The sequence below is a fragment of the Rhizobium sp. ARZ01 genome (genome assembly GCF_014851675.1).
Taxonomy (GTDB): domain Bacteria; phylum Pseudomonadota; class Alphaproteobacteria; order Rhizobiales; family Rhizobiaceae; genus Mycoplana.
On record NZ_JACVAE010000004.1, the window covers coordinates 115,343 to 173,013 of the forward strand.

The window sequence follows — 57,671 nt, forward strand, 5'->3', positions numbered from 1 at the left end:
ATCTGTGATCGCCGCTGTTTCGCGAAGCAATTCCTCGACATGCGCCGCTGCAAGTTCAACTCCCTTGCTCAGGTATCGGTCGATCCAGGCCATCAGAACCGCATTCTGCCGCTCCATTAGCCTCAGTCCGAGCGCTTCCAGTACCGCATATTTGTCTTCGAAATAGCGATAGAGGGCCGGTGGCGAAACGTTGGCACGTTGGCAGATCAGATTCGTCGAGATCCGTTCGATGCCCACTTCGGCAAGCAGCACGCCAGCGACTTCAAGCAGCGTATCGCGCGTCTGCACGGCCCGAGCCTGCTTTGGTGGTTGCTTGGCGACCATGGTGGCCTTCGCCATCAGTTCCGCTTCCTTTCCAAACACGCATAACAACACGGGCCTTCAAAATTGAAGTGCCGCACCTGCATGCCAGCATCGCCGCCATTTCAAGACGTGCAGAAGCTCCATAACACGTTGGTCGCCATCGCCGATCCGACCACTTGCCGCAAAGAGATGCTGGGTCGGGGATCACGGCTGATCACTGCGTTCAACAGCTTTGGAGATTGCTACATCGACAGCTGTGCGTACGCAACATCCCGGCATGACTGCGGCGTGATGTCTCGTTGTTTGCGTATTTGAAACGATCCGCTGGTGGAAGTTAAGACCGAAGGTGCGCGGTTGCGGCGCCAACCATCGCGGTGCCATTTCTGGCATTTGGCGAAGCGGTGATTTTGCGCAGCGGATCACTTGAAAAACGGCGACCTCGCGCTCCAGCAGCTTTCTCTCGAACAGGCATGGTCTAGCCTGAGCAGCATTGCCCGCAGGTCAACACTCCGCAAATGTTGGGGCGAGTTTAGGTGGCAATCCCTGACTTAGTGCGAAGTAGCAACCGCTCCAGAGTTACCTTGAATTTCTGCCAGAACGTCAGAATTGTTGCAAAAGGCGACGTGATCGATTGCGATCGTTCCCTTTTTGATGCTTCGTCGACAGACAGCCTTCCATTGGCATTCGACACACACGCGTCTCATGTCGTTGTAATCTCTTTTGCGAAGCGATTCAGCGTCGATACCGAGCGCTGTCAAAAGGCAACCTAGTTCATCGGCAGCGTGATGGACTTGATTAATCACTTCGAGGAACTGCACAGGCGTCAGTCCGCAATCTGCGGCGAGCGCATCTATTTCTGCCGGCAATAGCAGCGCGAGTTCGCTACGCATGCGCGCGCGCTCGCGGTATCCCTTCCAGCGGTCAGTCATCAATTCGAGAGCGTCAAGAAGCAGGCTGCGGTTTGACATAATGCTCCTCCCTGAAAGGGGCAGGATGCAACAATCAGTTGCACTCGTCTTTGAGCAAAAGCAAATATATCAATACAAAGTGGCGGCCGACCAAACCGGCCGCATGCTGGATCCGCACCTAACATCGCTTTAGTAGGCAATATTTAACGGTCTTGTCCCATTTCTTCCGCAGCTGAAATTAGGAATGTTCCATCGCGCACAACCGTGCTTTCCGTCAGCTGTTTCCGGCGCCCGGATGCTGAACCGACGTCGAACTGCGCGAGGATGGCGCATCAGTTTGGGGAGCGGAATAGACTTCTTTCGGAGGAGATCAGGACGGGGCTGGTTTCGTTCGTCGAGGCGGCCTCCCGCGTGGCCGCAATTATCTGCGAAGGCGCCTTCCTTCTGGGGACGGCGCGGATTCAGCAGGAGGTGGTGGAGCTTTTTGAAGCGGAACCGAAGCAGCCAGAAATCAGGCACATAGAAGAGATGGCGCTGTTGACGTCTCAACAGCGGAGCTACCACGAAAACGCCCTGGAAAAATTGCTGAGCATTCGGGACGAGGTCAACCGGTTTGAGAGTGGCCGTTTGTCCGTGCGCGTTCTCAGCTGCCTCATTGCGGATCTCGAGGCTTTCCAGCAACTAATTGCTGCGGGTCTCACAGACATTGCTTCCGTGAACCAGAGCCTTCGACAAAACGTTTCATTGCTGATGTCAGTGATGTGAGGCCGGCGGTGGATCGCCGACCTCATGGTTCAAAGGATGCCCGTTATCCGCGAGATGCCGACAAGGAGACCTGTACGCTATGTTCGCTTCGCCAGCATGGAGCGGGACAACACGACGGCGAGCCCGACAAGGACTGTCGCGGCGATGAAGAGGAATGCCGCTGCCGCAATGGCCGGGCTGATGTTTTCACGGATACTGGAGAACATTTGCCGGGCCAGTGTGCGCTGGTTGGGGCCGGCGACAAAAAGCGTCAGAACGACCTCGTCCAGCGACGTGGCGAAGGCGAGCACGGCACCTGAGAGCACGCCCGGCATGGCGAGTGGCAGCGTAACGCGCCGGAAGACCGTCGTGGGTGCAGCACCAAGGCTCTGGGCCGCAAGCTCCACCCGTTCGTCGATTCCGGCAAGCGCGCCGGTGACGCTGACCACGACGAAGGGCACGGCAACGACCGTATGGGCGATGATGACGCCGGCATAACTGTTGGTCAGCCCGAATCCTGCCAAGAGCACCTGCATGCCTACTCCGAGCACGACGGCCGGAACGACCATCGGCAAGAGGAAAAGCGTGCGCATCGAGCCGCGGAAGAACAGCACCCGGTTGCGCAGGCCCAGCGACGCGGCTGTGCCGAGCACTGTCGCAAGCAGGGTCGTGCCCGTCCCGATAATCAGGCTGTTGATGATCGCACGCCGCCAGGCATCAGCGGTGAACAGTTCCGTAAACCAGCGAAGCGAATAGGACGGGATCGGATAGGTGAGGATGACGCTCGAGGTAAACGCGAGCGGCAGGATGGCGATCAGCGGCGCGATGAGGAACAGGATCGTCAGCGACGCGAAGGTGAATTTCGTGAGTTTCATCGGCATCGCTTAGCGCCTCCCCGGCTCTTCGGCGGAAAGCCGCGCATAGACACTGTAGAGCAGCAAGGTCGCAAGGAGCAGCACGATGCCGAGCGCCCCGGCCATGCCCCAGTTCGCAGAACCTGTTGCGTAGAAGGCGATGATCGAGCTGATCATCTGGTCACCGGGACCGCCAATCAGCGCCGGAGTGATGTAGTAACCAATCGCCGAGATGAAGACGAGCAGGCTGCCGGAGGCGACGCCGCGCAGGCTTAGCGGCAGGAGCACACGCAAGAAGGCGCGCAATGGGTGTGCGCCAAGCGAGGCTGCAGCCGGCATCAGGTTTTTCGGGATAGTGATGAGCACCGAATAGATCGGCAGCACCATGAAGGGCAGCAGCACGTGGGTCATGGCGATGATGACGCCGGTACGGTTGAAGATCAGCGCCAGCGGCCCATCGATCAGTCCGAGCGACTGCAGGAGGTCGTTGATCAGCCCCTTCTCCTGCAACAGGATGAACCAGGCCGCTGTGCGCACCAGAAGCGAGGTCCAGAGCGGCAGCAACACGGCCCCAAGCATCAGGTCGCGCTTCCAGCCGGAGAGCGAAGCGGCGATTATCGCATAGGGAAAACCGATGCAGGCACAGGCAAAGGTGACGAGCCCGGCGATCCAGAATGTCCGCACCAGGATGACGCGGTTAACGGACTGGTCGGCCGGCAGTTGTTCGATGTCGCCGGCAGCATTGCGCCCGAGGTCGACGGCGGCGAGCAAATTGCGGTCGGTCAGTGGCGAGAGCGCATCGGTGATCGCGAGCCAGAACTCCGGCTTTTCCCAGCGCTTGTCGATGGATACGAGATCGGCGGGCGGGTTCGCGGTGTCTTCAAGGGCGGTCGTCGTCTTCGACATCAGCGTGCGGAACCCGGAACGGGCGCTGTTGAGGCGGCGCACCATGTCGCCGAGCGCCTGGTCGTTATCGACGGCCTTCAGATCCTCCATCAGCGCCGTCTGCATGGGCATGGTCGGCGGTGACTTGCGATCCCAATCCTGAAGCACTTCGGCGCTGCGCGGCAACAGGCGCAGAACCGCTGTATCGGAGACCGCCTGCGACATCATGGTGAACAGCGGCCAGACGAAGAAGCCGATGAGAAAGAGCAGCAGCGGTGCGAGAAGCAGAAGCGACCGACCGGTCCGGGATTTCCGTGCTTTCATGGCGCGATGACTCGGCAGTCACTGGCCGAAAAGGCCGCATAGACCTTGGTACCTGGCGAGAATTCCCGCGAGCGACGGCCGAGCTTGGCGATCAGCGGATGAGCGTCATTGTGCAACTGCACCCGGAGATGGTCGCCCTGATAGACGGAATCGGTGACCTCCGTTTCCAGGCAATTTCGCACATCGCCGCGCGTTTCGCTGAGATCAACGCGCTCCGGTCGGATGGACAGGTAGACTGGCTGGCCCGAAGTCACGGTGCCCGAAACGGCGGAAACGATACGCGCCCCGGATGGCAGCTTCACGGTTGCTTCCTGCCCCTGGACCGCCTCGACCACGCCCTCGACGAGATTGGTCTCACCGATGAACTCGGCGACGAAGCGCGTTGCCGGCTCGTCATAGACTTGTCGCGGCGTGCCGATCTGCTCGATCTTGCCCTTGTTGAAGACCGCAACGCGGTCCGACATGGTGAGCGCTTCCGACTGGTCGTGTGTGACGAAGACGATCGTCAGGCCGAGTCGATGGTGAAGATCGCGAATGTCGAGTTGCATCTGTTCGCGCAGTTGCTTGTCGAGCGCGCCGAGCGGCTCGTCCATCAGCACGACGCGCGGTTCGAAGACGAGCGCGCGGGCAAGCGCCACGCGCTGCTGCTGACCGCCTGAGAGCTGGGACGGCCGGCGGTCGCTGAGCGCCGAAAGCTGCACCATGTCCAACGCCCGAGTGACGCGCTCGCCGATCTCCGCCTTGCCGATACCGCGCATCTGCAGCGGAAAGGCGATGTTTTCGCCGACCGACATATGCGGGAACAGGGCATAGCTCTGGAAAACAACGCCCATATCCCGCTTGTGGGTCGGGACGTCGTTGATCGCGGTCCCGTCCAGGAGGATAGCGCCTGAGGTCGCCTGCTCGAAGCCGGCGAGCATCATCAAAAGGGTTGTCTTGCCAGACCCGGAGGGACCGAGCAGGCTGACGAACTCGCCTTTTCCAATGCTCAGATCGAGGTTTTCGACCACGCAGAGCGAGCCGTAGAATTTCGTGATGCGGTCAAATCGAATGAATTCGGCCACGGAAGACTCCATCGCTTTTGGGGCAAAGGATGTCTCACACGGCTAAGCCGGTGTGAGTCGTCCAGCCAGACAGGAAGGGCGCCGGCGCGCGACGCCCTTCCTACGGATATTTCTTACTGGGCCAGCCAGGCGTTGAAGCGCTGAGTCAGCGTTTCGGCGTTGTCGATCCAGAAGTCCGTGTTGAGCGAGATCGATTCCGTCATGTTGGCCGGATCGGTCGGCAGGTCCTTGGCGAGGTCGGCCGGGACCAGCGCTGCGGCTTCCTTGTTCGGCAGACCGTAGGCGACGAATTCCGGCAGCTTCGACTGATGCTCCGGCAGGCTCGCAAAGGCGATGAAGTCCTGTGCGGCATCCTTGTTTTCAGCGTCCTTCAGCACGACCCAGCTGTCGACAGCATAGATGCTGCCCGGGAAGACGACCTTGAAGTTCTTGCCTTCCGAGCGGTTGATGCCGGTGATGCGGCCGTTATAGGCGGAAGCCATGGCTACTTCGCCGGAGGCGAGGAACTGCAGCGGCTGTGCACCGGATTCCCACCAGACGATGTTCGGCTTCAGCTCGTCGAGCTTCTTGAAGGCGCGCTCAACACCCTCTTCGGTTCCGAGCACGTCATAGAGCTCATCCTTGGAGACGCCGTCGGCCAGAAGTGCGAACTCGAGCGTGTACTTCGGTCCCTTGCGCAGCGAGCGCTTGCCGGGGAACTTTTCGACGTTCCAGAAATCCGCCCACGAGGCTGGGCCTTCCTTCAGCTTGTCGCCGTCATAGGCGATCGCCGTCGACCAGACGATGGCGCCGACGCCGCACTCGTTCACTGCAGACGGCAGGAACTTGTCCTTGCCACCCATCTTGTCCCAGTCGATCTTTTCATACAGGCCGTCGGCGCAGCCGAGCGCCAGCTCCTCCGCTTCAACCTGCACGGCATCCCAGTTTGGCGCTCCGGCCTTGACCTTCGACTGCAGCACGCCGATGCCGCCGTCCCATGCTTCGTCGAGCACTGGCTTGCTGGTCTTTGCGGCGAAAGGCTCAAAATAGATCTTGCGTTGCGCATCCTGATAGTTGCCGCCCCAGGAGACGACAGTCAGGTCACGCGCGAAGACCGGTGCGGCCAGGCCGGCGGAAAGTACGATGGCAGCTGCTGCCAAAACGCCTGATTTCATGATTGTTTTCATTGCATTCCCCTTTTCTGCGTATGTGAGGAACCGACCTTGCGCCGGTTCTGTTGGCGATCTCATGCAGACTGTCGATGCTCGCCTTGCTTTCCCGCACAGGCGACTATTGCAGCCTTTTCGGTCGTCTCGTTCTTTCCCCTGAACGTTTGCCCGACCGAATGATGCATTCCCTATTGCCGGTCAACGGGATTTTTTCCCGCACTTGCGGACTGTCAAGTGTGCTGCCCTCCGTTGATGTGGATTTCGGCACCGTTGATGTAGGATGACTGCTCGGTGCAAAGGAAATAGATGGTCTCGGCGACCTCGCGCGGTTCGCCAAGCCTGCGCATCGGCACTTCCGCCGCCACGAGCGCGTCTGTTCCGGGTGACAGGATCGACGTTTCGATCTCACCTGGTGCGATGGCGTTTGCCCGGATACCCCGGCAGCCGAATTCATGCGCCATTTCCCGGGTCAGCGCCGCAAGGGCCGCCTTGGAGGCTGCATAGGCCACGCCCGCGAACGGGTGAACGCGCGATCCGGCAATGGAAGTCACGTTAACGATCGAACCTTTCGCCGCTTCCAGTTCCGGTAGGAGTGCACGAGCGATCAGCGCCGTGGAGACGAGATTGACGTTGAGTACCTGCGTCCACACATCCGCATCCGAGTCGGCAACGCCGAGACGGCTCCTGCCCGGTCCCTTCGGTGATATCCCGGCGTTGTTGACGAGGGCATGCAGCTTCCCATTCGGCAGGCGCTCGCGCACGGTCGCGGCAAGGCGGTCGATCTGCGTCAGGTCAGCAAGGTCGGCCTGTATATGACTTTCGCGGGCTGACGGCCAGGCGCATTCCTCGGAAAATGGTTGGCGCGAGACGGTGAGAATACGCCAGCCCTTCGACTGGAAGAGCTTGACCGTCGCATGGCCGATGCCGCGGCTTGCTCCCGTCAGCAACATGTAGGGGCACTCTTCCGTCATATGACCGTTCTCCTTTGATGCTTGATACATCGTAATTGGGTGCGAGTGAAATGCAAGCGTAGATTCGAAGGTGAGCTAGGTGCTACGCCTCTCCAGGTCCAGGCCGTGTTCGATCCTGTTGAGGAGCGGCTTGCCGCCAAGCAGGATGTCATCGACGATCGCCATCGAAGCGGCGGCGGAATCGTGCCGTTTGAGCGCTTCTACTACGGGATAGTGGTGATCGATCATTGCCCGCCCGCCAGGAATATAAGCGTCCGAGATAAGCGGACCCATCTGCAGCCAGAGCCGTCGCAGGATGCCGTTAAGCACCGGAAGCCGGGCAATCTGCGGCAGCATGAAGTGGAAAGCCTGGTTCAGTTCCGTGCCTTTCAAGCGGTCTCCAGCCTCGATCGCCTGCTCGTTTTCCCGCAAAATACGCTCCAGAATCTCGATATCCGCGCTGGTCGCAACCTGGGCAGCCGTCTCGGCGGCGAGACCCTCCAGTTTGATCCGAATGGCGCGGATCTCAAAATAGCGGCTCTCGCTCATGGCCGGAATACGGATATCGCGCGGCGAGCGGAAAATGATCGCTTCATCGTTTGCAAGCCGCAGGATGGCGTCGCGGATAGGGGTGACGCTTGTTCCGAACTGCTCGGCGAGATCGCGGATTTTAAGCCGGTCGCCCGGCTGGAACCGACCTTGCATCAACGCGTCGCAGAGCGCACCGTAAACGGTGCTGTTGAGGTTTTCGTGGTCGAGGGTCGCGAACTCAGGCATGGAAATGACCCGGCATATCGTTTAATAAGATACTTGATGCATCTTTTTTGATGTGTTTCAAGTGCAGGCTAGTGTCGTGCGGTATTTCTGCCCGACGTTGCGTATCGAAGTAGCACCGCCAGCCCCCTTTGAATGGGACGCAATGTCCATCAACGGGGCAAGGTCGAACGAAATGCGGGAAACCCGCAACGGAGCAAGCATGACGGAGCAGTCGCCCGCCACGAAGAAGACGGATGCCATGTCGGCGTCGTGGAGCGTAACATCGCTCGCCGATGCCGAAGCGGAGGTCGCGCGTGTCTATGGGCTGAACGGCAGGGTGAAGCGGCTTTCGAGCGAACGGGATGAAACTTTTCTGTTCACGCGTGACGACGGAACGGAATTCATCCTGAAGATCGCCAATCCCGCCGAGGACCCGGCCGCTCTCGAGTTTCAGGACGGGGCGCTTCTGCAACTTGCGGCGACCGCCCCTGCCGTGCCGGTGCCACGGCTCGTGCCGACCGCATCCGGCGCGCCGAGCCATACACTTTCGTCCGTAGACGGCCCGCGCATCATGCGCCTTCTCACGTTCCTCCGTGGAGAATTGCAATACCGCACGCCCTCTTCCGAAGCGCAGAGCCGCAATGTCGGCCGGGCGCTTGCGGCGCTCGGACTGGGCCTTGAGGACTACAGAGGGCGCCCACCTGCCGGCAAGCTGATGTGGGACATTTCCCACACGCTCGACCTTGCCGCTGTGGTCGATCATGTCGGGCCGGAGCGCCGGGCGCAGGTGGAGGCGGTGCTGGGCGAGTTCGAGCGCTCTCTGCCCGCTATCGGCGGGCTCAAGCGGCGGCAGATTATCCACAACGACTTCAATCCCCACAACATTCTGCTCGATCCGGCGGCCCCGACCGAGATCGTTGGCATCATCGACTTCGGTGACATGGTGCATGCGCCGCTGATCAACGACCTTGCCGTCGCGCTGTCCTACCATCTGGCGACGGACAACTGGGCAGCACGCACCGGTGCCTTCCTCGAAGGCTTCCTTTCGGCGCGTGCGCTAGAACCCGCGGAGATCGAACTTCTGCCGCTGCTCGCGCGGTCGCGCCTGGCGATGTCCATCATCATTGCCGAATGGCGTTCAGCACGCTTTCCGGAAAACCGTGACTACATCATGCGAAATCATGCCACCGCCTGGCGGGGGCTGCAAAACATATCCGATCTGACACCAGCCGGGCTGAAGAAGCTCGTGCCCAACCTTTCAGAGGCCTAATCATGTCGATGGTGAATGCTTTCTCGCGCGAAGATTTCGAACGGCTGAACGAGGCCGAAAGGGCGCTGATCGCGCGGCGAGAAAAGGTTCTCGGCCCCGCCTATCGCCTCTTCTACGAAAAGCCGCTGCATCTCGTGCGTGGTGAAGGCGTCTTCCTTTATGACGCCGCGGGCGAAAAGTACCTCGACGCTTATAACAATGTCGCCTCGCTCGGCCATTGCCATCCGCGCGTGGTGGAGGCAATCACGAAGCAGACGGCGGTGCTCAACACCCACACCCGCTATCTGCATGAAGGCATCATCGACTATGCCGAGACGCTGACGGCCACTTTCCCCGACGCCCTCAGCCAGGCCATGTTCACGTGCACGGGCAGCGAGGCCAACGACCTCGCTGTGCGCATCGCCCGTCATGTGACGGGTGGAACGGGCATCATCGCGACCGAACTTGCCTATCACGGGCTGACGAGCGCTGTTGCGGAGTTCTCGCCCTCGCTCGGCGAATCGGTAACGCTCGGACCGCACGTGCGCACGGTTCCCGCTCCCGACAGCTACCGCTTCTCGCCCGAAGAGATGATGGAAAAGTTTGGCCGCGATGTGCGCGCGGCGATTGCCGACCTGAAGCGCCACGGCATCAAGCCGGCGATGCTGATCACGGACACGATTTTTTCGAGTGATGGCATCTTTGCCGGGCCGAAGGGTTTTCTGAAACCGGCCGTCGACGCGATCCATGAGGCGGGCGGCCTCTTCGTCGCCGACGAGGTGCAGCCCGGATTCGGCCGTACCGGTGAGGCAATGTGGGGTTTCGAACGTCACGGTGTGGCGCCTGACATGGTGACGATCGGCAAGCCGATGGGGAACGGCTATCCGATGGCGGGTATCGTGCTTCGGCCGGAAGTCATCGCCGAATTCGGCCCGCGGGCACGCTATTTCAATACGTTCGGCGGCAACCCGATCGCTGCGGCCGCCGGCAAGGCCGTACTCGACACGATCCGTATCGAAGGACTGCAACAGAATGCGCTGGAGGTCGGCCGCTACCTGATGGACGGGCTGAAGAGCCTTTCTGGCATTTGCCCGGCGATCGGCGACGTACGCGGCACCGGCCTCTTCATCGGCGTCGAAGTCGTTGCTGACCCGGCAGAAAAGCGCCCCGACGCGGCACTCACGACCCGCATCGTCAACGGCCTGCGGGATCGTCGGATCCTGATCAGCGCCTCCGGCCCCAACGCCAACATCCTGAAGATCCGCCCTCCCCTCGTCTTCTCTCGGGAAAATGCCGACATGCTGGTGGATGCGCTTGGCGATGTGCTGAAGACGCTCTGAGTGGTTGGGTAGCGATATCACGTCTAGATGGCGGCCGCTCGTCGCTGTGAACTTGGCCGATGATTGAGCGTTGCGGGTCGGATACAGTCATGTCTCCGGCCCGTTTGCTTGTGCCGGGTCCCTATCAGCTCATCGCTGTTGATTCGCCGGGAACTAACCCCGGCGTTTGCGCCAAGGCATGTTTCGCGAGCTATCCCGTAACTTCATCACTGCTCCTCGTGAAGAATCAGATCGGCCGCCTTTTCTCCGATCATGGCCGAGGGGGCCTGTGTGTTGCCGCTGATCAGTTGTGGCATGATTGAGGCATCGGCCACGCGCAGTCCCGCCACGCCGCGAACACGTAGACGTGGATCAACCACCGAACTGGCATCTGCTCCCATCCGGCAAGTTCCGACCGGATGATAGATCGTATCGGCATGGAGGCGGATCAGGTCTCGTAGCGCCTCGCCTTCCTCTGTGCCGATCCCGTGGATAGGCCGGCCACCGAAACGGGCCAGCGACGGCGCGGCAAGGATGCGTCGCACGATCCCCACTCCGCGAACGAGGATTTCCATGTCCTCCGGCGCGGAAAGGAAGCGCGGATCGATCAGCGGCGCGTCGCGTGCCTCGGCGCTCCGCAGGCCCACGCGACCGCGGCTGGCCGGGCGCAGCGCACAGACATGCAGTGCCATGCCGGTGCCGAGATGGATGTTGCGGTTGTGGTCATCAACGAAGCCGATGCAGAAATGAAGCTGGAGATCGGGCCGCGATACTGTGGGGCTTGAGCGCAGAAATGCCCCGCCTTCTGCGGCGTTGCTGGTAAACATGCCTTCGCCCCGGCGCATCCAGCGAACAAGATCAACCGCGCCCCGGGCCGCCGTCGATAGGTTCAGCCCGAACAGCCCCGGCGCCTTCATCCGAAGATTGGTCGTGAAGTCCAGGTGATCCTGAAGATTTTCGCCCACGTCTTGACGATCGGCGAAAACAGCGATGCCGTGCTGCGCCAGTTCGGCGGCGGGTCCGATCCCCGACAGCATCAGAAGCTGCGGGGAGCCGAAGGCCCCGGCGCTGAGCACAATCTCGCGCCGCGCCGTCACGTCGAAGGACTGGGTGCCGCGCCGCAGCCGGACCGCGTTTGCCCGGCCATCGGAGAACAGAATGCGCTCAGCTTGCGTCTCGGCAAGAATGCAGAGGTTCGGGAGGCGCGGGCCCTCCTGCAGATAGGCGCGGCCGGCATTCAACCGCCGTCCCTCGCGCTGGAACAGCTGATAGGCGCCGAAGCCCTCCTGGCTGGGGCCATTGAAATCCGGGTTGTGATTGTAGCCGCATTCCTTTCCTGCGCGGATAAAGGCTTCTGTTGCCGGGTTGGTGTGGCGGGGGTCGCTGACGACTAGGGGGCCAAATTCCCCGTGCCAGTCGCTTGCGCCCCGGCTATTGGCCTCCAGCCGCTGAAACAATGGTAGGACATCCGCGAAACTCCAGCCGGCGCAGCCCTGCGCGGCCCATTCGTCGTAGTCCTCAGGCTGACCGCGAATGCAGATCATCGCATTGATAAGGCTGCTGCCCCCTATCCCGCGTCCGCGTGGCTGGTAGCCCCGCCGCCCATTCAGTCCCGGTTGCGGTTCGGTGCGAAACGCGTAGTTCCAGCGGTTCTTCCACGGCATCAGTAAAGCCATGCCTAGCGGCATGTCGGACAGAAGCGGCGCCTTCGCGCCGCCGGCCTCAATCACCGCGACACTTGGATGCGACGGCGCTTCTGCCAGCCGACGGGCGACCGCCGCTCCGGCTGGGCCGGCGCCAATTACGATATAGTCAAACTCAACCTTTGACCCGGCTTGAGGCATTCCCCGTTCTCCGTCTTTTTTGAAGCCACATACCCGTCTCCCCTCTGTCGTTCTCTGCAAACCGTCAGGTGCGCCTGCGATGATCCGTGATCAATCGTCGCGGAGTGCCGCCCGCCCGAATTCGGCGAGTGGCAACCTTGCGCCGGCGGCCTTTGCCGCACACCTCACTGCAACGAGCGAAACACTCCGCACAACGGAACGCTGCGCATCTCACTCATTGCTTCGCCCGCGCAAATGCGCTTGTCTAACCCAAGAACTCCAGCGGCGGATGGGCGAGTGTTCGGTGGCATAGCAGCAGGTCATTGAACAGCAATGGAACGGCTCTCCAGCATGACGGGGCCATCCGAGGCCGTCAAAATGTAGCGGATCAGATATTCGCCAGGTTGGTCGGGCGCCTTTAAGGCGGCGTTTCCACCGGCTGTTCCGCTCGGCAGATAGACAAAGCTGATTTCCCCGCCGATTTCGGCATGGCCGGCTGGAACCAGATCGATATAGTCTCCGTTGTTGGCCGGACCGGTCCATTCGACCATGAACTCCGTTTGTATTTCTGTCGCTTCCGGACCAGCCAAGGTCGCCGTTGCTGGCGTGACCGCAACCGTTCGAGCGGCCAGCACTTTTTTTCCGTCTGTGGTCTCTTGCACGTAGCGGGTTTGGTAGTCGCCGGGCTTGCCAGGTGCCTGTAGCATCCCTCGCTTTTCCTCACCCGAGCCCGTCGCATAGAAAAAGCTCAGCTCACCGTTGGTTTCACTAGAACCAGCGGGAACGAGATCGACATAGTCACTCTCGCTGCCTGGGCCATTCCATTCGACCTCGAAGCGGGAACCAATCGTCACCGATTCCGGTGCTGTTATCATCGCGTCCACCGCCGTTACCTCGACCGCCTGGCTCGCCAGCACGCGCTTGTCGTCGGCGGCCTGCATCACATAGCGGACCTGGTAGAGGCCCGGCGTCCCTGGCGCGCGAAGCGCGCCGGTCTCGCCGTCTTCAGAGGAGTCAATGTTGAAATGGCTGATCTCGCCGTTTGTCTCAGTAAAGTTGGCAGGCACCAGGTCGATATAGTCGCCCGAGTTGCGGGGGCCGGTCCAGGCGACACTGACATCTGCTCCTGCGCCGATCTTCGGCGGGAGGGCGATCGTTGCGGTCGCCGGCGTCACGACCAAGGGCACGCTGATCATCACTTTCTTCGCGTCCGGTGCCTCCAGCACATAGCGGAGTTGGTAAGCACCGGGCTCGGCGGGCGCTTGCAGCTTTCCGGGGCCTGACGCCTGGTCGCGCGCGACATAAAAATAGCTGATCTCGCCGCTGGTCTCCTGATGTCCAGCCGGTACGAGGTCGACATAGTCACCCTGATTGGCCGGCCCCTTCCACTTCACCTCGAATGCCTGGCCCGTTGTCACCGAAGGCGGTGGGATCAGGGCGAATTCGCTGTCGACCACCTCGACGGGAGATCGTGCGAGGACATGGCGTCTGTCCGGTCCGGCCCATACATAGCGTACTTCATAGGTCCCGACCTGTCCGGGTGCCCGCAACTGGAGTGGCCGGCCTTCCGAGGCGTAGCGGTAACTGATTTCGCCGTTTGTTTCCTCGTAACCGGCCGGCACCAGATCGACATAGTCGCGTTCGCCGCCAGGACCGCTCCACTCGACTGCCAGGCCAGATCCGATGGCGACCTTTGGCGCCGGCGCCACGCTGGCTTTCGGAAGCTCTACCTTCTTCGGTTCTTCGGTCTCCTTCGGCAGCGAAATGGTTTCATTCAGTGCGGCGCTCAACTCCTCGGCGTTGGTCGCCTGGATATAGCGGCCGCCTGTGTTCTCCGCGAGGCATGCAACCTGACGCCCCTCATCCTTTGAAAGCCCGAAACCGACCACATGGACGGTCAAGTCCACGCCCGCCTCCGCCAGTGCTGCGCCGACGGCGCACGGGTCGGGATTGCAGGTCTCGACCCCGTCGGTGATCAGGATGACGGTCGCCTTTTCCTCGGTATGGCGCAGTGCCGTGGCGGCTTGCTCGACAGCCGCCGACAGCGGCGTCTTTCCGAGAAAGCGCATGCCGGCCACTGCCTTGGTGATGACTTCGCCCGTTCCGGGAGCCGGTTCCACCACCAATTCGATATCGTCGCACTGCCCCTTCTTGCGATGACCATAGGCCATCAGCCCCAGTTCCAGTTCCTGCCGCATGGTTGGCAACACCTTGCGGAGCGTCTCGCGTGCGATCTCGAGCTTTGGCTTGCTATCGATCTGGCCCCACATCGAGCCCGATCCGTCAAGAATGATGATGGCCTTGTCTGCGGCCAATGCGGGTGCGGAAGTGAGTACCGCAATGGACAGAAGACAACTTTTTAAGATCGCGCGCATGACGACTCAACCTCCGGAAGAATCGCAATGTAAGGACAGTCCAAAAAGACTCAAGGGGTCTGTCGTTGCTGTCCCGAGACCTCGGCATTGCTTGGCAGTGCGGATTCGGACACGCTACTCATACGCAACGTTGGCTGTTGCCACAGTGAGACAGGCGAAGGGTCTTCGCGTGACAAAAAAATGTAGGTAATGGGGGAGCCGCAGACTTCCGGGCTAGGTGCCATCATTGCTCCAGTATTACCGCTGCTGCCTTTTCGGCGATCATGATGACCGGCGAGTTCGTGTTGCCCGAGACGATCGTCGGCATGATCGAGGCGTCGACGACACGCAAGGCGGAAAGGCCGTGGACCCTCAGCGCACTATCGACCACGGCCATGCCGTCCCGCCCCATTTTGCAAGTGCCGACCGGATGAAAGATCGTTGTTGCTATGTCGCCGGCGCGGCGGATCAATTCGTCGTCGGTTTGATGTTCCACTCCCGGAAGCACTTCCTTCGGATGGAACTTTGCAATCGCCTGCGTCGCCATGAGGCTGCGCGCGTGGCGGATCGCCTTCGCTGCCAAGAGCTGGTCGCCGATGGTCGACAGATAGTTCGGTCGGATATTCGGCGCCAACCTGCTGTCATTCTTGCTCAGGTGAACTGTGCCGCGGCTTTCCGGCCGCAGGTTGCAGACCGAAACCGTGACCGCGGGATAGCGATGCAGGGGTTCCCCCAGTCGATCGGTGCTCAATGGCTGGACATGATATTCGAGGTCGGCAGTGGCGAGGGCAGGGTCGCTCTTGGCAAAGATGCCGAGCTGGCTCGGGGCCATCGATAGCGGACCAGAGCGCCGCAGGATGTATTCGAGCCCCATGCCGGCGCGGGTGAAGAGATTGTGGTATAGCTGGTTCAGTGTCTTCGCGCCTTCGACGCGAAAGACGGTTCTTATTTGCAGGTGATCCTGAAGGTTTTCGCCGACCCCCGGCAGTTCATGCGTCACCTCTATCCCGATGGAGGACAGCACGTCAGGGCGGCCGATCCCGGACAATTCGAGGATTTTCGGCGAGTTGATCGCTCCGGCGGAAAGGATCACTTCCCGCCGCGCATGGGCGACATGCGCCTGCCCTTTCATGGTGAAGCGGACACCCGTCACGCGCTTGCCTTCCAGAAGGAGGTGCCCGGTTTCCGCGCCGGTCAGAACCCGAAGGTTCGGCCTCTTCATCGCAGGTCGCAGAAAGGCCTTCGTCGTGTTCCACCGCAAGCCGCCGCGCTGGTTGACCTCGAAATAGCCCGAGCCTTCATTGTCACCGTCGTTGAAGTCGTCGCGTTTCGGAATGCCAAGCTCTTCGGCAGCATCGCGAAAAGCGTCGAGGATTGGCCAGGAGAGGCGCTGGCGCTCCACCCGCCATTCACCGCCGGCACCGTGCATCGCCGACTTGCCGCGATGACTATCCTCTGACTTGATGAAGAATGGCAGAACATCGTCCCAGCCCCAGCCGGCATTTCCGGCCTGACGCCAGCTGTCATAGTCGGCCGCCTGCCCGCGCATGTAGATCATGCCGTTGATCGAAGAGCACCCACCCAGCACCTTGCCGCGCGGATAGGGCAGTGAGCGCCCGTTCAGGCCGGGCTCTGCCGCGGTCTTCATCATCCAATCGGTGCGCGGATTGCCCATGCAATAGAGATAGCCGATCGGTACTTGAACCCAGTGATAGCGATCGCTGCCTCCGGCTTCCAACAACAGGACGCGGTTCGCAGGATCGGCGGACAGCCGGTTTGCGAGAACGCAGCCAGCCGACCCCGCTCCAATGACGATGAAATCGTAGGTTCCGCCATTCACAGCGACGTTCGCGGTCCCTTCATTCACATGCATGGTCACGCTGCAACTCCCTCAGAGGCTCACCCCGTCCATAGCGGTATCCCGCTGGCTTCAGCAACATCGGGATCGGCCGTGTAGATGGAGTGGCCCCTGTCGCGAAGAGCCTTTAGGGCCTTCTGGTCCATGTCCTTGTGGAATCGCGGCAGGTTCTCCTGGTTATAGATATGGCCACTTGCATGCGGGCTGATGCCGGTCAGGATGACGGCCGGCGCGCCATTGTGGAGAGCAAAGAGTGCCGCATGGATACCGTTCGAGCACTTGTCTTCCCTGTCGAGTTCCTCGCTCTTCATGCCGCAGACGCGGTCGAGGAGCGCCATGCGCTGGTATCGGTCGATGATGTGGAGGTTGTCGTACTGGTAGTCGAAGTTTCGGAGCCCCTCCCGCAGGGATGGCAGACCGTCGCGCCACAACATCATGTACAAGGTGCCGGTGCGTTTGCCCTGCAGGACCCGCCTGACTTCCTTCGCATTCGTGTTGGTGCCGCGGACCTGGTGGAACATCATGAAGGTGATGTCGGGCTTCTCGATGCCCCACCTTTCCGTCACCATCTGCGCCCCGTTGACGGTGATCACACGGAAACGCGCGTCCAATCCGGCGGGCTTGTTCGAAATCGGCGCGGACCCGACGACCACGACCGGCCCATCGAAGGGAGCCGCCGCGATGGGCGGGCGCGGCCGCAGGAGATTGTATTTGATCCGGCGGTAGATCCGGGTCTTCATGTCCGCAAATGTCACGCTATGCCCGCCTGTAGGTTGCCAACGTGACCGAAATCTATCCCTGCATCCGCAACGGCTGTCAAATTCGGAGGTCGGGAAGCGAAATCGGCCTCAGAAAAAAAACGCTTGACCTTGACATCATGGGAAGGTGCACGATCTGCACAATGAAAGGACCGTGTATCATGCTCACAGTCAAGGAGCCGGAATTCCGGCAGACGATAAAGCTCTCCATCGAGGACATGACCTGCGCCTCGTGTGTACGTCGGGTCGAGAAGGCAATCGAGAAGGTGCCAGGGGTCTCAGTTGCCGCCGTCAATCTTGCGACCGAGAAGGCCGACGTGACGTTTGATGGCAAGCCGGATATGTCGGCCGTCGCCGAAGCCGTCCGCGCGGCCGGATATGGCGTTTCCGAGGAGACGCTGGAATTCCCTGTCGAGGGAATGACCTGCGCCTCATGCATCGGCCGCGTCGAGAAAGCGCTGAAATCGGTGCCCGGCGTGATCGACGCTACCGCAAATCTCGCGAACGAGCACGCACGCGTTCGTTTTCTCCGTGGCGCGGTAACCTTCGACGATCTGTCAGCCGCAATCGAAAAAACGGGCTACCACGCAGCCCGCGAGACCGCTGCAACCGGAGCGCCCTCCGACGAAGTCCGCCGTGCCGGTGAGATCGCAGCCCTCCGCCGCTCGCTGATCGTCGCCGCACTCCTGACCGCCCCCCTCTTCGTCATGGAGATGGGTGCGCATGCGGTGCCGGCTTTCGGGCATTATATCCATGAAACGCTCGGTATGCAGACGAGCCGGGTGATCCAGTTCGTGTTGGCGACGCTCGTGCTCGCTGGTCCCGGCCTGCGCTTCTTCAAGAAGGGTGTTCCAAGCCTGCTGCGCGGCGCGCCCGACATGAACGCGCTCGTGGTCATCGGCACGACTGCAGCCTGGAGCTTTTCCACCGTCGCCACCTTTGCTCCGGAACTGCTTCCGGGCGGTGCCGCGAATGTCTATTTCGAGGCGGCGGCCGTCATCGTTACGCTGATCCTCGCGGGGCGCTATCTCGAAGCGCGTGCCAAGGGCCGCACCGGCGAAGCGATCCGGCACCTCGCCGGTCTTCGCGCCACTTCAGCCCGCATCCTGAGGGACGGGCAGCCGGTGGACGTCGCACTGGAGGCTGTCGTTCCCGGCGATATCGTGCTGGTGCGTCCCGGTGAGAAAATTGCCGTCGACGGCGAGGTGGCGGAGGGCAGTTCCTTCGTCGATGAATCGATGATCACCGGCGAACCGATGCCGGTCGAGCGCAAGGCCGGTGACCTGGTCACCGGCGGCACGCTGAACACGACCGGATCGTTTTCCTTCCGTGCCACCCGCGTCGGCGCCGACACGGTGCTGTCGCAGATCATCCGTATGGTCGAGGACGCGCAGGCCGCCAAACTGCCGATCCAGGCGCTGGTCGACCGCGTCACCGCCTGGTTCGTCCCGGTGATCATCGCTGTCGCGCTCGTTACCTTTGGTCTCTGGTACGTGCTCGGCCCGAGCCCGGCATTGGCCCATGCGTTGGTCGCAGCCGTCGCCGTGCTGATCATCGCCTGCCCCTGCGCGATGGGCCTTGCGACGCCGACGTCGATCATCACCGGCACGGGACGGGCTGCCGAACTCGGCGTCCTGTTTCGCCAGGGCACAGCACTTCAGACGCTGGAATCGACCAATGTCGTAGCTGTCGACAAGACCGGCACGCTGACGCTCGGCCGCCCTGAGCTGACAGAGATCATCCCCAACGACGGCTTTTCTCGCAGCGAAGTGCTTTCGCTGGTTGCGGCTGCCGAAGTCCGCTCCGAGCATCCTATCGCGCTCGCGATCCATGAGGCGGCAAAGTCGGAAGGGCTGGACATTCCGGCCGCGGACGCCTTCGAAGCGGCCTCCGGCCGGGGTATCACAGCGACCGTCTCCGGTCGCAAGGTTGATGCAGGTTCGGTCGGCTTCATGGCCTCGCTCGGGCTCGACGTTTCGCCCTTCGCAAAGGATTCGGAGCGCTTGGCGGCGCAGGGTGCCTCGCCGCTCTATGCGGCTATCGACGGCAAACTTGCAGCCCTCTTCGCGGTAACCGACCCGGTCAAGCCGACGACGAAGGAAGCGATCGCGCAACTGAAGGCGCTCGGCATCAAGGTGGCGATGATCACCGGCGACAACCGCCGCACGGCCGAAGGGGTCGCCGCCACGCTTGGTATCGATAAGGTGATGGCGGAGGTACTGCCGGATGGCAAGGTTACTGCCGTGCAGTCTCTCTCCGAAGGTGGCCGGAAGAAGGTCGCTTTTGTCGGCGATGGCATCAATGACGCCCCCGCCCTTGCCGCCGCCGATACCGGCATCGCCATCGGCACCGGTACGGACGTTGCGATCGAAAGTGCCGACATCGTTTTGATGGCGGGTGACATGCGCGGCGTTGCGACTGGTATCGCTCTTTCGAGGGCCACGATGCGCAACATACGCCAGAACCTGTTCTGGGCGTTCGGCTACAACGTCGTGCTCATCCCGGTAGCTGCCGGGGTGCTCTATCCGGCTTTCGGCATCCTGCTGTCGCCGGCAATTGCGGCTGGCGCGATGGCGCTGTCCAGTGTCTTCGTGGTCAGCAATGCGCTCAGGCTGAAACGGTTTCATCCGGCCGGCGCCACAAACAAGCCAAAGGAAAGCTGGGCATGAACATCGGTGAAGCGGCAGCCGCAAGCGGCGTCACGGCGAAGATGATCCGCCACTACGAATCGATCGGCCTCATTAAGGAGGCCGGTCGGACCGGCTCGGGCTACCGCACCTACGGCCCGAAGGATCTCGCGACCCTCGCCTTCATTCGTCGTTCGCGCGATTTGGGTTTCTCCATCGCCCAGATCCGCGATCTGCTCACGCTTTGGCAAGACCGCGGTCGCGCCTCTGCCGATGTGAAACGCATCGCCGGCGAGCACATCGAGGAACTGACCGCTAAGATGCGTCAATTGCAGGAGATGGTGCAGACATTGCAGCATCTCTCCGCCCATTGTCACGGTGACGACCGGCCGGACTGTCCGATCCTGGAGCGGCTGGCGACGGGCGAGGAAGGCAAGGGCTGTCACTAGAGGTCCCAAAGAATTGTCTCGCATCGCCCGCTTCGACATCGATTTTGCCGGCCCTGTGATGAGTCAGGGCGAAGAGGTCTGCGAGATGAACCGGCACCACGCCAACGTATCGCGACACTGACACCTGAGGGCAGCTAACTCTCCAATTTGGCGCTCGACATGCGCGTGATGCCGTATTTGGAAGTCGTGCTACCGCCTTTCCTGCTTGCCGCGGCTACTATATGGGTCTCTCCTTGTCTTGCTTTGGTTGCCTTAAGGTGGGCCTCAATGGACTGCTGCATGGTCGATAGCGTCCGAATGGTGGGCGCTATCTATGGCGATGAAGCCCTGCCATCGCGCTTGCACTCGCGTGTCGGGGCTGCGTTGCGAAGCTCGAAGATCAATTTGTGTTGAATTCCGATGTTCTCCCCCAATCCTTAGAGTGGATACTAGCGCTGGTGCATGATCAACGGATCGAAAGGAGTCGGGTGTTGCGTCATTTCTTCGCCGTCCTCGCCCTTCTTCTCCTGGCCATCCCTACGCCCCTTTCAGCACGGGAGCAGGGCAACGAGCAGAAGCAGGTTCAGAATGAAGCCATTTTGAGCCTGCTGCCAGCCGATGCCGTCACTGCACACACGCTGAAGCTGGGGACTGGCGAGATCGCTTACACTGCGACAGCCGGCACGATCGAGCTTCGCGGCGATGACGGCAAGGTTACAGCGAAGGTCTTCTATACCGCCCACGTGGCAAAAGGCGCCCGAGTCGATCGGCCCATCACATTCGCCTTTAACGGTGGGCCAGGCGCTGCTTCCGCTTATCTCCATCTTGGCCTGGTGGGGCCGCGCATTCTTGAATTCGGAGCGAGTAATCGCGACGGAACGCAGTCCGTGCTTGTCGACAATCCGGACAGTTGGCTCACGTTCACCGATCTTGTGCTGATTGATCCGGTGGGAACGGGGTGGAGCCGGGCGGCCGATAAGGAAGCTGAGTCCGCCTACTACGGCGTTCGGCAGGACGCAGAAAGCCTGGCAAAGGTCATTGCCCTTTATATCCAGAAAAACAGCCGCACCGGCTCGCCGAAGTATCTGCTCGGCGAAAGCTATGGTGGTTTTCGGGCGGCCAAGGTGGCAAGTGCGTTGAAGGATACGCAAGGGATCGTGGCGTCCGGGATCGTGATGGTTTCGCCGCTCATCGAAAGCCGGCTTATTTTCGGCGCGACTGACTATCCGCTGGGTGCCGCCCTTCAGCTTCCGTCGCTTGCTGCGGCAGAACTGGAACGCAAGGGTATTTTCAGCGAGCAAGCAGTGGCCGAGGCCGAGAAATTTGCGATGAGCGACTATCTCGTCTCCCTTGCAGGCCCCCCTCTTGCCGGAGAAGCGGCGGATCGCTTCTACCAGCGCGTTGCACAGCTGACGGGGATCGAGCAGGACGCCATTGCCCGCGCGCGGGGCTTTGTTGGCGAAATCTATACCAAGAACCTAGCGGCGGCCGACGGCAAGGTCGCAAGTCCCTACGATGCTGCCGTGCTCTTTGACGACCCCTACCCCGAGACCGATGCCGACCGCGGCGCGGATCCGATCCTGGAGGGTTACACGCGCGCCTATGGCGCGGCCTTTGCAAACTACGCCCGCGACGAGCTGGGGTTTCCCACGGAACTGACCTATCACCTGCTCAATAAGGATGTGAACCGGCGCTGGGACTGGGGTGGTGCCCGTTCGGACGTCGGCGCCACCCGCGATCTGCGCAATCTCCTGTCGGTTGTTCCCTCTTTCCGGCTGTTGGTGGCGCATGGCTATAGCGACGCGCTGACGCCCTACGGTGTCAGCCGATATGTCATCGATCACCTGCCGGCCACGCTCGCTTCCGGCCGGGCGATACTTCAAGTCTATCGCGGGGGCCACATGTTCTATACGAAGCCGGAGGAACGGCGGCAATTCACTGCCGATGTGCGCGCATTCTACGCCGCTCAAACCAAGGACTGACCGGAAAACGATCACAGTTTGAAAAATGTGATCAAATTTTTCTTTCTCCACCTATTGCTCTTTGTCTCCGAGCAGTCGACATTCCCGCTGGGTCGCCGGCCATTCCGGCAACGAACAACGATTTGACAGATGCGACGGGAGGAAAAAATGCTCGACAAGCGCAAATTCTATATCGACGGCAAGTGGGTCGATCCGCTGAAGGCCAACGATCTGGAAGTCATCAATCCGGCCACGGAAAAGCCGATCGCCTGGATTTCCATGGGCACTGCCGCTGACATCGATCGCGCCGTCGCTGCTGCCAAGAAGGCCTTTGCCACCTACAGCCAGACGAGCCTGGACGAGCGCATTGCGCTGCTGGAAAAGCTTCTTTCGATCTACAAGCGCCGCTACGACGAAATGGCCCGCACGATCACGCTGGAGCTCGGCGCGCCGATCACCATGAGCATTGAGCAGCAGGCGGATGTCGGAGTCGGTCATCTGCAGGGCTTCATCGATGCGCTCAAGCATCTGAAGAGCCGCGAAGTTCTGCCGAACGGCGATGTCGTGCGCCGCGAGCCGATCGGTGTTTGCGGACTCATCACGCCGTGGAATTGGCCGATCAACCAGGTTGCACTCAAGGTCGTTCCAGCCCTTGCCACGGGCTGCACCTGCGTGATCAAGCCGTCCGAATTCACCCCGCTCAATGCCATCCTCTACGCCGAGATGGTGCACGAGGCGGGTTTCCCGGCCGGTACCTTCAATCTCGTCAACGGCGACGGCATCGAATGCGGCGCGGCGTTGTCGAAGCACAAGGACATCGACATGATGTCGTTCACCGGCTCGACCCGCGCCGGCATCGCCGTCAGCAAGGACGCAGCCGAAACTGTCAAGCGCGTGACGCTGGAACTGGGCGGCAAGTCACCGAACATCGTTTTCGAGGACGCGAACCTGGAAGAGCGCGTTGCCGAGAGCGTGGCCGACTGCTTCAACAACTCCGGCCAGTCCTGCAATGCGCCGACGCGCATGCTCGTGCAGCGCTCGGTTTATGACAAGGCCGTTGCCATTGCGCAGGAAGCGGGCAAGGCGGTGAAGGTGGGCAATCCGGAAAACGAAGGCGGTCACATCGGACCGCTCGTCTCGCACATTCAGTTTGGTCGCGTTCAGGCGCTGATCGAGGCGGGCGTTGCCGAAGGCGCGCGTGTGCTGGTGGGCGGCCCCGGCAAGCCCGAGGGCTTCGAGACCGGCTACTTCGTCAAGCCGACGATCTTCGCCGACGTTAACAACAACATGCGGATTGCGCGTGAAGAAGTGTTCGGGCCGGTGCTTGCGATCATTCCGTTCGACACGGAAGAAGAGGCGATCGCGATCGCCAACGACACCAATTATGGTCTCGCCGCCTACATCCAGACCGGCAGTGCGGATCGTGCCGAACGGGTCGCAAGCCGTCTTCGTGCCGGCATGGTCCACATCAACGGCGGATCGCATAAATATGGCAGCCCCTTCGGCGGCTACAAGCAGTCCGGCAATGGTCGCGAGGGTGGCATCTTCGGGCTCGAGGACTTCCTCGAGATCAAGACGGTGCATCGCCCGGAAGGGGCCTGATTGAAATCGTCCGCCGCTTCAATGAGGCGGCGGACAAATACACCATTCGGTGCGCCGACACGGCGGCAGTTCTCAAGCTGAAGGGTGGCGGGCTTGCCGCCACTCCACAGACCTCAGCGATGTGGATCAGTCTTCGTCGTCCAACATCTCCATGGACGGCACGCTGTCGCGGCTTCCGTTGAGGATCTCGCGCTTGCCGACATGGTTCGCCGCTCCGACGAGGCCGTCCCGCTCCATCCGCTCGACCAGCGAGGCGGCGCGGTTGTAGCCAATCGAAAGGCGGCGTTGGATGTAGGAAGTCGAGCACTTGCGGTCACGCAGGACAACCTTGACAGCCTTGTCGTAGAGGTCGTTGCCGTCCTCCTCGCCCATCGCAGACTTGTCGAATACGGCGGTGTCCTCAGGCTCCGCAGCTTCTTCCTCATCTGCGTCTTCGGTGACAGTGCCGAGATATTCCGGGCGACCTTGCGTCTTCAGATGCGCGACGACGGCTTCGACTTCCGAGTCCGAGACGAATGGGCCGTGCACGCGGGCGATGCGGCCGCCGCCGATCATGTGCAGCATATCGCCCTGGCCAAGCAGGTGTTCGGCACCCTGTTCACCGAGGATCGTGCGGCTGTCGATCTTCGAAGTGACCTGGAAGGAAATGCGCGTCGGGAAGTTGGCCTTGATCGTGCCGGTGATGACGTCGACGGAGGGGCGCTGGGTCGCCATGATCAGGTGGATGCCGGCCGCGCGCGCCATCTGCGCCAACCGCTGGATCGCCCCTTCGATCTCCTTGCCGGCGACCATCATCAGGTCGGCCATCTCGTCGACGATGACGACGATGTACGGCATCGGCGTGAGGTCCATTTCCTCCTGCTCGTAAGTCGGCTCGCCGGTCGAGCGGTCGAAGCCCTTCGGCACGTCGCACATCACCGTCTCGCCATTGGCGCGAGCGGTGGCAGCGCGGGTGTTGAAGCCGTCGATGTTGCGCACGCCAAGGCGCGACATCTTGCGATAACGGTCCTCCATCTCGCGCACGGCCCACTTCAGCGCCATTACGGCCTTCTTCGGATCGGTGACCACGGGCGTCAGAAGGTGCGGGATGCCGTCATAGACAGAGAGTTCCAACATCTTCGGGTCGACCATGATCAGGCGGCATTCCTCGGGCTTCAGCCGGTAGAGGAGCGACAGGATCATCGTGTTGATCGCGACCGACTTGCCCGAGCCGGTGGTGCCGGCGACGAGCAGATGTGGCATCTTGGCGAGTTCGGCAATGACCGGTTCGCCGCCGATCGTCTTGCCGAGGCAGACCGCCAGCTTGAACTTCGTCTCCCAGTAGCTTTCGCACTCGATCAGTTCGCGGAAATAGACGGTCTCGCGAACGGCGTTCGGCAGTTCGATACCGATGACGTTGCGGCCCGGGACGACGGCGACGCGAGCCGAGAGCGCAGACATGGAGCGAGCGATGTCGTCGGAAAGACCGATGACGCGGGAGGATTTGACGCCGGGTGCCGGCTCGAATTCGTAGAGGGTAACGACCGGACCGGGTCGCACATCGATGATCTCGCCCTTGACGCCAAAGTCCTCGAGGATGCTCTCAAGCAGGCCCGCGCTCTGCTCCAGCGCCTCCTGGGTCATCGTGTGCGCCTGCTCGCCGACGGGCTGCTGCAGTAGCTCGACAGGCGGGAATTCATAGTCCGGGTTGTTATCAGCCGAAGCAAATAGACCGGAGCGTGCGAGTGAACGGGACCGAGCAGGCGTTACCCTGGCAGCAGGTGTCGCCGTTGCAGCCGGGAGGGACGTTTCGTCGTGGTTAATCGCCGGCAGCGCAATCGCCTCCGGTGCCGGGACGGGAACCGGGGCTTCGTCCGGCGACGCTGCAACGGTGGCGGACAACAGTGTCGGCATCTGCCACGCATCTGCCGTTGCCGTCGCTTGAATGCTCGTAGCCTGGAAGGCCGACATCGACGACAGGGCGGAGTACGAGGCATAGCTTGCAGCGACGGTGACTTGGCGAGTTGCCGATGCAGGCGTGGTTTCTGCAGCGTTCGACGGCGCCGTGAATGTGCGCGGGCGGGAACCTGACTGGACCAAGGAGCCCGAAGCGGCGGCCGGCGTAACCGAAGACGGTGGGGTGGGCGCCTTCGCCGCCGTCACAGTTGCCGCGGGATTTGGCCGCGCTACGTAACTGGAGGGACTTGCGGATGGGCGCGCGGCAAAGCAGGCGCTGGGAGAGAGCGGCTTTGTCATCGGTGGTGCGTTGGCGCGCACGGCCTGGACAGGAGCGATCGGTAGCGCTGGAGCGACACTTGCCGTGGCGACCGGCGCTGCAGGTGCGTGTCTGCTTCTGATGACAACTTCGCGGTAGCGCGATGCGGCCGATTCCGGGCTTACGTCGAAGTGGGGCAGCGCCACACGGTCTGCCGGCACAAGACCTGCGAGGTCGACATCCGGGCCCATGATTTCCCAGAGAGCGTAGTCGGAGATGGAAAGGCCGAACGCACCAATGGGCGGCGTTGGCAACGCGGTGGCTCGTGGTGCTTTGGCGAAGGCCGATTCGGTTGCTTGAGCAGCCGGATATGGTTCTACGAAAGAGGCCGGCCGCAATTCGTGGCGGGTCTCGGTCATCTCACGCTTGAGGCGCAGGTAGAGAGCCAATGCGCCGCTGTCGCCTTCAACGCTCTGGGCTGCGGTGGCTTCAGCAGGGCCGCTGCGTGGCTCGGCCGACGCGGCGGCGCGTGCATGACCGCCTTCGATCTTGCGCATGACCGTGCTGTCCAGATCCGGCTGGACCACATCCGGAACCGGTGTCACGACTTCTTCTTTTGCCACGGTCAATTCAATCACCTTGGTCTCGGCCACCTCCGCCATTTTCGTCTCGTCCACTGGCGCAGGCTTGCGCGCATAGGCGCTTTCCGGCGTGCGTGTGAAACGGACGTTCGGCCCGAGAACGAATGCACTCTGCCAGGCCGGCAAATCGGTGCCGGCATTCACCTCTCCGGTGACAGTCATCCCGGGGAGCGTAACTTCGGCCGGCTGGCTGGAGCTACCGTTGTGGGTCGCTGAGACGTCGTTGACGGAGGGCGAAGTCGTACGGGAAGGACGCATGGAAACCTGCAACGCTGGAACTACCGGAAGGCATGAAACCCCTGCCCTCGGAATAGAAAATAAAGGTTAACAGCCCCTTTCCAGCGGCTGCCATAAGCCCCCTATCCCAGCGTCGATATGTCCTGGATCTGCGTCGATAAATACTTTAAAAGCAGAAACTTAAGCGCTGTTCATTTGGGTTCTTGTGAAATTTGCGTAGCTGTCCGCGTCGTTTCAATCCAGGTCGTCGCGAGACTCACAGAACCAACAGCTTCTTAAGGAGGGAAAGCACGTCTTCGAAGGGAATCTGCGTGATCCCGACGATGGCGAACGGCAGCAGCGCCATGGCCGAGAGCGGCAGCACCGCAATGCGGGAAAGGAGCCCCGGCGAGAGCTTCCTCGCACTTTCATAGAGCTTGCCCGGATCGGGTATCTCCGCATCAGCTGCGGGCTCAACCGTGCCGTCGGCGGCAATGTTGCGCGAGAGCGTCTTGCGCTCGTCCTGGCGAAGGCGTTGCGTGGCCTGCGTCGCCGACACCAGCATCGTCGCCTCGCGCAAGCGGCGCAGCGGTGCCTGGAAGGCCGATAGCGGATAGACGAAGAAGCCGAGCACAACCGCGAGCCAGACCCCCATGATCGTGGTTAGCGTCTTTATCGAAAGCACCTCCGCCGTAATGTGCTTGGCGAAGGCAGCGGCGACGGCGCAACTGAGGCCGAACATGAAGGTTCGATAGGCATTCGGATAGTCCGCCAGAAACGCCAGCCCGCCCTTGCCATCCGGATGACTCGCCACCAGCCGCAATTCGAGCTGAGCGATTGCACGTAGCAAGCGCGACCATACGTAATGTCGCCAGAAGCCGCGCAGCATCAGAAACCAGAAGAGCGGGAGGCTTACAAGCAGCGTCCACCAGCCGGCAATCGTGACGTGACCGGCAGTCCCCGCCCATGCAAGTCCATTCCCCTCCAGATGATGCGTGATGGCCCAGAGTGCCGCGAGATATCCAAGCGCAAGGCAAATGCTTTCGGCAAGACGCGAACTACGCAGCCGAAGCGCATCGTTTACGGCCATTGCCGCAGCCGGCATCGATTCCGGCGCGATCAACGGCGCGGCTGCGAAATGCCTAAGCTTCACCCGCAGACGGTCCTCCACCTGCTGCTCCGCGAGCACAAGTGCGCCGATTGCCAGCACGAACCGCCCCCACAGGCTCACATCGGTAATGTAGGTTTCGCCAAAAGGCTGGAGGCGCAGGCTGTCGGGCAGGGCAAGGATCAGCGGAACGAGCCAGGCTATGGCGACGTAGATCAGCGCGCGCCGTGGTGCGTTGAGGGCGTCCTTTTTCAGCAGCCCCATCCGTTCCTGCAGCTCGAAGAACGGTCCCCCCTGATAGGCGGGATAGTCGGCAATCTGAATGTTCTCGCGTGGAGCATGCTTGGCCATCACGTTCTCCCCGTGACACCGCATTCCGCGGGGCCTCCGGCAGGAGGCGAGCTCATGCTACCTCATTGCTTTAAAAATCGGAATCCGTATTCAGGATGAGACGAGTAAGCCGGATAACAGGTCGGCTGGCAGAGAGCGCGTGGACCACACCCAGACACACATTGCGGTCACAGAGGCCCAAGCCCGTCGTTCACAAGGTCGACAACCAGCTTGCGGACGTTACCTCCGCTCTTCAGTTCGGTGCGGTCAAAGTCGCTGTCCTGCTTGCCTTTCGCTTTCGAAATGGGGCCGAGTCGCCGGGTGAGTTCCTTTCGGATCTTTTTGCAGTTGGGATCGTCGGCCACGGTCAAGCCAACGGAAACTTCCTCGATCTGTCGCACCATGTCCTTGATGAAGTCGCCGTGCACGCGTTCATGGGCCTGGACTCCTGCGAAGAATGTCTCCCATTTGGTTTTCACCGGCGCTGGCAGCTTCTTGGCGGGTTTCGGCAGCATGTATGTGATGACGAGGTTTGGACGCGCGGAGGCCAGAACGCAGCCGCCGTTCTTTGGTTCGTACTTGCGCGACCAGGTCAGCTTGAAATCGGTGAACGCAATGGCGCGGCTGCCCCTGACCTCCGGTCCCCGCTCGCCGATCGACTGGTAGAGTTCCATGCCCGTCGTTCCGGTGATCGCATAGGTCCGCACCTGCTCGACCGCTTGCCATTCGGCGTGCGCAACCGCCGGCGTTGACAGGAAAAGAGCCAGCAGGACGCGCGCTACAGCAGAATTCAAGAGGACCTCCGAAAAGAATACAATCGATCGCGGCGGAACCTATCCGTCTGTCGCGCCGCGTTCAACCGTGCGACCTGCGACAACGAATTCCCTCAGGCGATTGTCGGATTAACTTCGGATAGGTATTCGGCTGATAGTCAGTGGACATCACAAGGCCGCTGTCGGTTTCCCGCCGCCCGCGCCAACTTCACGGAGCGAAAAATGCAATCGCCTGACTATCAGAAATTCGTCGCGGCCGTCGCCGAGGCCGGCAACCAGCCGAACAAGGCTTATGCCGCGTTGGAAGCGCTGGTGCGCGAGACCGTCGGCGTGAAGCTTTTCACGATCATGACCAGCGATACGAAGGAGCGGCTTTCCGAGAGAACCTACTCCAACATGCCTCAGGTCTATCCCGTCTCCGGCACCAAACCTTACAATGAGACGCATTGGTCGGAGATCACTCTCAATCAGAAGCGGACCTTCGTCGCCAACACGATCGAGGAGATCGCGGCCGTGTTCGACGACCACGAGCTGATCCGGTCGCTCGGCTGCGAATCCGTCATCAACGTGCCGATCATCGTCGACGGCGAGGTGATCGGCACGCTGAACTGCCTGCACGAAAAAGGTCACTACACCGAGGAACGGGTGCGTGCGGCCGAGGCGCTGAAACTGCCTGGCGCCGTCTGCATGCTGCTGCATGACCGAGTGAAGGCGCGCAGCCGCTGAGCCTGCTATCCCGTGAATGCCATCCTCAGGTCCAAGCCGAGGATGGCGAGCGATGCCAGGGTTTCAGCCCCGATCGTATGCTCAGCAGTTAGACCGAGCGCGTCAATCCGCCGTCCACGCGGACGTTCTGGCCTGTGATGTAGCCGGCGCCTTCCGAGGCGAGAAATGCCACAGTGGCGGCAATCTCGTCGCTGCGGCCATAGCGCTGCATGGGAACACTGGCGCGGCGTTCCTCGGTTGCCGGCAGGCTGTCGATCCAGCCCGGCAACACGTTGTTCATGCGGATGTTCTCGGCGGCATAGGTGTCGGCGAAGATCTTCGTGTAAGAAGCGAGCCCGGCCCGGAACACGGCTGATGTCGGGAACATGGCGGATGGCTCGAAGGCCCAGGCGGTAGAGATGTTGACGATCGCGCCGGACTTCTGTGCCTGCATGATAGGCGTGACGAGGCGCGTTGGGCGGATCACGTTCATCAGGTAGACGTCAAGCCCCTTGTGCCAGTCCTCATCCGTGATCTCGATGATGGGTGCACGCGGCCCATGACCGGCGCTGTTGACCAATACGTCGATGCGCCCAAAGGTCTGCATCGCCAGATCGACCAGCTGCTTCAGATCGTCGTTCGACTGGTTGGAACCGGTGACACCCACGCCGTTCAGCTCCCTTGCGAGCGCTTCGCCCTTACCCGAAGAGGAGAGGATCGCAACGCGATATCCATCGGCTGCAAGGCGTCGGGCGGTCGCAGCCCCCATGCCGCTGCCGCCGGCGGTTACCAGAGCCACCTTTTCTACTGTCATCGCTCTTGCCTTTCCTCTGTTCGCCACGCATTCTTGCGTGCAAATGCCTTGATGGCAACAATGATAGCATTGCCGAACCACGGGTTCGAGCCAGATCGAGTGGCAGAAGACAGTAGAAATTCTATCGCATGGCCGAGATTGTCCGCCGACTTCCGCCGCTCAACGGTCTACGTGCCTTCGAGGTTGCCGCGCGGCATCTGAATTTCAGGCTGGCGGCGGAGGAACTTGGCGTAACGCAGGGCGCGGTGGCGCAGCAGGTCCGTGGCCTTGAGGCGCAGCTTGGCCTCAGGCTCTTCGATCGCCAGCCACGTTCCCTGATACTCACCGATGCCGGTCGAACGTATGTCGCAAACATTCGGCGCGCGTTCGAACTGATCGCCGAGGCAACGGCGACGCTGCGGCCCGAACCGCTCCACCTCACGATCAGCGTTACGCCGACCTTCGCCTCGAAATGGCTGATCCCGCGGCTTCCTGAATTCCTGGCGGCCCATCCGGAACTGGACCTGCGGATCCTTGCCAGCGAGCGGCTGTCCAACTTTCAGACGGACGGCGTGGACATTGCCGTGCGGCTCGGTCGGCCGCCGTTCGGTAGTGGGGTCGAAGCGCAACTGCTGTTCGAGCAGGAGGTCGCGGCCGTCTGCAGTCCTGCCTTGTTGTCGGCCAACAACGGGCCGCTCGCTGCGGGTGATTTCGACCGGTTCGTTCTCCTCCACGACACACACAACCAGTGGCCAGAGTTCATCGCGGGCATACTTGGGCGCACACCGTCGCGGGCTTCCAAGAGCGTCCGTTTCAACCAGACGTCCCACGCGATCGAGGCCGCAATCGCGGGACACGGGATCGCACTGGCAAGCACCATGTTCGTAAAGGAGGATATTGCTGCCGGCAGGCTCGTTCGCGCATTCGACCAGACAATGCGCGTCGCGGCGGATTTCTACGTCGTGGTGCCGCGCCGGTCGCAACATACCGCCGGCGCGGCGAAGGTGCGCGATTGGCTGCTGCAATATGCGGCACCAAATCCACGCATGAATGAATGACTGAGGAGAGGGGGCGGTATCAGAGCGCCCCTGCTCGCCACCGTATCTTGGCGATCAACTCGATGTTTACTGGCGACCGTGCCGGCGTTGAGCGAATGTGCTACTCTTTCTCATTGCGTCGATATCCGGATGGAACGATGGAGCCCGGCGTTGGGCCACGACCTTTCCCGTTTTCACGAGGCTCAGGGGGCGATCTACCAGCGCGCGCTCGCAGAGTTGCGTGCCGGGCGGAAGGAGACCCATTGGATGTGGTACATCTTCCCGCAGATCGAGGGGCTCGGGATGTCGGCCATGACGCAACGATACGCCATAACCACGCTCGACGAGGCAGTTGCCTATCTGGCCGATCCTGTTCTCGGTGGGCGTCTTTTGGAATGTACCGGAGCTGTTCTCGCCGTTCCGGAAAAGTCCGCTCACGAAATCTTCGGTTCGCCCGACGACATGAAATTCCGATCGTCGCTGACGTTGTTTGCCGCCGCCGCTGCCGATCCCACGCCGTTCGAGGCGGCGTTGCAGCGCTTCTATGGCGGCGTTCCGGATTCTCGCACGCTGGCTCTGCTTGATATCAATTGACCGATTATCGGCACCGGCAAAACGGCCACTATGATGCCGCCGGACTGAAGTACACAAAAGCTATCGAATATTGGAAAAGTATTCGCATTCCATCGGAACGAAAGCAGTTTCATTTGCTCCATATGGTTGAGGAATTTGCGATCTAGAGCATATCAGTTCAGTGACCAAACGGAGATCGACATGTCCTGGTTCAAGCCTCTCGCCGCCGCCACCCTCCTGCAAGCTGCATTCCTGCTTCCGGCCGCAGCCGGCGATAACCTCGCAGCGATCCAGTCCACGGGCACCTTCAAGATCGGCACCGAAGGCACCTACGCGCCCTTCACCTACCATGACGCCAGCGGCAAGCTCGTCGGCTTCGACGTCGAGATCGGCGAGGCCGTCGCCGAAAAGCTCGGCGTCAAGGCCGAATTCCTGGAAGGGAAGTGGGACGGCCTGATCGCCGGTCTCGATGCCAACCGCTACGATGCTGTCATCAATCAGGTCGGCATCACCGAGGCGCGCAAGCAGAAATACGACTTCTCCGAACCCTACATCGCGTCGAAGGCCGTGCTCATCGTGCGGGTGGACGACGACAGCATCAAGGGCTTTGCCGACCTGAAGGGCAAGAAGTCGGCCCAGTCGCTGACCTCGAACTTCGGCAAGCTCGCCCAGGAGAGCGGCGCCGAACTCGTCGGCACCGACGGCTTCGACCAGTCGATCCAGCTCGTCTTGACCGGCCGCGCCGATGCGACGATCAATGACAGCCTGTCCTTCCTCGACTTCAAGAAGCAGAAGCCGGATGCGAACGTGAAGATCGCCGCTGAACAGGCTGGTGCCGACTATTCCGGCATCATCGTGCGCAAGGGCGATCCGGAGCTGGTCGAGGCGATCAACAAGGCGCTGGCCGCAATCAAGGCCGACGGCACCTACCAGAACATCTCCGACAAGTATTTCGGACAGGACGTGTCGAAGTAATCGGCAAACCGCACGAGACCCTGGAAACCCAATGGTTCCGGGGTCTTGCCGTTTGTGGCCGGCAGTATGGCTCCGTAAAAGGAGCGTGACGCCCTCGCCGCTTGTCTTGTAGATTGTCGAGCTTCCGGGTACCGCGCCGGAGCGCGTATTTTTGAGGTTTGCCTTGCCGCACTGGCTCCAACTGATGCTCGACTCGCTCGGCCCGCTCCTGTGGGCCGGTCTCGTCTTCACGATTCCCTTGACGCTTCTGTCCTTCACCTTCGGATTGTCGCTCGGGCTCCTTGTCGCGATCGTCAGGCTGTTTGGGCCAAAGCCGCTTGTCGCGATCGCCCGCTTCTATGTCTGGATTTTCCGCGGCACCCCGCTTCTCGTGCAGTTGTTCGTGATCTTCTACGGGCTGCCGAGCCTCGGTATCCTGCTCGATGCCTTTCCCGCCGCGCTGATCGGCTTCAGCCTAAATGTCGGTGCCTACACCTCCGAGATCATCCGCGCGGTGATCGCCTCGGTGCCGCGTGGCCAATGGGAGGCGTCCTACTCGATCAGCATGAGCTGGGGGCAGGCAATGCGGCGTACCATCCTGCCGCAGGCGGGCCGCACTGCCGTGCCACCGTTGTCCAACACCTTCATCTCGCTGGTCAAGGACACGTCGCTCGCCGCCGCCATCACGGTTCCGGAACTGTTCCAGACGGCGCAGCGCATCGTCGCGACCAGCTACGAACCGCTGATCCTCTATATCGAGGCGGCCCTGATCTATCTCGCCATGAGTTCGGTCCTTTCCGCCCTGCAGGTGCGGCTGGAGAAGCGCTTCTCCCGTTATGGCGGCTACCTGGAGGCGCGCGCATGATCGAGCTTGAGAACATCGAGAAGCGCTTCGGCGACAATGTGGTGCTCAACGGCGTCAGCGTCGAGATGCCGGAAGGCACGGTGACCGCGCTGGTAGGTCCCTCGGGCGGGGGCAAGAGCACCCTGCTGCGTTGCGTCAATCTCCTGGAAATTCCGACGCGCGGCACCGTGCGCATCGGCGAAGAGGCGCTCACCTTCTCGGAAGGCGCGCGGATCGGCTGGGTGGATATCCAGCGCCTGCGCCGTCAGACGGGCATGGTGTTCCAGAATTTTCAGCTATTTCCGCATCGCACAGCGATCGAGAACGTCATGGAAGGTCTTGTGACCGTGCTGAAATGGCCGACGGAGCGCGCGCGGTCACGGGCGATGGAACTGTTGGAGAAAGTCGGCATGGCGCACAAGGCGGACGCCTGGCCGGCGACGCTTTCCGGTGGCCAGCAGCAGCGCGTCGCGATCGCCCGCGCGCTTGCCCCCTCCCCGCGTGTGTTGCTCTGCGACGAGCCGACCTCGGCGCTCGATCCGGAACTCGCCGAAGAGGTGGTCGACGTGCTCGGCCGGCTGGCGCGCGAGGGTACGACGATGATGATGGCGACGCACGATCTGAGGCTCGCCTCGCGCGTGGCCGACAAGGTGGTGTTTCTCGATGGCGGCGTCATCGTCGAGAGCGGACCTCCAGCGCAGATCTTCGCCCGGCCCGAACGTGAGCGCACCAGGCGCTTCATTGCCTCGCTGAACGTGACCGTCGACTACGAAATTTGACGCGGTTGCGTCTCGCGGGCGTTTCATCGTTTTTTTTGCGGGAAGCGGAATCGTTGCCGCTCCGCGTTTTTTGCTTCTTTGCAACTATGGCGGGCTCGCTGTTGCTGCACGCCCACCATTGATGGCATTTTTGTTAGTGTATTCATAAGCCTATCGGATTTTTGACCTTTTGCAGGCCGCGTCGACGCGATATATCGCGCTCTGGTGGCAATGGCTCGATTCGAGCGCATTAGTTGTTGATTATTTTATAATTTTCGCTTCCGGGGGGAAGTCAGTGCCCTGTCGTTTCACGCTCATGGTCGTTTCGGCCGCTTCGCTGATATTGTCTGCGACCGCCGGTACATTTGCTGCCGATCAGGCCTCGACTGCCGGTGCTGCGTCCTGGTCCGGTTGCTATCTGGGTGCCAATGCCGGCTATGGTCGCGCCGATGTCGATGCGACCGACACGCCCTATCGCGAGGGTCCCTATGCCGGCATGGACGTGTTCTGGAACGACGGCTTCTACGACACGACCTCCACCGATGACGGCGGGCTGGCGGGCGGCGTCGAGGCCGGTTGCGACCGGCAGTTCGATCTCGGCGGCACCGCCTTGGTGCTCGGCGGCGTCCTCGACTTCTCGCTGATGAACTTCGGGGCGACCGGCACGTCTGCGATCAGCAGTGATACGCACGCGAGCTTCGATATCGACTGGGCAGCGAGCGCGCGGGTCCGTGCGGGTGTCACCACCTCCGACGTGCTGTTCTACGTCACCGGCGGCTATGCGCTGGCGAACGTGGACGTGCGTGCCTACAGCAACCCGACAATCACGGCACCCGGGGAGATGGACGTCTCCGGTGGCGGCACGAAGGGCGGCTGGGTGGCCGGCGGCGGTGTCGAATGGCGCTTCAAGCCGAACTGGTCGGTCGGGCTGGAATACCTGCACTACGATTTCGGCACGGTGACGGCCACAGGTGCGGCAGTCTTTCCGCCCGACGCCTTCCCGCGCTTTGAAAACGACGCGACGCTCGACACGATCCGCATCGGGCTGAAGTGGCGGATGTAAGCGCCGCCCCCAAACGGCTCCGCAAACAGATGCTGGCGCACACACTTGGCTCACGGACGGACACCGCGACGGCGAAATGAACAACTGGGACACTGCTGGAGCAACGAACATGGCCGCACCGACAAGCATCAATTTCGACGGACTGGTAGATGAAAATTCTGCCGTCGGCACCTGGCAGGGCGGCGGATGGACGGTTTCCTTTCTGAACGGTACGCCGATCGAAGCCATCTATCTCAACAACAACATTCCGCCAATTTCAACAGCGGCGGACCAAGCCCTTTTCGTAGTGGGTGATGCTCCTGGTGTGGGGAGCAATGCGGTGAGCTTCGCCGGAACATCCCACGAGGCGTTCTCGCTCCAGAGCCTCACAATCTTGCGCTACGACGCAGACACCGACAGCATGAATCCTGATATCCGCGTGGTCGGATACCGGAACGGCTCGCCGGTCGCCGGTGCGACGCAGGATTTTTCACTGCCGACGGACACTCCGATGACTTCGATGACAGTGACATTCAGCGGAGCTGCATGGGGCGGCATCGATGAGTTTCGCATCGTGCAACAGAACGATACCAGGGATTTCTATTTCCTCATCGACGACATCGTCGTCGGTGCGGCCGCCGTAAGCGCCCCGCCCGTCATCAGCAATCTCAACGGTGACAGCGTCAGCTATTGGGAGGGGAGTAGCGCTGTCCTGATCGATGCCGGCGGCAATGCGACGCTGACCGATCCCGACTCGGCCGACTTTGCCGGCGGCTCCGTCAGGGTTTCAATCGTCGGGAGTCCGACGGGACAGGATGTGCTTGGCGTCCGCAATCAGGGGACCGGCGCGGGGCAGATCGGCGTTGCCGCAGGAAACGCCATAACCTATGGCGGCGTGCAGATCGGCACGTACTCCGGCGGCACGGGATCGAGCGATCTGGTCGTAACTCTGAATGCGTCCGCGACCCCTGCTATTGTGCAGGCGCTTTTGCGCAATCTGACCTATGCAAACAATGGCGACGATCCGTCGACGGCCACGCGTACCATCCGCGTCACCGTCGATGACGGTGACGGCGGGATCAGTGTCGGTGCCGACGTGAGTGTCGCAGTGACCCGCGTGAATGATGCTCCGACCCTGTCAGCCACCGGCACGAACCTGCCTTTCACCGAGAATGGCTCGGCCGTCGATCTCTTCTCAGGCGTATCCGTTTCCACTGTCGAAGCCGGCCAATTGATCACGCAACTGACGCTAATGGTCAGCAACGTCTCGAACACAGCGGCGGAAATCCTGCAGATCGGCGGAACAGACGTGAAGCTGGAGGCCGGCAACGTCGTGACTGCGGGCGGATGGACCTGCAACGTCATCCTAGTGGGCACGACGGCCACTCTCACGCTGTCCCATGCCGGTGCCGGCACGGCGGCGGTTCAGTCGCTGCTCGATGGCATGACATATCAGAACACGAGTGAAGCGCCTGATGCCGCGAGCCGCACGGTCACGATCACCTCGATCAAAGATAACGGCGGCACGGCGAACGGCGGCGTCGACACCACAGCCCTGTCGATCACCTCGACAGTCCAGTTGGTCCCGACGAACGACGCGCCTTCGGTCAGTGTTCCGGGAGGCATCACCGTCACCGAAGACGTGGCGACCGCACTTGCCGGTATTTCCTTCCATGACATCGACGTTGGCAATGGCGCCGTCACCGTCACATTTGCGGTTGCCAGCGGCGGCCTGTCAGCAACAGGGAGCAGCGGTGTCATGGTCGGCGGCAGCACCAATTCGCTCACGCTGACCGGCACGCTCGCCGACATCAACGGCTTCATCGCCGCCGGCAAGGTGGCATACGGGACCGCACCGAACGCGACTTCCAGCGTTTTTTTGACCATTTCGATCAGTGACGGTCAGGGTGGAACTGCCACAGCCAGCGTCCCCATCAACGTCACCGCCGTTAACGACGCGCCGGTCAATACGGTGCCTGCCCTTGCCACCGTTGCGGAGAATGGCTCGCTCGTGTTGAGCAGTGCCAACGGCAACGGGATCTCCGTGGGCGACGTCGATATCAGCGGCGGTTTCATCAAGATCACGCTCGCCGCGACGAACGGCACGATTTCGTTGAGCGGGACCACCGGGCTGAGCTTCACGACTGGTGATGGTGCTGCCGATGCCACAATGACCTTCACCGGCACGCTGGCGGCGGTCAACGCGGCATTGGACGGCCTAAGTTTTACGCCAACCGCCGGCTACAACGGGTCCGCGACGATAACGGTCACGACTAGTGACCAAGGCGGGACTGGTACCGGCGGCGTGCTGTCCGACACCGACACGATCGCTATCGACGTTCTTCCGCCGAACCCGGTCGTCCGGTCGGTAGGCGTGAGCGCTTCAGACGGTACGTACAAGATCGGCGACGTGATCACGGTGACGGTCACGTTCAGCGAAGCCGTCTTTGTCACGGGGACGCCGACGATCCTGCTCGAAACGGGTATCACCGATCGTCTCGCGAGCTACGCTGGCGGCTCCGGCTCAAAGACGCTGACGTTCTCCTACATGGTCCAGGCAGGCGATCGAAGTGCGGATCTCGACTTCGCCTCCACCGTAGCTTTGTCGCTGAATGGCAGTACGATCAAGGACAGCGGCGGTGACAATGCGGTCTTGACGCTGCCGACCCCGGGAAGCCCCGGGTCGATAGGTTCCGGGCACAACATCGTCATTGATGGCGCTGCCCTCAACACCGCCCCTGTCCTCACCGGCGACCTGAAAGCCACGGTGAAGGAAGTGGCGAGCTACAAGATCACCACGACGGACCTCTATTTTAGCGATCCCGACGACAGTCCCGCTGGTGTGCGCTTCACCGTCTCCAGCCAGGTGGCCGGAAAAGTGCTGGTCAACGGCACGGCGGCGACGAGTTTTACCGGCGCCGAGCTTGCCGCCGGCAAGGTTGCCTTCCTGCACGATGGCTCGGAGACAACGAAGGCCTCGTTCAAGGTCTTCGTCGAGGACGGCAACGAGGACAAGTCGACCCCGGTCGCGCAGACCTTCAACTTCACCGTCACCCCCGTCAACGACGCACCGAAGCTTGGCGCAAAACAGGTGCTGACGGCGATCGCCGAGGACGCCTCGACGGCGAGCGCACGCAAAGTGGCGGACCTGTCGATTGTCGATCCTGATGGCGGCAACAACCGCCTGTCGCTCGTCGGCGCGGATGCGAAGCTGTTCGAGATCAGGAACGGCGCGCTGTGGCTGAAGAAGGGCGCCAAGCTCGATTTCGAGACTAACCCGTCGCTCGACGTCACCGTGCGCCTCGATGATCCCTCGATCGGCACGAGCTACGAGGCGTCGAAGGCGCTCAAGATCACAGTCAAGGACGTCAAGGAGCCTGTTTCCGGCACCTATGGCAACGACAGGCTGACCGGCACCTCGGGCAACGACGTGCTGGACGGCAAGGTCGGTAACGACGTCATCAAGGGCGGGGCCGGCAACGACACGCTGATCGGCGGCACCGGCGTCGACGTGCTGACCGGCGGGTCCGGCCGCGATGTCTTCGTCTTCGCCTCGGTGAAGGATTCGGCGCCCGGTCATTCCGGCTTCGTCAACAATGGCGGCTTCAGCCCGCTGTCGGGTGCGGGAAAGCGCGACATCGTCACCGACTTCGTCCGCGGCGAGGACAGGCTCGACGTCTCGAAGATCGACGCCGACTTGAAGGTCGCCGGCGACCAGGCGTTTGTCTGGCGCGGTAAGGGCGAGTTTTCCGGCAAGGCGGGCGAACTGGTCTTTCGTACCTTCGACGTCAAGGGCACGGCCAACGACCGGACGATCGTCTACGGCGATATCAACCGCGACGGCCGCGCCGACTTCCAGATCGAACTGGCAGGCCTCATCAACCTGACCAAGGGCGATTTCATCCTGTAGGGGGGCGGTGCGTGCACGCGCGCGCCGGCTTACCGCCTCGTCGCGAACGTGCGCGCGGCGGTGTCGAGAAACTGCGCTCGTCCAAGATGGCCGATACCGTCCTGGATATCGGCGGTGATCGCGGCCTTCAATGCGTCGGCGTTCTTGCAGCGTATCGCTTCCAGCGCCTCGGCGTGTCGGTCGACCTGATAACTCGCCCAGTGGTTTTCCGCGGCGTGGCGCATGAAGGGGCCAAGCCGCAGCCAAAGGGACTCGATCATCGGCAGAAGGACGCCGTTGGATCGGACCTCATAGATGCAGCGGTGGAAATCGAAGTTGGCTGCGATGCCTCGCTCGATGTCGCCGGCATCGTAGGCGTCGTCCACGACCGAATCGAGATGCTGCAGCCGGGCGATGCGGATGAAATCGAGTTGCGGCAGCGCCCGCTCCGCCGCCACCGTCTCCAGCGCGATCCGGGCGGCAAGGATCTCGTCGAATTTCTCCGGCACCATCTCCGGCACCCGCACGCGGCGATTGTCCAGAAGTTCCAGCGCGCCGTCGGCCACCAGATATTGCAGTGCCTCGCGTACCGGCATGGCGCTGACTTCAAGCATCTCGGCCAGGCCGTTAATGGTGACGGGTTCACCTGCCTGGAACCGTCCTGTCATCAGCGCATGGCGCAAGGTGCGATGGACCCAGTGCTTGACCGATTCGCACGGTTGCCTCCCTTCTGTAACCAGCATGTCTGTCCCTTCCGAGGGTCGAGCCGGCTGCATCCACGCAAACGCGTGGCGCGCACTCTAACCCTTTGAAACTGCGTTTTTTCTCATTCCGGAAGCGAAAAGGACCGGAGCGGACCGCGTTTAGTTCCCCAGCAATTTCCACGTGCGGTTGTTATTGCCTTGTCCGCGAAAATGCCTCTTTACAGTTTTGATCAAATTATGATTTGTTGTGATCATAAGCAAGCGAAGACTATCACATAGAAGCTGCGGAAAGCGGCCATGTGCCAGACCGCCGGGACGAAGGGAAAGCCTGTCGGACCGGGTGAAAACGGGGAACAAATGGACCAGACCCAGGTGAAGTCCGCCCATGGCGGAGCTATCGGCATGCGCAGCATCAAGAAGTGGTTCGGCACATTCCAGGCCGTCAACGACGTGACGCTGGATATCCGGTCGAACGAGTTCTTCACGCTCCTCGGGCCTTCGGGATGCGGCAAGACCACGCTGCTTCGGATGATCGCCGGTTTCGAGCTTCCGACCGAAGGTCAGGTCCTGCTCGACGGCAAGGATATCTCCAGCCTCCTGCCCAACCAGCGGCCCGTCAACACGGTCTTCCAGAACTACGCCCTTTTCCCGCATCTGACCGTCGCCGAGAATATCGGCTTCGGCCTCAAGATGCTGGGTACGCCGAAAGCGAAGATCGACACTGTCGTCAAGGACATGCTGAAACTCGTGCATCTCGAAGGCCGCGGCGACAACGCGGTGACGCAACTGTCCGGCGGCCAGCAGCAGCGCGTGGCGCTCGCTCGAGCGCTCGCGCCGCAGCCAAAGGTACTGCTGCTCGATGAGCCGCTTTCGGCGCTGGACCTGAAGCTGCGCAAATCGATGCAGATGGAGCTGAAGCGGCTGCAGCTCGAAACCGGGATCACCTTCGTCTTCGTAACGCACGACCAGGAAGAGGCCCTTACCATGTCGGACCGCATCGCCGTCATGTCGACGGGCACGGTTCGCCAGGTCGGCTCACCCTGGGATATCTACGACCGCCCGGCCGAACGCTTCGTCGCCGACTTCATCGGCGAGACGAATTTCCTCGAGGCCGACGTCATTTCCGTTTCCGGGAACAAGGCCCGCGTGCGTCTCTCCTCAGGCGCGGAGATTCCCGCGACCTTCCCCGCCGACCTGACGCCGAGCGGCAAGGTCACGATCGTTGTCCGTCCTGAGCATGCCCAGGTCAGCGTGCATTCGCCTGCCTCGCTCTTGCGCGGGGTCATTCACGAGATCGTCTATCTCGGGACCGATACGCATCTCCACATCCGCCTCGACGACGGCAAGACCTTTATGGTTCGCCAGCAGAATGCGCGTAGCGGCCACTGCGGCTTTTCGAAGGACGACACGGTGGGCATTGGCTTCAGCGACGACGTCGCCCAAATTCTGAGGGACTGACGATGAACGGCGCCCAGCAGGCCGCTCTCGCGGCCAAGAAAAAGGATACTCGCTCGCGCTGGCTGCTGAGTACGCCGGCCCTGTTCATCATTTTCTTTGCGGCGGTCGGGCCTCTCCTCGTCATGTTGTTATACTCCTTCATGGCGAAGGGCGACTATGGCGACGTAAGGTTCGGGGAGTTCTCGCTCGAGGGTTGGACCTCGGTACTCTTCCAGCGTGACATATTTGATGACACGCTGGGGCTCGCTGATGCGCACCTGTCCATCATCTGGCGCTCGATCCAGTTGTCGTTCTTCACGACGATACTCACCCTGATCCTCGGTTTTCCGACAGCCTATTTCATCGCGACGCGTCCTCCACATACCCGCGAGATCTGGGTTTTCCTGGTAACGATCCCCTTCTGGACCAACCTCCTCATCCGCGCCTTCGCGATGCAGCAGGTCATCCGCAACGAGGGCCTCCTGAACAATGCTCTGATCTGGCTCGGCATTATCAAGCAGCCCTTGCAGATCATGTATACGGACACCGCCAACCTTCTTGGCATGACCTATGTGTATCTGCCGCTCATGGTGCTGCCACTCTACGCCTCGATCGAGAAGCTCGACTTCCGGTTGGTTGAGGCGGGATACGACCTGTATGCGACGCGCTTTCAAGTGTTGTGGCGAATTGTAATCCCGCTGGTGAAGCCCGGTCTTATCGCCGGTTCGATCCTCGTATTCATCCCCTCGCTCGGAGCCTACGTCATTCCGCGCGTTCTGGGCGGTGGCAAGAACATGATGCTCGGTAACCTGATCGAGATGCAGTTCGGTTCCGGCCGCAACTGGCCATTGGGGGCGGCAATGTCGATCACCCTGATGGCGCTGGTTATGATCGCGCTGATCTTCTATGTGCGTAACGCCTCACGCGGAGGAGCGGGTCATGCTTAAGTCACGCTTCGACGTCCGCGCCCAGCCCGGCTTCGGGCTCGTCACCCTGTTCACATTCTTCGCGCTCTACCTGCCCATCGGCGCGCTGGTCATCTACTCCTTCAACGGGGCGGAGTCCCTGTCGCGGTGGGATGGCTTTTCGACGCGCTGGTTCGTGGCAGCATGGCAGAACGAGGCCGTTCAGGACGCGGCGGTCCGTTCGCTTGTCATCGCTTCATGGGCGGCGTTGCTTGCGACGATAGCGGCCACGATGGCCGCCCTCGCAACGACGCGGACGACGCCCTATCGCGGCCTGACCTTCAAATACGCGCTCATCAACCAGCCTCTTATGGTTCCGGAAATTGTGACGGCCGTGGCGCTGCTGATCGTCTTCTCGCGGATCAAGGTGTGGACAGGCTACTCTGGCCTGGGCTACCTGATCGTCGCCCATACAGCCTTTTGCATCCCGTTCGCCTACCTGCCCATCCGCGCCCGTCTCGAAAGCATGGACCTGACGCTGGAGCGGGCGGCGGCCGACCTCTACGCTACGTCCTGGAAGACCTTTTGGCATGTGACCTTGCCGCTGCTGCGCCCGGCGATCATCGCCGGTTTCATGCTGGCTTTCGTCATTTCGCTGGATGACGTCGTCATCACGGAATTCGTCAAGTCCGGCGGGCAGGACACGTTGCCAACCTACATGCTCGGACAGCTCCGGCGCGAGACCTCCCCGGAGATCAACGCGATCGCGACGGTGTTCCTTGCGCTCTCCACCGCTCTTGTTGTGGTCTTCTTCCTGATCAACAGGCGAAAACAGTAGTCATCTCGGCAAACAATTCACAGAGAGGAACAGAAAATGAAAACGAAATGGATGGCAACGACAGCGATGGCGGCGGTTGCAGTGCTGACCCTCGCAAATGCCGCCTCGGCGGCGGGCGAGCTCAACATCTACAACTGGGGTGACTACACCAACCCGGAGCTCATCAAGAAATTCGAAGCAAAATACGACGTCAAGGTCACGATCACCGATTACGACTCCAACGACACCGCACTCGCCAAGGTCCGGGCCGGCGGCCATGGTTTCGACGTTGTCGTGCCCTCGGCGAACTACGTTCAGGTCTGGGTGAAGGAAGGTCTTCTGCAGGAAGCCCGTCCGGACCAGATGGAGAACTTCAAGAATGTCGACGAGCGCTGGGTCGATGTGCCGTGGGATCCGGGTCGTCACTATACCGTTCCGTGGCTGTGGGGCCTGACAGGCATCGCCGTCAACAGCTCGGTCTACAAGGGCGACATCAACACCTCCGCGATTTTCCTGGATCCGCCGGAAGAGCTGGTCGGCAAGATCAACGTTGCGCCGGAAATGAACGACGTCCTCTTCGCCACGATCAAGTATTTCGGCGGTGAGTGGTGCACGATGGACAAGGAGGTCCTTCGCAAGGTTCGCGACAAGCTCGTCGAAGCGAAGGCAAAGTGGCTTGCCATGGACTACAGCGTGACGGAGAAGCTGCCCGCTGGCGATTATGCAGCCGTGTACTACTGGAATGGCGCCGTCATGCGTTCGCGCGAGAAGAACGCGGACATCAAGTTCGGTTATCCGAAAGAGGGCTTCCCCTACTTCATGGACAGCGTCGCTCTCCTGAAGGATGCGAAGAACACGGAAAATGCCAAGCTGTTCATGAACTTCATCATGGACCCGGAAAATGCGGCGCTGATTTCCGCCTTTGCCAAGTATGCCAACGGCATCAAGGGGTCGGAGGCCTTCTTGCCGGCCGAAATGCAGACGGCGCCGGAGCTGTTCATCCCGGCTGAATTCCAGCCGGCGGGCGAGTTCCTCGCGAGCTGCGAACCGGAAACGCAGCAGCTCTACACCAAGATCTGGACTGAACTGCAGAAGTAACACCACAGACACAAGGACTGTGCCGTGCGACATCGCGCGGCACAGTCGAACGATGAATTTCGCGCGTCCCTTCCCTTAGCGGACACGCGACCAGCAAGGACGACCGCTGTAGCGCAGGCTGCCAGCCCGACATTGCGGTCGAGTGATGCGATGCCCCCGACATTCAAAGACCAGAACGGGTTTGCCCGTTCCGACGTAACGCTTGCCAACTGGCGTACCGCGCCCTTCAGCCGCTGGGCCTTCCAAAATGTTCGCGATCTCGTGCCGACCGCCGAGATCCGCGCGTCCCGCCCGGATCCCGAACAAGCGATCGCTTCGGAAGGTTTCCTTTCCACGCGGATTGAGACCGGCATCGAGGGCGCCTCGACCGTCAAGGAATTCCTCGACTACGCGCATACGGACGGTTTCGTCGTTCTGCGCGACGGTCGCATTGCAGCGGAATACTATGCCTCGCATGCGGACGTGAACGCCAAGCACGTCATCTTCTCCGTCTCGAAGTCAATGACGGCGATCGTCTCGGGAATCTTGGAATCCCAAGGTGTGCTTGATCCCAACCGGCTGGTTACCCATTACCTGCCGGAGGCGGGCGGCAGTGCCTATGGTACCTGCAGCTATCGTGACGTTCTCGACATGCGCGTCAGCCTCGATTTCGAAGAAGCCTATCTTGATCCGCATGGAGCCTTTGCACGCTATCGCCGCTCCACGTTGTGGAACCCGCCGGAACCCGGTGCGAAGAGCGAAACGCTCGCCTCGTTCCTGATGACGCTGCCCAAGGCGGCCCGCGCTCACGGAGGCCCCTTCTTCTACGCATCACCCAATTCCGACCTCCTCGGCGTCATTATCGAGCGGGTGACGGGGAGACGCTTCTCCGATCTCATGTCGGAACTACTCTGGCAGCCAATGGGGGCGAAGAACGACGCCTACGTCACCGTCGACGCCATCGGCACGCCGCGTTGCGCCGGCGGCATCTGCATGACCGCTCGCGATCTTGCCCGCGTTGGCGAATTGCTGCGCACAGGTGGTGCGGTCAATGGGCGGCAAGTCGTGCCGGAAGCCTGGATCGCCGACATGACGACCAAGGGTGACCACGAGGCATGGGTAGCAGGTCTCAACACCATGCTGCCGAACGGCCGTTACCGTAGCCAATGGTACCAGTCGGGCGAGGCCGACGGCGCCTACTGCGCGATCGGCATCCACGGCCAGTGGCTCTACGTCGACCCGAGCACGAAGACCGTCATCGTCAAGCAGTCCTCACAGCCGAATCCGCTGGATGACGAGCTGAAGCAGGACATCTTTGCCTTCTACCGGACGATCAGCGCCATGACACTCTGAGATTTGCGGCGGCGCCGGAGGGGGCTCGCCGCCAAACACTGCGCCGGTAATCCGCTCACCAAGGGCGGATTGCCGGCAAAAAAACGACCGAGGGAACATCATGCAGAAAGAAGCAAGTTACATTATCCGCAATGCGCGGATCGTAACGATGGACGAAGCCAAGCCGACGGCTGAGGCAATTGCAATCTCGGGCAACCGCATCCTGGCGGTCGGCTCCGAAGCGCAGATCGACGCCTTTTCCGGCCCGGACACCCATGTGATCGATGCCAAGGGCGGCACTGTGCTGCCCGGCTTCAACGAAGCGCACATGCATATCTTCGGTGGTTCGGTCGGCCTAACCCAGCTCTCCCTCTTCGGTGTCAAGGGCTTTGGGGCACTTCAGGAGAAGGTGCGTGCCTATGTGGCCGCTAATCCGGATCTGCCACTGCTCGAGGCGCAGTATGCCGACTACACCATTCTGTCAGAGACCGAGCGGGTAACCCGCCACCATCTCGACCGGATCATTTCGGACCGGCCTTTCATGATGGTAGCGCCGGATCGTCATACCGCCTGGGCGAACACGGCGGCACTGGAGAAGGCGGGGATCCTGAAGGGCGGCGACGTCGGCGTCGGCAACGAGATCGTTATGGGCGATGACGGGCTTGCCAATGGTGAGCTTCGCGAATCCGACGCGATGCGGCCGGTCGCAGCACTGAGCGAGACGGGCGGGCGGGAAATGCTCGGCGTCGGCACTGGCGGCGATCCGGAACACGTGACGCCAGAGGAGCGCGCCAGGGATATCGCCGTCATCAAGCGTGGCCTCGCCTATTGCGCGTCGCTCGGTATCACCTCGCTCCAGAACATGGACGGGAGCCTCTATCAGTTGGAAATGCTGGATGAGATCGAGAAGACCGACGGTCTTACGGTGCGCGTGCGCATGCCCTTCCACATGAAGAATTTCATGCCGCTTTCCGATCTGGAGGACAAGGCGGCGGCCTGGCGTGCGCGCTTCGACACCGACAAGCTGCGTTGCGACTTCGTGAAGATGTTCATGGACGGGGTGACCGAGTCCGGCACGGCCGTTTTCGTCGACGACTACAAGCACCAGCCTGGCTGGAAGGGTGATCCGCTCTTCACCCAGGAACATTTCGACAGCATTGCCACCATGGCTGACAAGCTCGGTTTGCCGGTCGCCGTGCACGCAATCGGCGACGGCGCCGTGCGCATGGTTCTCAACGGGTATGAGGCAGCGATCAAGGCAAACGGCAAGCGGGATAGCCGCAACCGCATCGAGCATATCGAAGTGGTTCACCCCGACGATATCAAGCGCTTCGCCGAAACCGGCACAGTCGCCTCCATGCAGCCGACCCATCCGCCCGGCAATGCCGGACTGCCGTTGGAGCCGTATCTGTCCTACATAGGCGAAGAGCGCTGGCCCTATGCGTTCGCCTGGCGCACGCTCGTCGATGCAGGGGCGAAGATCGTCTTTGCTACCGACTGGCCGGTCTCGCCGCTCGATCCGATGAGCTGCATTTATGACGCCATGACGCGCAAGGTTTGGAATGACGACATTGCCGACCAGCGGCTGACGCTCCAGGAGACGCTCGAGGCCTATACGAAGACGAGCGCCTGGGTCGAGTTCATGGAAGACCGCAAGGGGGTGCTGAAGGAAGGCTACCTCGCCGATGTCGTCGTGCTTTCCGGCGATGTCGAACGCACACCATTGAAGGATCTCGCCGCGGTGCGGCCCGTCACGACAATCTGCGACGGGCGGATCACGTATCAGGCGTGAGCACGCACTTGGTAATATTGTCCCTCACACTGACCCTCTCCCCGCAAGCGGGGAGAGGGGAATAGCGGCGTTGCAGCTTGTCCCTTCTCCCCGTTCACGGGGAGAAGGTGCCGGCAGGTGGATGAGGGGACGAGCAAAGCTAGCTGCGCATGACGCGCGCGATCGAAGGAAATCCACCCTGCGGGAAGTGATGCTGGCGGCCACGCAGATGGCCTGCACCTGGGACATCGACCAGCCGGTCAGCTATTTCGAAAAGGCGGCCGCGCGCATTTCAATTCTGTCGCGATCGTCGAAGAGCTTCTGCGCGATGCACCAAAACCCATGTATTGACGAGGAGACCGCCGAAAAGCAGCTTTCGATCCGCTTTGGTCACGTCGGCATCCCCTTTCTGTCGCCCGCCTTCGCCATGGACGAGTCCTGGGAGGCGTTGGAGGAAGCGTTCGGGCTTCCAAGCTGACCGTTCCGGAAGGGGGCCCGTCACATCGGCGCGTTATGCCTCCCACATGTCGCTGCTCATGGCGGCATTGGTCCATGGCAATGTCGGTATCGTCTCGACACTGTCCTCCCTGACGCCGGTTCTGATCCTGCCCATGGTCTGATTGTGGACGGGTAAAGTACCCTCTGCATTGGCATGGGGCGGGACGATCCTGGCTGTCGTAGGCATCGCATTGATCAGCCTTTGATCAGTCGAAACACGCTGCAGCACGACAATGGGCGCGGAAAATTGGGGACTTTTGCGCAATCGGTGGGGAAATTGCGCGGTTTTCCAGCCCCCGCCGTCTTTCCATGCCGGCTTTGCTGCTCTATGTGCTGTCGCAAAACTGTCATATACGGGAAAACGATCGTGCTGAGTTGGTTTCGTGCCCTGATGCCCCGGGAAGACCGGTTCTTTGACCTTTTCGACGCGCATTCGCGGACGGTCGTCGGCGGCGCAGAAGCGCTTCAGAAGGTGCTTGCCGGCGGACCGGACATCGAGCAGCACTGCAACCGGATCGTCGAACTGGAAGACAAGGCGGACCATATCACCGCCGAGGTGCTGCTTGCCGTCCGCAAGAGCTTCATCACGCCTTTCGATCGTGGCGACATCAAGGACCTGATCCAGTCGCTCGACGACGCGATCGACATGATGCACAAGACCGTCAAGACGATCCGCCTGTTCGAGCAGACGAGCTTCGACCCGGGCATGCAGGAGATGGGGACGATCATCGTCCGAGCCGCCCACCTCGTCGCCGAAGCCGTTCCGCTGTTGCACAAGATCGGTGCCAACATCACCCGCCTCCATGCGATCGCCGAGGAGGTGATGCGCATTGAGGGGCGGGCCGACGAACTGCATGAAGCGGGGCTGAAGGACCTGTTCCGCCGCCACGGCGCCTCCAATCCGATGGCCTACATGATCGGCAGCGAACTCTACGGCCAGCTCGAGAAGGTCGTCGATCGCTTCGAGGACGTGGCGAACGAGATCAGCGGCATCGTGATCGAGAACGTCTGATGGAGGCCACCCTCGCCTTTCCGCTGCTGATGGCGCTCATCGGCATCGCGCTGCTGTTCGATTTCCTGAACGGCTTGCACGACGCTGCGAATTCGATCGCCACTATCGTCTCGACGCGGGTGCTCAGGCCGCAGTATGCGGTAATGTGGGCGGCCTTCTTCAACTTCATCGCCTTCCTCTTCTTCGGCCTGCATGTGGCAGAGACGATAGGCAAGGGGATCATCGATCCGGCGATCATTACGCCGGCCGTTATCTTCTCCGCCCTGATCGGGGCCATTTTCTGGAACGTCGTCACCTGGCTGTTTGGCATTCCGTCGAGCTCGTCGCACGCGCTGATCGGCGGGCTCGTCGGCGCGGGTCTCGCCAAGACTGGTGGTGAGGCGATCGTCGTCTGGGGCCTGGCAAAAACGGTTGGCGCCATTTTTCTCTCGCCCGCGATCGGCTTCTTCCTGGCGCTGATGCTGGTTCTTCTGGTTTCATGGCTTTGCGTGCGCCAGACGCCGTTCGCCGTCGACAAGACGTTCCGTGGCATGCAGTTTCTCTCCGCGTCGCTCTATTCGCTTGGTCACGGTGGCAACGACGCGCAGAAGACGATGGGCATCATCGCCGTGCTGCTCTTTTCGCAGGGCTACCTCGGCTCAGAGTTCTACGTGCCGTTCTGGGTCGTCATCACCTGCCAGGCGGCAATCGCGCTCGGAACGCTCTTTGGCGGTTGGCGCATCGTGCATACGATGGGTTCGAAGATCACCCGCCTCAATCCGATGCAGGGCTTTTGTGCTGAGACCGGTGGCGCGATCACCCTCTTCGGTGCCACCTGGCTCGGCATTCCGGTCTCGACCACCCACACGATCACCGGCGCCATTATCGGCGTCGGCGCGGCCCGCCGGGTCTCGGCGGTGCGCTGGGGGATTGCCGGTAACATCGTCTTTGCCTGGTTCGTGACCCTGCCGGCCGCGGCGCTCGTGTCGGCGCTGACCTACTGGCTCGTCGGCCTGTTCGGCGCCCAGTAAGGCACCTTCGGTGCCGTTCGCAACTTGAGCTTGCCAATGTCGGGGACTGGCGGCACGCTTGTCCTATGGACGATTCGCACCAGGGGTGGCGAGCATGGCAAGCGAAATGATGCGAGCTGGTGCGCTGCTCGGGGCATTCGGTGTTCTGGCGGGATCAGCGTCGGCTCAAGAGTCTAGCGCAGATTTGGCAAAGAAGCTTTCGAACCCCGTGGCTTCCATGATCAGCGTGCCATTCCAGTTCAACTACGATCGCGGTTTCGGCCCTGAGGACGGACACCGCGAGACGCTCAACATCCAGCCGGTCATTCCGTTTTCGATCAACCAAGACTGGAATATCATCTCGCGCACGATCATGCCGGTTATCTGGCAGAACGATATCGCCGGTCCGTCCGGTAGCCAGTTCGGTCTCGGTGACATTACGCAGAGCCTGTTCTTCTCGCCCAAGCAGCCAGGGCCGGGAGGCCTCATCTGGGGACTTGGGCCGGCCTTCCTGATCCCGACCGCGACGGACGAATTGACCGGTAGCGGCAAGTGGGGCGCCGGTCCGACCGGCGTCGCCTTGAAGCAGGAAGGCCCCTGGACCTACGGCATGCTCGCCAACCATATCTGGTCTTTTGCCGGCGTGGACGATCGGCCCGACGTGAATTCGACCTTCCTGCAGCCGTTCCTGTCGTACACGACCCATGACGCTTGGACGTTTACGCTCAACACCGAGTCGACCTATGATTGGGAAGATGATCAGTGGTCCGTGCCGGTCAACCTCATGATCGCAAAGCTGGTGAAGTTCGACAAGCAGCCGGTCAGTTTCACGGCGGGTGTTCGTTACTGGGCGGACGCCCCGGACAGCGGCCCGGAGGGGCTGGGCTTCCGTCTCGCGGTTACCTTCCTGTTCCCCCAGTGAGCGCTTCGGTTCTTTGATTGTCGTGGGCGGCGGATGCATGGCTCCGGCGTCCGACCTGCTGTAGCATAGGCCGACTGTCGCATTCGCCGGGAAACCGCGTATGGAGCGCCATCTTGCCGCCGTCATGATCGCCGACGTCGCCGGTTACAGCCGCCTGAGCCAGCGAGACGAAGAGGGAACGCGCGCTTGTTTTCAGCGAGACCTCGCGGAGGTTTTCCAGCCCCGGTTTGAAGAACACCACGGTCGTCTGGTCAAGACTATGGGCGACGGGATACTGGGTGAGTTTCGCAGCGTGGTCGACGCGCTGCGTTGCGCGCTTGCCATTCAACAGGCCAAGCGCGAGCGTGATCGGGATGTGCCGCGTGATCTGCGCCTCGATTTCCGCATCGGCATCAATCTTGGTGATGTAATCGTCGAGGGAGACGATATCCATGGCGGCGGGGTTAACATCGCCGACCGGCTGCAGTCGCTTGCCGAACCCGGAGGCATCGCGATCTCCGCCAGTACCTACGAGCAAGTGAAGGGCAAGGTCGCGGTCGGCTTTGTTGATCTGGGGCTGCAGTGGGTAAGGAATGTCGATGAACCCGTGCGCGTCTACCTGGTTGCTGGTTCGGCCTCAAGTCGGGCGCCGCCTGCGGTAAGGCGCCGGCGCCGACGTCGGTTGCTGGTGGCCTGCGCAGTCGCGCTGCTGGCGTTGGTCGCCGGTGGGCTTGCATGGTGGCAGCCCTGGACGCCACTCCTCTCTCCGGCTCCGATCGCCTACCCGATCCCAGACAAGCCTTCGGTCGCGGTCCTGCCATTCATCAACGTAACCGGTGACAAGGCCCAGGATCATCTGGCGCAAGGCCTGACTGACGATCTCATCACCGAACTCTCAAAGGTGTCGGGTTTGTTTGTCATCGCTCGCCACTCCGTCATTTCGCTCGGAGAAACAGCCGGCAATTTCCAGGACGTGGCAAACGAACTGGGTGTGCACTACGTGCTGGAGGGTACGCTGCAGCGGGCCGGCTTGCAGCTTCGCATCAATGTCAAACTGATCGATGCGATGTCGGGCCTGTCGCTATGGGCGGAGCGCTACGACCGGCAGTTTACCGACCTGTTTGCGGTGCAGGACGATGTAATCGGCAAGATCGCTTCGGCCCTGGAGATAAGCCTGAGTGAGGGCGAGCGGGAACGGCTTGCTCGCATTCCCACCGAGAATCTCGAGGCATATGACAACTACATGCGGGCCGAACGCATTGGCGTGGCATTCAACGATGTGGAGAGCTATCGCGAGGCGCTTTCCTTCTATCAGAAAGCGATCGACCTTGATCCACAATTCGCCGACGCCCATGCCGGGATCGCACGCGCGGCGGTCGACATTTGGCGGAACGATTACAACTATATCTGGTCGGCAGCGGTGGCGCGGAAGATTGCCTATGACGCGGCGGGCGAGGCGCTAAAGCTCGATCCGGGCAATGCGCGTGCGCAGTCCGTCCTGGCATTGCTGCAACTTGTCGATGGTCACCCCCGGGAAGCGCTGGAATCGGCGGAGCGTGCCGTCGATGCGCAGCCGAACGACCCGGAGGCTTACGCCAATCTTGCCCTTGTGCTCGCCCACGCCGGCGACCGTGAAAAGGCGATTGCAAACATCGATCGCGCGCTCAGGCTTGACCCGTCACCGCCGGAGAACTTCCGGTTGCTGGCAGGCGTTGTTCTCTACGCGGCGCGGGATAACGGCAAGGCGATCCCGTTGCTCAAGGCTGCAAGGGATGCTCTGCCCAATTCCGAACATGCTCGTGAATTCCTGGCAGCCGCCTATGTCTCTGAGGGCAACAAATCGGCCGCGGCTGAACAGGTTGAGGCGCTGCGCTCACTTTTTCCCGAGGCCAACCTCGCCTATTACGGCTATCTCTACGACTACTGGCGTCCGGATGGCGTCGCCTATCATCTGGAAAACTTGAAAGCCGCCGGCGTGCCACAGTGGCCCTTCGGTTTCGAAGGCAAGCCGGAAGACAAACTTGATCCCACGCAGCTACACGAACTCGTCGACGACAAAACCTGGCAGGGGCGTCACCGCAACGGGACCGAATTTTTTCAATTTTTCGACGCTGCCGGCAACACCGCCTATCGGAGCGCCAACACCAGCATAACCGGAACGGTGAAGCTGGAAGACGGCCGGCTGTGCGAACAATTCCCCGGCTATTTCCTAGACCGCATGGTGTGCGGCGATATCTTTCGAAACACCGACAAGGAAAAGCACCCTGGGACGGACTATGTCCACGTCACACCCCAGGTGTTGAAATACTTCTCGCTCGTGCCGTAAAGAGATCGCCCCGTGCACGGCTGTGGTCGGCAATTCGCTTTGGGCGTCAACGCGATGCCTGTTGCCAGTCCTTGCCAACTTTCTCCGATTCCAGAGTGTTCTGCACTTCGGACCAGTGCTTCTTCGAATCGGGAAGCTTGTTTGGGTTCTTCTCGAAACCGTCTGCAGCACCCGGATCATAAGAGAGGTACAGCTTGCCCTCGATTATGCGCCAGGCCTTGGGGTCGATGTTGGTCGTGACCGTGCCGAAGGAAACGCCATCGGCGCAGTAGCCACCATACTGGGGCGCATACTTCGCCGGATCCTGGATGAAGAGGTCGCGGTTGCCGGAACTGGCAAACTGCCAGGTTGCGCCCAGCCACCGGTAGGTGAATTCGGGCTTGCCCGGCACCGCGCCATTCTGGGTGAAATAGGCAACCGGATCGTAGCCCTTGATCGCCACGTCACCGAAGTAGCCGGTGTTCACTTCATTCGGCGCTTGACCTTGGACCGTCCCCGCGAAAAGAACGATACCTGCTGCGATGCCGACGGCACCGCCCATCCACTTTCTGTACATGCAATGCCTCCGTCATTCTGCAAGTGCGACGACCTTACTGCCGCTTGCTGCACTCGCTGTAGAGCCAATCGCCCACCAGTTCTGCCTTCTGGCAGGTGGCGCCGGCTTTCAAGAGCAGGTCGGCCGCATCCCAGTGGGACCGCCATCCGGCCTGGGTGAGCGGTGAGTAGCCATTTCTTTCCTTGGCCTCGATGTCCGCCTTGTTGGCGATGAGGAAAGCCACGATCTCAGCATGGCCCTCCTCGGCCGCCGCATGCAACGGCGACATGTGGTAGAAATTCTTGACGTCGTTGACGTCGGCGCCGCGTGAGACGAGCAATTTGACGACCTCGATATTTCCGCCATAGGCGCCCGCGTGCAAAGCTGTCAGCCCGCCCTTGTTTCGGATCTCAATGTCGGATCCCTTGTCGAGCAGGAGCGTGACGACTTCTGGCTTTCCTGCAAGTGCTGCGATCAGGAGCGGCGGCTCGCCTGCGTCGTCCGGCTGGGATACGGCGGCGCCCGTATCAAGCAACTGGGCGACGAGCACAGTGTTCCCACTCCTTGCCGCATCGTGCAACGGGCCTGCAATGACGGACGTCGTGCCGAGGAGACAGGCGACGACGGAAGCTGCCGAAAATCTCACCGCTCAACCTCCGCCCCAGCGCCGGTCAAACACATGCGGTAAATCTAAAATACCATGCGCGCCTCGACCCGATCAAGCGTGCGTCCGGCCATGCGGCGCGGGTGGGGCCATCTATCTGTGCTGAAAACAAAAAGCGGTTGTTCTTCCGGCAAAAAAAGGGGAATAATGGTTGCGAGGCATCGGTCCCTATAGAAACTTACCGTTGTCTGGATTGGCCGGCAGCATCGCCAGTTTGCCATCGATCCGGGGCAAGCTTGATGGACGAAAGCGATTGAAGCCCGCGAGCCCGCATGCTCGCAACATATCTACGATACTGAAGTGCTTGACGACGCATCGCCGAAACAAAGGGGCTGCTTGTTATGGGTATCTACAGGTTTTCGAGTAAATTGCATTTCACGTTTGCCACTGGGCTGTGCCTTGTGGTGGGCTTGTCGGTTCCGCTGGCAAGTCCGGCTCGCGGCCAGCAGCAGACGGCCGCCGCTACAGGTTCGACCGATACTGCCGGCGAACAGCCCGACCTCCTGACCGATGATGAGCTGGAGGTGCTGGTCGCTCGCATCGCTCTCTACCCAGATGAGCTCGTGGCGCTGATCTCTTCAGCCTCTCTTTATCCACTACAGATCGTCGAGGCGGAGCGTTTTCTCGAGCAGAAGCAGAAGAACAAGGATCTGCAGCCGAAGGATAGTTGGGACGACAGCGTGATTTCGCTGCTTAACTACCCCGACATCGTGAAGATGATGAGCGAGGATCTGGAATGGACCCAGTCGCTCGGCAGCGCGCTTGCCTACCAGCAGAAGGACGTGCTGATGGCGATCCAGGATCTGCGGGACAAGGCGGTCGCAGATGGCGCCATCAAGACCGACGACAAAGTGACGGTGGTCAACCAAGGCGATAACATCGTGATCCAGCCGGCAAATCCGGAAAAGATCTATGTGCCCCAGTATCCGCCGGAAATGCTTTATGAGCCGGGCTACGCGGTGGCACCGATAACCTATTACGACGACCCCTATCCAAACTACTACTACCCATCGGCACCTTACTTCGCAGCCGCAATCACCGGTGCCGCGATCTGGGCTGCTGCGGTCGATTGGGATGACTGGGGTGTATGGGGTGGCAATTGGGGTGGCGACGTCGACATCGACTGCGACAAGTGCTTCAACGACATCAACATCGACCGCGACAAGTTCAAGATGAACGACGTCGATTGGAAGAACATTGATCGCTCCAAGATCAATTTCGACAAGAACCAGTTCGCCAACATCGACCGCGACAAATTCAAGAACGACTTCAAGGCGAACCGTGAAAACAATATCGCCAACCGCGCAAAGGACGTCCGGCGCAACGGCGGCGAAACCCTGGCCAACCGGGCGGGCAAGGTGTCGGTCGATGACGTCCGCAAGAGCAAGGTTGATGCCCAACGCGCACGTGAGCGGGCGGGCAACATAGACAGGAGTAATATTGATCGCGGTAAGGCCGGTCAGGCTGCGGCTGCGCGGCGGGATGGTGGAAATGTGGCCAACCGCGCGAGTGCTGGCAACAGGGCTGCCAGTGCCAAGGGGAAGAACGTCAACCGCAAAGTCAACAAGCCAAGGCCCGGGGGACAGGTGCAGAAACGCTCGGGCAAGAACTCGGCAATCGGCAACGTCAGCAGCAAGCGGCATACGCAGATGTCCTCCAATCGCGGGCGGCAGTCCATGAGCGGTGGAGGCCATCGCAGACCGCAGTCGATGAGTGGCGGTCGTCGCGGCGGCGGTGGACACGCGCGGCCTTCGCGTGGTGGTGGCGGTCGCGGCGGGCGTCGTTGAACAGTGGCGATCAGGAGACGAAGATGTTGAGAAATGCTCGTGATAGGATCGCCCTTTCGGTTGCAGGCGCGATCGTTCTGGCTGGAACCGTACTCGTTGGCCCCCTTGCCTGGGCGCAGGAGGAAACCCCGCTGGAGGAATTTATGTCGGCGGAAAATCCGCCGGAGTTCGATACGCCCGAGCAGGCGGTCGAAGCCTTCGAGTCGGCGGTCAACAATAGCGACTTCGACAAGCTCGCCGCGCTTTTGGGGCTCGATGCGGCAAAGGCAAGGGCAAGCGATGGCGCAATGGACACCTTCGCCGATATTCAGGCGGGCGTTAAGGAGAAGGTGGAGATCGAAGATCAGGGTGGCGACAAGATACTGGAAATCGGAAACATCCTCTGGCCGCTTCCATTCCCACTCGTCGAGGAGAACGGCAAATGGGCCTTCGATACCCGTGCCGGGCTTGAGGAAATCGCCGATCGCCGCGTCGGGGAAAACGAGATTTCAACGATCGACACGATAAAGGCCTATGTCGATGCGCAAGAAGAGTATGCTTCCGAAGACCGTGACGGAGACGGGGTTCTGGAACATGCGCAAAAGTTGATCAGCAGCGAGGGGCAACACGACGGGCTCTACTGGCCGGCCGAGCAAGGCGACAGCAAGGAGAGCCCGGCCGGACCCGCGCTTGCGGATGGCGACGCCTTCGAAAGGGCAAAGGCAGGTCTTGGTTACAACGGTTATCGCTATCGCATTCTCACCGGCCAGGGCGACAACATCGCCGGGGGGAAATTTGACTACATCATCAATGGTAACATGATCGCCGGATACGGCCTGGTTGCCTGGCCGGTTAGATACGGCATTACCGGTGTGAAGACCTTTTTGGTCAACAAGAACGGCACCATCTATGAGGCCGATCTCGGCGAGAACACACCGGAGATCGCCGAGAAGATACGCACGTTCAACCCGAACGACGAGTGGGAGATCGTGCAAGACTGACGGCAGTCGCCTTATCGTTGCCCGGGTGCCGATGCACCCGGCAATCCTTCATGCTCAGCCTTGTTGTGGGCAAGTCTGCGGTTCAGCCACGCCAGTGCCGTCGTTTCTCGTGCCGAGAGCGCGACCAAAGCTTCGACGGATCAGGTCTGTCGGGCAAGATCGGC

General features: G+C 61.3%; 47 protein-coding genes and 1 pseudogene (2 of these 48 running past the window's edge). 28 read left to right on the forward strand and 20 right to left on the reverse strand.

Annotated elements, in window-relative coordinates; genetic code table 11:
• Together IB238_RS20785 and IB238_RS20790 are read right to left on the reverse strand one after the other, a co-directional pair.
• On the reverse strand, nucleotides 1-339 hold the 5' portion of the coding sequence (locus IB238_RS20785; RefSeq protein WP_192251596.1) for a TetR/AcrR family transcriptional regulator. The gene continues 300 nt to the left of window position 1, outside the view; the window shows 339 of its 639 coding nt (coding positions 1-339); it begins with the start codon at nucleotides 337-339; its stop codon lies beyond the left edge, outside the window.
• A 512-nt stretch (nucleotides 340-851) separates the two neighbouring features.
• Nucleotides 852-1,271, reverse strand: coding sequence for a DUF6455 family protein (locus tag IB238_RS20790; RefSeq protein WP_192251598.1), 420 nt, complete (start codon nucleotides 1,269-1,271; stop codon nucleotides 852-854).
• Between the two features lie 264 nt (nucleotides 1,272-1,535).
• Here IB238_RS20790 and IB238_RS20795 point away from each other — a divergent pair, with 264 nt between their 5' ends.
• Nucleotides 1,536-1,976 carry a hypothetical protein gene (locus tag IB238_RS20795; protein WP_192251599.1) on the forward strand — a complete coding sequence of 147 codons (441 nt, stop codon included), beginning with the start codon at nucleotides 1,536-1,538 and terminating at the stop codon, nucleotides 1,974-1,976.
• A 77-nt stretch (nucleotides 1,977-2,053) separates the two neighbouring features.
• Here IB238_RS20795 and IB238_RS20800 read toward each other — a convergent pair whose 3' ends face one another.
• From IB238_RS20800 to IB238_RS20825, 6 genes and pseudogenes are all read right to left on the reverse strand, one after another.
• Entirely contained in the window at nucleotides 2,054-2,836 is a 783-nt protein-coding gene (locus IB238_RS20800; protein WP_192251601.1) for an ABC transporter permease, read from the reverse strand.
• Between the two features lie 3 nt (nucleotides 2,837-2,839).
• Nucleotides 2,840-4,018, reverse strand: a complete 1,179-nt coding sequence (locus tag IB238_RS20805; protein ID WP_192251604.1) for an ABC transporter permease — start codon at nucleotides 4,016-4,018, stop codon at nucleotides 2,840-2,842.
• Complete coding sequence (locus IB238_RS20810) at nucleotides 4,015-5,082, reverse strand: ABC transporter ATP-binding protein (RefSeq protein ID WP_192251606.1); 1,068 nt, start codon at nucleotides 5,080-5,082, stop codon at nucleotides 4,015-4,017. The genes IB238_RS20805 and IB238_RS20810 overlap by 4 nt, the downstream gene beginning before the upstream one ends.
• A gap of 113 nt (nucleotides 5,083-5,195) precedes the next feature.
• Nucleotides 5,196-6,173 (reverse strand): annotated as a pseudogene (locus tag IB238_RS20815) (ABC transporter substrate-binding protein); the annotation flags it as partial.
• Between the two features lie 287 nt (nucleotides 6,174-6,460).
• A complete protein-coding gene (locus IB238_RS20820) occupies nucleotides 6,461-7,201 on the reverse strand; it encodes an SDR family oxidoreductase (protein WP_192251612.1) in 741 nt (246 codons plus the stop codon).
• A gap of 75 nt (nucleotides 7,202-7,276) precedes the next feature.
• Entirely contained in the window at nucleotides 7,277-7,957 is a 681-nt protein-coding gene (locus IB238_RS20825; protein ID WP_192251615.1) for a GntR family transcriptional regulator, read from the reverse strand.
• A 199-nt stretch (nucleotides 7,958-8,156) separates the two neighbouring features.
• On the opposite strand from IB238_RS20825, the gene IB238_RS20830 reads away from it, so the two are divergent.
• Both IB238_RS20830 and IB238_RS20835 read left to right on the forward strand, forming a co-directional pair.
• Nucleotides 8,157-9,206, forward strand: a complete 1,050-nt coding sequence (locus IB238_RS20830) for a phosphotransferase enzyme family protein (protein ID WP_192251618.1) — start codon at nucleotides 8,157-8,159, stop codon at nucleotides 9,204-9,206.
• Between the two features lie 2 nt (nucleotides 9,207-9,208).
• Complete coding sequence (locus IB238_RS20835; protein WP_192251620.1) at nucleotides 9,209-10,525, forward strand: aspartate aminotransferase family protein; 1,317 nt, start codon at nucleotides 9,209-9,211, stop codon at nucleotides 10,523-10,525.
• A 206-nt stretch (nucleotides 10,526-10,731) separates the two neighbouring features.
• Here IB238_RS20835 and IB238_RS20840 read toward each other — a convergent pair whose 3' ends face one another.
• The 4 genes from IB238_RS20840 to IB238_RS20855 all read right to left on the reverse strand — a co-directional run bounded on the left by IB238_RS20840 (nucleotide 10,732) and on the right by IB238_RS20855 (nucleotide 17,279).
• Complete coding sequence (locus tag IB238_RS20840) at nucleotides 10,732-12,348, reverse strand: GMC family oxidoreductase N-terminal domain-containing protein (protein ID WP_192251623.1); 1,617 nt, start codon at nucleotides 12,346-12,348, stop codon at nucleotides 10,732-10,734.
• Between the two features lie 299 nt (nucleotides 12,349-12,647).
• Nucleotides 12,648-14,702 (reverse strand): VWA domain-containing protein, encoded by a 2,055-nt coding sequence (locus tag IB238_RS20845; RefSeq protein WP_192251626.1) that lies wholly within the window; start codon nucleotides 14,700-14,702, stop codon nucleotides 12,648-12,650.
• A gap of 223 nt (nucleotides 14,703-14,925) precedes the next feature.
• Nucleotides 14,926-16,554, reverse strand: a complete 1,629-nt coding sequence (locus tag IB238_RS20850) for a GMC family oxidoreductase (RefSeq protein WP_192252439.1) — start codon at nucleotides 16,552-16,554, stop codon at nucleotides 14,926-14,928.
• Between the two features lie 26 nt (nucleotides 16,555-16,580).
• A complete protein-coding gene (locus IB238_RS20855) occupies nucleotides 16,581-17,279 on the reverse strand; it encodes a membrane-anchored protein (protein WP_192252442.1) in 699 nt (232 codons plus the stop codon).
• A gap of 179 nt (nucleotides 17,280-17,458) precedes the next feature.
• Between IB238_RS20855 and IB238_RS20860 the strand changes: the two genes are divergently transcribed.
• The 4 genes from IB238_RS20860 to IB238_RS20875 all read left to right on the forward strand — a co-directional run bounded on the left by IB238_RS20860 (nucleotide 17,459) and on the right by IB238_RS20875 (nucleotide 23,915).
• On the forward strand, nucleotides 17,459-19,966 hold the full coding sequence (locus IB238_RS20860; RefSeq protein ID WP_192251628.1) for a heavy metal translocating P-type ATPase: 2,508 nt from the start codon (nucleotides 17,459-17,461) through the stop codon (nucleotides 19,964-19,966).
• Entirely contained in the window at nucleotides 19,963-20,373 is a 411-nt protein-coding gene (gene cueR, locus IB238_RS20865; RefSeq protein WP_192251629.1) for a Cu(I)-responsive transcriptional regulator, read from the forward strand. Before IB238_RS20860 ends, cueR begins: the two co-directional genes overlap by 4 nt.
• Before the next feature lie 512 nt (nucleotides 20,374-20,885).
• Nucleotides 20,886-22,334, forward strand: a complete 1,449-nt coding sequence (locus IB238_RS20870) for a carboxypeptidase (protein WP_348648288.1) — start codon at nucleotides 20,886-20,888, stop codon at nucleotides 22,332-22,334.
• 147 nt (nucleotides 22,335-22,481) lie between these two features.
• The gene (locus IB238_RS20875) at nucleotides 22,482-23,915 is read left to right on the forward strand and encodes an aldehyde dehydrogenase family protein (RefSeq protein ID WP_192251631.1); all 1,434 of its coding nucleotides are present in this window, start codon (nucleotides 22,482-22,484) and stop codon (nucleotides 23,913-23,915) included.
• A gap of 126 nt (nucleotides 23,916-24,041) precedes the next feature.
• Here IB238_RS20875 and IB238_RS20880 read toward each other — a convergent pair whose 3' ends face one another.
• The 3 genes from IB238_RS20880 to IB238_RS20890 all read right to left on the reverse strand — a co-directional run bounded on the left by IB238_RS20880 (nucleotide 24,042) and on the right by IB238_RS20890 (nucleotide 29,198).
• Complete coding sequence (locus IB238_RS20880; RefSeq protein ID WP_192251632.1) at nucleotides 24,042-27,008, reverse strand: DNA translocase FtsK; 2,967 nt, start codon at nucleotides 27,006-27,008, stop codon at nucleotides 24,042-24,044.
• Nucleotides 27,009-27,243: 235 nt separating this feature from the next.
• The gene (locus IB238_RS20885; RefSeq protein ID WP_192251633.1) at nucleotides 27,244-28,425 is read right to left on the reverse strand and encodes a hypothetical protein; all 1,182 of its coding nucleotides are present in this window, start codon (nucleotides 28,423-28,425) and stop codon (nucleotides 27,244-27,246) included.
• A gap of 167 nt (nucleotides 28,426-28,592) precedes the next feature.
• Nucleotides 28,593-29,198 carry a DUF922 domain-containing protein gene (locus IB238_RS20890; protein ID WP_246723753.1) on the reverse strand — a complete coding sequence of 202 codons (606 nt, stop codon included), beginning with the start codon at nucleotides 29,196-29,198 and terminating at the stop codon, nucleotides 28,593-28,595.
• Nucleotides 29,199-29,399: 201 nt separating this feature from the next.
• Between IB238_RS20890 and IB238_RS20895 the strand changes: the two genes are divergently transcribed.
• Nucleotides 29,400-29,903 carry a GAF domain-containing protein gene (locus IB238_RS20895; protein WP_192251634.1) on the forward strand — a complete coding sequence of 168 codons (504 nt, stop codon included), beginning with the start codon at nucleotides 29,400-29,402 and terminating at the stop codon, nucleotides 29,901-29,903.
• 88 nt (nucleotides 29,904-29,991) lie between these two features.
• Here IB238_RS20895 and IB238_RS20900 read toward each other — a convergent pair whose 3' ends face one another.
• On the reverse strand, nucleotides 29,992-30,696 hold the full coding sequence (locus IB238_RS20900; RefSeq protein WP_192251635.1) for an SDR family oxidoreductase: 705 nt from the start codon (nucleotides 30,694-30,696) through the stop codon (nucleotides 29,992-29,994).
• A 128-nt stretch (nucleotides 30,697-30,824) separates the two neighbouring features.
• Between IB238_RS20900 and gcvA the strand changes: the two genes are divergently transcribed.
• The 7 genes from gcvA to IB238_RS20935 all read left to right on the forward strand — a co-directional run bounded on the left by gcvA (nucleotide 30,825) and on the right by IB238_RS20935 (nucleotide 39,793).
• Nucleotides 30,825-31,733 carry a transcriptional regulator GcvA gene (gcvA, locus tag IB238_RS20905; RefSeq protein ID WP_192251638.1) on the forward strand — a complete coding sequence of 303 codons (909 nt, stop codon included), beginning with the start codon at nucleotides 30,825-30,827 and terminating at the stop codon, nucleotides 31,731-31,733.
• A 129-nt stretch (nucleotides 31,734-31,862) separates the two neighbouring features.
• The gene (locus IB238_RS20910; RefSeq protein ID WP_192251641.1) at nucleotides 31,863-32,306 is read left to right on the forward strand and encodes a DUF1810 domain-containing protein; all 444 of its coding nucleotides are present in this window, start codon (nucleotides 31,863-31,865) and stop codon (nucleotides 32,304-32,306) included.
• Nucleotides 32,307-32,486: 180 nt separating this feature from the next.
• Nucleotides 32,487-33,260: an amino acid ABC transporter substrate-binding protein gene (locus IB238_RS20915; RefSeq protein ID WP_192251644.1), complete on the forward strand. Its 774-nt coding sequence runs from the start codon at nucleotides 32,487-32,489 to the stop codon at nucleotides 33,258-33,260.
• Between the two features lie 163 nt (nucleotides 33,261-33,423).
• A complete protein-coding gene (locus tag IB238_RS20920; protein WP_192251647.1) occupies nucleotides 33,424-34,104 on the forward strand; it encodes an amino acid ABC transporter permease in 681 nt (226 codons plus the stop codon).
• Nucleotides 34,101-34,862, forward strand: coding sequence for an amino acid ABC transporter ATP-binding protein (locus tag IB238_RS20925; protein WP_192251649.1), 762 nt, complete (start codon nucleotides 34,101-34,103; stop codon nucleotides 34,860-34,862). Before IB238_RS20920 ends, IB238_RS20925 begins: the two co-directional genes overlap by 4 nt.
• 274 nt (nucleotides 34,863-35,136) lie before the next feature.
• Complete coding sequence (locus tag IB238_RS20930) at nucleotides 35,137-35,904, forward strand: outer membrane beta-barrel protein (RefSeq protein WP_192251652.1); 768 nt, start codon at nucleotides 35,137-35,139, stop codon at nucleotides 35,902-35,904.
• A gap of 109 nt (nucleotides 35,905-36,013) precedes the next feature.
• The gene (locus tag IB238_RS20935) at nucleotides 36,014-39,793 is read left to right on the forward strand and encodes a cadherin-like domain-containing protein (RefSeq protein WP_192251654.1); all 3,780 of its coding nucleotides are present in this window, start codon (nucleotides 36,014-36,016) and stop codon (nucleotides 39,791-39,793) included.
• A 29-nt stretch (nucleotides 39,794-39,822) separates the two neighbouring features.
• On the opposite strand, the gene IB238_RS20940 is transcribed toward IB238_RS20935, so the two are convergent.
• Entirely contained in the window at nucleotides 39,823-40,515 is a 693-nt protein-coding gene (locus tag IB238_RS20940) for a GntR family transcriptional regulator (protein WP_192251657.1), read from the reverse strand.
• A 363-nt stretch (nucleotides 40,516-40,878) separates the two neighbouring features.
• Between IB238_RS20940 and IB238_RS20945 the strand changes: the two genes are divergently transcribed.
• The 11 genes from IB238_RS20945 to IB238_RS20995 all read left to right on the forward strand — a co-directional run bounded on the left by IB238_RS20945 (nucleotide 40,879) and on the right by IB238_RS20995 (nucleotide 53,541).
• On the forward strand, nucleotides 40,879-41,934 hold the full coding sequence (locus tag IB238_RS20945; protein WP_246723775.1) for an ABC transporter ATP-binding protein: 1,056 nt from the start codon (nucleotides 40,879-40,881) through the stop codon (nucleotides 41,932-41,934).
• 2 nt (nucleotides 41,935-41,936) lie between these two features.
• Nucleotides 41,937-42,860: an ABC transporter permease gene (locus IB238_RS20950; protein WP_192251660.1), complete on the forward strand. Its 924-nt coding sequence runs from the start codon at nucleotides 41,937-41,939 to the stop codon at nucleotides 42,858-42,860.
• On the forward strand, nucleotides 42,853-43,656 hold the full coding sequence (locus tag IB238_RS20955) for an ABC transporter permease (protein ID WP_192251663.1): 804 nt from the start codon (nucleotides 42,853-42,855) through the stop codon (nucleotides 43,654-43,656). Before IB238_RS20950 ends, IB238_RS20955 begins: the two co-directional genes overlap by 8 nt.
• 66 nt (nucleotides 43,657-43,722) lie before the next feature.
• Nucleotides 43,723-44,733: an extracellular solute-binding protein gene (locus tag IB238_RS20960; protein WP_246723776.1), complete on the forward strand. Its 1,011-nt coding sequence runs from the start codon at nucleotides 43,723-43,725 to the stop codon at nucleotides 44,731-44,733.
• Between the two features lie 150 nt (nucleotides 44,734-44,883).
• Nucleotides 44,884-46,065 (forward strand): serine hydrolase, encoded by a 1,182-nt coding sequence (locus IB238_RS20965; protein WP_192251669.1) that lies wholly within the window; start codon nucleotides 44,884-44,886, stop codon nucleotides 46,063-46,065.
• 100 nt (nucleotides 46,066-46,165) lie between these two features.
• The gene (locus tag IB238_RS20970) at nucleotides 46,166-47,836 is read left to right on the forward strand and encodes an amidohydrolase (protein WP_192251672.1); all 1,671 of its coding nucleotides are present in this window, start codon (nucleotides 46,166-46,168) and stop codon (nucleotides 47,834-47,836) included.
• Between the two features lie 121 nt (nucleotides 47,837-47,957).
• Nucleotides 47,958-48,293, forward strand: a complete 336-nt coding sequence (locus IB238_RS20975; protein WP_192252554.1) for a hypothetical protein — start codon at nucleotides 47,958-47,960, stop codon at nucleotides 48,291-48,293.
• Between the two features lie 387 nt (nucleotides 48,294-48,680).
• Complete coding sequence (locus tag IB238_RS20980; protein ID WP_192251675.1) at nucleotides 48,681-49,325, forward strand: DUF47 domain-containing protein; 645 nt, start codon at nucleotides 48,681-48,683, stop codon at nucleotides 49,323-49,325.
• Nucleotides 49,325-50,335, forward strand: a complete 1,011-nt coding sequence (locus tag IB238_RS20985) for an inorganic phosphate transporter (protein WP_192251679.1) — start codon at nucleotides 49,325-49,327, stop codon at nucleotides 50,333-50,335. The genes IB238_RS20980 and IB238_RS20985 overlap by 1 nt, the downstream gene beginning before the upstream one ends.
• Nucleotides 50,336-50,441: 106 nt before the next feature.
• Complete coding sequence (locus IB238_RS20990) at nucleotides 50,442-51,236, forward strand: transporter (RefSeq protein WP_192252450.1); 795 nt, start codon at nucleotides 50,442-50,444, stop codon at nucleotides 51,234-51,236.
• Nucleotides 51,237-51,336: 100 nt separating this feature from the next.
• Nucleotides 51,337-53,541 (forward strand): adenylate/guanylate cyclase domain-containing protein, encoded by a 2,205-nt coding sequence (locus IB238_RS20995; protein ID WP_192251682.1) that lies wholly within the window; start codon nucleotides 51,337-51,339, stop codon nucleotides 53,539-53,541.
• Nucleotides 53,542-53,587: 46 nt separating this feature from the next.
• On the opposite strand, the gene IB238_RS21000 is transcribed toward IB238_RS20995, so the two are convergent.
• Together IB238_RS21000 and IB238_RS21005 are read right to left on the reverse strand one after the other, a co-directional pair.
• Nucleotides 53,588-54,097, reverse strand: a complete 510-nt coding sequence (locus IB238_RS21000) for a YHS domain-containing (seleno)protein (protein WP_192251685.1) — start codon at nucleotides 54,095-54,097, stop codon at nucleotides 53,588-53,590.
• Nucleotides 54,098-54,131: 34 nt separating this feature from the next.
• A complete protein-coding gene (locus IB238_RS21005) occupies nucleotides 54,132-54,722 on the reverse strand; it encodes an ankyrin repeat domain-containing protein (RefSeq protein ID WP_348648277.1) in 591 nt (196 codons plus the stop codon).
• Between the two features lie 359 nt (nucleotides 54,723-55,081).
• On the opposite strand from IB238_RS21005, the gene IB238_RS21010 reads away from it, so the two are divergent.
• Entirely contained in the window at nucleotides 55,082-56,527 is a 1,446-nt protein-coding gene (locus tag IB238_RS21010; RefSeq protein ID WP_192251688.1) for a DUF3300 domain-containing protein, read from the forward strand.
• Between the two features lie 23 nt (nucleotides 56,528-56,550).
• Nucleotides 56,551-57,507: a DUF2950 family protein gene (locus tag IB238_RS21015; RefSeq protein ID WP_192251691.1), complete on the forward strand. Its 957-nt coding sequence runs from the start codon at nucleotides 56,551-56,553 to the stop codon at nucleotides 57,505-57,507.
• Between the two features lie 140 nt (nucleotides 57,508-57,647).
• Here IB238_RS21015 and IB238_RS21020 read toward each other — a convergent pair whose 3' ends face one another.
• Nucleotides 57,648-57,671, reverse strand: the end of a protein-coding gene (locus IB238_RS21020) for a carbon-nitrogen hydrolase family protein (protein ID WP_192251693.1). The gene runs 756 nt beyond the window's last position; 24 of the gene's 780 nt are visible here — the last part of the coding sequence; its start codon lies beyond the right edge, outside the window; the stop codon is at nucleotides 57,648-57,650.

Coding starts and splice junctions, on each gene's coding strand:
- IB238_RS20975 (WP_192252554.1), top strand. CDS start 47,958: ATGAGGGGACGAGCAAAGCTAGCTGCGCATGACGCGCGCGATCGAAGG.
- IB238_RS20955 (WP_192251663.1), top strand. CDS start 42,853: ATGCTTAAGTCACGCTTCGACGTCCGCGCCCAGCCCGGCTTCGGGCTC.
- IB238_RS20835 (WP_192251620.1), top strand. CDS start 9,209: ATGTCGATGGTGAATGCTTTCTCGCGCGAAGATTTCGAACGGCTGAAC.
- IB238_RS20970 (WP_192251672.1), top strand. CDS start 46,166: ATGCAGAAAGAAGCAAGTTACATTATCCGCAATGCGCGGATCGTAACG.
- IB238_RS20800 (WP_192251601.1), bottom strand. CDS start 2,836: ATGCCGATGAAACTCACGAAATTCACCTTCGCGTCGCTGACGATCCTG.
- IB238_RS20925 (WP_192251649.1), top strand. CDS start 34,101: ATGATCGAGCTTGAGAACATCGAGAAGCGCTTCGGCGACAATGTGGTG.
- IB238_RS20820 (WP_192251612.1), bottom strand. CDS start 7,201: ATGACGGAAGAGTGCCCCTACATGTTGCTGACGGGAGCAAGCCGCGGC.
- IB238_RS20965 (WP_192251669.1), top strand. CDS start 44,884: ATGCCCCCGACATTCAAAGACCAGAACGGGTTTGCCCGTTCCGACGTA.
- IB238_RS20995 (WP_192251682.1), top strand. CDS start 51,337: ATGGAGCGCCATCTTGCCGCCGTCATGATCGCCGACGTCGCCGGTTAC.
- IB238_RS20910 (WP_192251641.1), top strand. CDS start 31,863: ATGGAACGATGGAGCCCGGCGTTGGGCCACGACCTTTCCCGTTTTCAC.
- IB238_RS20790 (WP_192251598.1), bottom strand. CDS start 1,271: ATGTCAAACCGCAGCCTGCTTCTTGACGCTCTCGAATTGATGACTGAC.
- IB238_RS21015 (WP_192251691.1), top strand. CDS start 56,551: ATGTTGAGAAATGCTCGTGATAGGATCGCCCTTTCGGTTGCAGGCGCG.
- IB238_RS21010 (WP_192251688.1), top strand. CDS start 55,082: ATGGGTATCTACAGGTTTTCGAGTAAATTGCATTTCACGTTTGCCACT.
- IB238_RS20825 (WP_192251615.1), bottom strand. CDS start 7,957: ATGCCTGAGTTCGCGACCCTCGACCACGAAAACCTCAACAGCACCGTT.
- gcvA (WP_192251638.1), top strand. CDS start 30,825: ATGGCCGAGATTGTCCGCCGACTTCCGCCGCTCAACGGTCTACGTGCC.
- IB238_RS20845 (WP_192251626.1), bottom strand. CDS start 14,702: ATGCGCGCGATCTTAAAAAGTTGTCTTCTGTCCATTGCGGTACTCACT.
- IB238_RS20880 (WP_192251632.1), bottom strand. CDS start 27,008: ATGCGTCCTTCCCGTACGACTTCGCCCTCCGTCAACGACGTCTCAGCG.
- IB238_RS20805 (WP_192251604.1), bottom strand. CDS start 4,018: ATGAAAGCACGGAAATCCCGGACCGGTCGGTCGCTTCTGCTTCTCGCA.
- IB238_RS20915 (WP_192251644.1), top strand. CDS start 32,487: ATGTCCTGGTTCAAGCCTCTCGCCGCCGCCACCCTCCTGCAAGCTGCA.
- IB238_RS20940 (WP_192251657.1), bottom strand. CDS start 40,515: ATGCTGGTTACAGAAGGGAGGCAACCGTGCGAATCGGTCAAGCACTGG.
- cueR (WP_192251629.1), top strand. CDS start 19,963: ATGAACATCGGTGAAGCGGCAGCCGCAAGCGGCGTCACGGCGAAGATG.
- IB238_RS20935 (WP_192251654.1), top strand. CDS start 36,014: ATGGCCGCACCGACAAGCATCAATTTCGACGGACTGGTAGATGAAAAT.
- IB238_RS20985 (WP_192251679.1), top strand. CDS start 49,325: ATGGAGGCCACCCTCGCCTTTCCGCTGCTGATGGCGCTCATCGGCATC.
- IB238_RS20900 (WP_192251635.1), bottom strand. CDS start 30,696: ATGACAGTAGAAAAGGTGGCTCTGGTAACCGCCGGCGGCAGCGGCATG.
- IB238_RS20795 (WP_192251599.1), top strand. CDS start 1,536: ATGGCGCATCAGTTTGGGGAGCGGAATAGACTTCTTTCGGAGGAGATC.
- IB238_RS20950 (WP_192251660.1), top strand. CDS start 41,937: ATGAACGGCGCCCAGCAGGCCGCTCTCGCGGCCAAGAAAAAGGATACT.
- IB238_RS20875 (WP_192251631.1), top strand. CDS start 22,482: ATGCTCGACAAGCGCAAATTCTATATCGACGGCAAGTGGGTCGATCCG.
- IB238_RS20885 (WP_192251633.1), bottom strand. CDS start 28,425: ATGGCCAAGCATGCTCCACGCGAGAACATTCAGATTGCCGACTATCCC.
- IB238_RS20895 (WP_192251634.1), top strand. CDS start 29,400: ATGCAATCGCCTGACTATCAGAAATTCGTCGCGGCCGTCGCCGAGGCC.
- IB238_RS20840 (WP_192251623.1), bottom strand. CDS start 12,348: ATGCCTCAAGCCGGGTCAAAGGTTGAGTTTGACTATATCGTAATTGGC.
- IB238_RS20990 (WP_192252450.1), top strand. CDS start 50,442: ATGATGCGAGCTGGTGCGCTGCTCGGGGCATTCGGTGTTCTGGCGGGA.
- IB238_RS20830 (WP_192251618.1), top strand. CDS start 8,157: ATGACGGAGCAGTCGCCCGCCACGAAGAAGACGGATGCCATGTCGGCG.
- IB238_RS20945 (WP_246723775.1), top strand. CDS start 40,879: ATGCGCAGCATCAAGAAGTGGTTCGGCACATTCCAGGCCGTCAACGAC.
- IB238_RS20850 (WP_192252439.1), bottom strand. CDS start 16,554: ATGCATGTGAATGAAGGGACCGCGAACGTCGCTGTGAATGGCGGAACC.
- IB238_RS20960 (WP_246723776.1), top strand. CDS start 43,723: ATGGCGGCGGTTGCAGTGCTGACCCTCGCAAATGCCGCCTCGGCGGCG.
- IB238_RS20860 (WP_192251628.1), top strand. CDS start 17,459: ATGCTCACAGTCAAGGAGCCGGAATTCCGGCAGACGATAAAGCTCTCC.
- IB238_RS20855 (WP_192252442.1), bottom strand. CDS start 17,279: ATGAAGACCCGGATCTACCGCCGGATCAAATACAATCTCCTGCGGCCG.
- IB238_RS21000 (WP_192251685.1), bottom strand. CDS start 54,097: ATGTACAGAAAGTGGATGGGCGGTGCCGTCGGCATCGCAGCAGGTATC.